General features: G+C 67.9%; 48 protein-coding genes (1 of these 48 cut by a window edge). 20 read left to right on the top strand and 28 right to left on the bottom strand.

Annotation, left to right across the window (positions count from 1 at the left end; genetic code table 11):
• From ABB22_RS15575 to ABB22_RS17930, 3 genes are all read left to right on the top strand, one after another.
• On the top strand, positions 1-1816 hold the 3' portion of the coding sequence (locus ABB22_RS15575; RefSeq protein WP_152984218.1) for a hypothetical protein. The gene continues 62 nt to the left of window position 1, outside the view; the window shows 1816 of its 1878 coding nt (coding positions 63-1878); the start codon falls outside the window, past its left edge; it ends in the stop codon at positions 1814-1816.
• Between the two features lie 406 nt (positions 1817-2222).
• Entirely contained in the window at positions 2223-3164 is a 942-nt protein-coding gene (locus tag ABB22_RS15570) for a hypothetical protein (protein ID WP_152984217.1), read from the top strand.
• A 7-nt stretch (positions 3165-3171) separates the two neighbouring features.
• Complete coding sequence (locus ABB22_RS17930; RefSeq protein WP_082592186.1) at positions 3172-3921, top strand: class I SAM-dependent methyltransferase; 750 nt, start codon at positions 3172-3174, stop codon at positions 3919-3921.
• An 18-nt stretch (positions 3922-3939) separates the two neighbouring features.
• Here ABB22_RS17930 and ABB22_RS15560 read toward each other — a convergent pair whose 3' ends face one another.
• The 5 genes from ABB22_RS15560 to ABB22_RS15540 all read right to left on the bottom strand — a co-directional run bounded on the left by ABB22_RS15560 (position 3940) and on the right by ABB22_RS15540 (position 9077).
• The gene (locus tag ABB22_RS15560) at positions 3940-4983 is read right to left on the bottom strand and encodes a glycosyltransferase family 2 protein (protein ID WP_057505322.1); all 1044 of its coding nucleotides are present in this window, start codon (positions 4981-4983) and stop codon (positions 3940-3942) included.
• Positions 4959-5885: an NAD-dependent epimerase/dehydratase family protein gene (locus ABB22_RS15555; protein ID WP_082592185.1), complete on the bottom strand. Its 927-nt coding sequence runs from the start codon at positions 5883-5885 to the stop codon at positions 4959-4961. Before ABB22_RS15555 ends, ABB22_RS15560 begins: the two co-directional genes overlap by 25 nt.
• The gene (locus ABB22_RS15550) at positions 5878-6984 is read right to left on the bottom strand and encodes a glycosyltransferase (RefSeq protein ID WP_244481349.1); all 1107 of its coding nucleotides are present in this window, start codon (positions 6982-6984) and stop codon (positions 5878-5880) included. The genes ABB22_RS15555 and ABB22_RS15550 overlap by 8 nt, the downstream gene beginning before the upstream one ends.
• A 40-nt stretch (positions 6985-7024) precedes the next feature.
• Positions 7025-7882, bottom strand: a complete 858-nt coding sequence (locus ABB22_RS15545) for a glycosyltransferase family 2 protein (protein ID WP_057505320.1) — start codon at positions 7880-7882, stop codon at positions 7025-7027.
• Between the two features lie 463 nt (positions 7883-8345).
• Positions 8346-9077, bottom strand: coding sequence for a hypothetical protein (locus ABB22_RS15540; RefSeq protein ID WP_057505319.1), 732 nt, complete (start codon positions 9075-9077; stop codon positions 8346-8348).
• Between the two features lie 120 nt (positions 9078-9197).
• Between ABB22_RS15540 and pilB the strand changes: the two genes are divergently transcribed.
• The 3 genes from pilB to ABB22_RS15525 all read left to right on the top strand — a co-directional run bounded on the left by pilB (position 9198) and on the right by ABB22_RS15525 (position 15439).
• On the top strand, positions 9198-10928 hold the full coding sequence (pilB, locus tag ABB22_RS15535) for a type IV-A pilus assembly ATPase PilB (protein WP_057505318.1): 1731 nt from the start codon (positions 9198-9200) through the stop codon (positions 10926-10928).
• 363 nt (positions 10929-11291) lie between these two features.
• Entirely contained in the window at positions 11292-13517 is a 2226-nt protein-coding gene (locus ABB22_RS15530; RefSeq protein WP_082443715.1) for a two-component system response regulator, read from the top strand.
• Positions 13518-13519: 2 nt separating this feature from the next.
• Complete coding sequence (locus ABB22_RS15525; protein ID WP_055771406.1) at positions 13520-15439, top strand: sensor histidine kinase; 1920 nt, start codon at positions 13520-13522, stop codon at positions 15437-15439.
• Between the two features lie 295 nt (positions 15440-15734).
• Here the strand turns inward: ABB22_RS15525 and ABB22_RS15520 are convergent, their stop codons facing one another.
• Together ABB22_RS15520 and ABB22_RS15515 are read right to left on the bottom strand one after the other, a co-directional pair.
• Positions 15735-17102 (bottom strand): sigma-54-dependent transcriptional regulator, encoded by a 1368-nt coding sequence (locus tag ABB22_RS15520; RefSeq protein ID WP_055771404.1) that lies wholly within the window; start codon positions 17100-17102, stop codon positions 15735-15737.
• A 62-nt stretch (positions 17103-17164) separates the two neighbouring features.
• Positions 17165-18778: a sensor histidine kinase gene (locus ABB22_RS15515; protein WP_055771401.1), complete on the bottom strand. Its 1614-nt coding sequence runs from the start codon at positions 18776-18778 to the stop codon at positions 17165-17167.
• A gap of 259 nt (positions 18779-19037) precedes the next feature.
• Here ABB22_RS15515 and sucC point away from each other — a divergent pair, with 259 nt between their 5' ends.
• The gene (gene sucC / locus ABB22_RS15510) at positions 19038-20210 is read left to right on the top strand and encodes an ADP-forming succinate--CoA ligase subunit beta (protein ID WP_055771398.1); all 1173 of its coding nucleotides are present in this window, start codon (positions 19038-19040) and stop codon (positions 20208-20210) included.
• Positions 20211-20233: 23 nt separating this feature from the next.
• Positions 20234-21109, top strand: coding sequence for a succinate--CoA ligase subunit alpha (gene sucD, locus ABB22_RS15505; RefSeq protein ID WP_055771395.1), 876 nt, complete (start codon positions 20234-20236; stop codon positions 21107-21109).
• A 158-nt stretch (positions 21110-21267) separates the two neighbouring features.
• Here sucD and ABB22_RS15500 read toward each other — a convergent pair whose 3' ends face one another.
• The 6 genes from ABB22_RS15500 to purM form a co-directional block, all read right to left on the bottom strand.
• The gene (locus tag ABB22_RS15500; RefSeq protein ID WP_055771392.1) at positions 21268-21951 is read right to left on the bottom strand and encodes a DUF3108 domain-containing protein; all 684 of its coding nucleotides are present in this window, start codon (positions 21949-21951) and stop codon (positions 21268-21270) included.
• Positions 21952-21953: 2 nt separating this feature from the next.
• The gene (locus ABB22_RS15495; protein ID WP_235504335.1) at positions 21954-22700 is read right to left on the bottom strand and encodes a DUF3108 domain-containing protein; all 747 of its coding nucleotides are present in this window, start codon (positions 22698-22700) and stop codon (positions 21954-21956) included.
• A gap of 86 nt (positions 22701-22786) precedes the next feature.
• Entirely contained in the window at positions 22787-23446 is a 660-nt protein-coding gene (gene purN / locus ABB22_RS15490; RefSeq protein ID WP_055771914.1) for a phosphoribosylglycinamide formyltransferase, read from the bottom strand.
• Positions 23443-24051: a DUF2238 domain-containing protein gene (locus tag ABB22_RS15485; RefSeq protein WP_055771389.1), complete on the bottom strand. Its 609-nt coding sequence runs from the start codon at positions 24049-24051 to the stop codon at positions 23443-23445. The genes purN and ABB22_RS15485 overlap by 4 nt, the downstream gene beginning before the upstream one ends.
• Positions 24052-24094: 43 nt before the next feature.
• Positions 24095-24538 (bottom strand): hypothetical protein, encoded by a 444-nt coding sequence (locus ABB22_RS15480; RefSeq protein ID WP_055771387.1) that lies wholly within the window; start codon positions 24536-24538, stop codon positions 24095-24097.
• Positions 24539-24563: 25 nt separating this feature from the next.
• Positions 24564-25622, bottom strand: a complete 1059-nt coding sequence (purM, locus tag ABB22_RS15475) for a phosphoribosylformylglycinamidine cyclo-ligase (RefSeq protein ID WP_055771384.1) — start codon at positions 25620-25622, stop codon at positions 24564-24566.
• A 97-nt stretch (positions 25623-25719) separates the two neighbouring features.
• Here purM and ABB22_RS15470 point away from each other — a divergent pair, with 97 nt between their 5' ends.
• Genes ABB22_RS15470 through hda form a run of 3 tightly spaced genes read left to right on the top strand, consistent with a single transcriptional unit; the run spans position 25720 to position 28687 of the window.
• On the top strand, positions 25720-26829 hold the full coding sequence (locus tag ABB22_RS15470) for a DUF2066 domain-containing protein (protein WP_055771381.1): 1110 nt from the start codon (positions 25720-25722) through the stop codon (positions 26827-26829).
• The gene (locus ABB22_RS15465; RefSeq protein WP_055771379.1) at positions 26826-27995 is read left to right on the top strand and encodes an AI-2E family transporter; all 1170 of its coding nucleotides are present in this window, start codon (positions 26826-26828) and stop codon (positions 27993-27995) included. The genes ABB22_RS15470 and ABB22_RS15465 overlap by 4 nt, the downstream gene beginning before the upstream one ends.
• Complete coding sequence (hda, locus tag ABB22_RS15460) at positions 27992-28687, top strand: DnaA regulatory inactivator Hda (RefSeq protein WP_055771375.1); 696 nt, start codon at positions 27992-27994, stop codon at positions 28685-28687. Before ABB22_RS15465 ends, hda begins: the two co-directional genes overlap by 4 nt.
• A 453-nt stretch (positions 28688-29140) precedes the next feature.
• Here the strand turns inward: hda and murU are convergent, their stop codons facing one another.
• From murU to ABB22_RS15440, 4 genes are all read right to left on the bottom strand, one after another.
• Entirely contained in the window at positions 29141-29842 is a 702-nt protein-coding gene (gene murU / locus ABB22_RS15455; RefSeq protein WP_055771372.1) for an N-acetylmuramate alpha-1-phosphate uridylyltransferase MurU, read from the bottom strand.
• Positions 29839-30852: an aminoglycoside phosphotransferase family protein gene (locus ABB22_RS15450; RefSeq protein ID WP_055771369.1), complete on the bottom strand. Its 1014-nt coding sequence runs from the start codon at positions 30850-30852 to the stop codon at positions 29839-29841. The genes murU and ABB22_RS15450 overlap by 4 nt, the downstream gene beginning before the upstream one ends.
• Positions 30853-30943: 91 nt before the next feature.
• A complete protein-coding gene (locus ABB22_RS15445; RefSeq protein ID WP_055771366.1) occupies positions 30944-31213 on the bottom strand; it encodes a GlsB/YeaQ/YmgE family stress response membrane protein in 270 nt (89 codons plus the stop codon).
• Positions 31214-31277: 64 nt separating this feature from the next.
• Positions 31278-32771, bottom strand: a complete 1494-nt coding sequence (locus ABB22_RS15440) for a M20 family metallopeptidase (RefSeq protein ID WP_055771364.1) — start codon at positions 32769-32771, stop codon at positions 31278-31280.
• A gap of 199 nt (positions 32772-32970) precedes the next feature.
• On the opposite strand from ABB22_RS15440, the gene ABB22_RS15435 reads away from it, so the two are divergent.
• Positions 32971-33303 (top strand): ComEA family DNA-binding protein, encoded by a 333-nt coding sequence (locus ABB22_RS15435; RefSeq protein WP_055771361.1) that lies wholly within the window; start codon positions 32971-32973, stop codon positions 33301-33303.
• A 402-nt stretch (positions 33304-33705) separates the two neighbouring features.
• Here ABB22_RS15435 and ABB22_RS15430 read toward each other — a convergent pair whose 3' ends face one another.
• Positions 33706-35112 carry a GntP family permease gene (locus tag ABB22_RS15430; RefSeq protein WP_055771357.1) on the bottom strand — a complete coding sequence of 469 codons (1407 nt, stop codon included), beginning with the start codon at positions 35110-35112 and terminating at the stop codon, positions 33706-33708.
• A 163-nt stretch (positions 35113-35275) separates the two neighbouring features.
• On the opposite strand from ABB22_RS15430, the gene ABB22_RS15425 reads away from it, so the two are divergent.
• Both ABB22_RS15425 and ABB22_RS15420 read left to right on the top strand, forming a co-directional pair.
• A complete protein-coding gene (locus ABB22_RS15425) occupies positions 35276-37543 on the top strand; it encodes a TonB-dependent receptor (protein ID WP_055771354.1) in 2268 nt (755 codons plus the stop codon).
• Positions 37544-37970: 427 nt separating this feature from the next.
• Positions 37971-41324, top strand: a complete 3354-nt coding sequence (locus tag ABB22_RS15420) for a PAS-domain containing protein (RefSeq protein WP_055771350.1) — start codon at positions 37971-37973, stop codon at positions 41322-41324.
• Between the two features lie 72 nt (positions 41325-41396).
• Here ABB22_RS15420 and ABB22_RS15415 read toward each other — a convergent pair whose 3' ends face one another.
• From ABB22_RS15415 to ABB22_RS15400, 4 genes are all read right to left on the bottom strand, one after another.
• A complete protein-coding gene (locus tag ABB22_RS15415) occupies positions 41397-41753 on the bottom strand; it encodes a carboxymuconolactone decarboxylase family protein (RefSeq protein WP_055771347.1) in 357 nt (118 codons plus the stop codon).
• A gap of 109 nt (positions 41754-41862) precedes the next feature.
• Positions 41863-42234 (bottom strand): rhodanese-like domain-containing protein, encoded by a 372-nt coding sequence (locus ABB22_RS15410; RefSeq protein ID WP_055771344.1) that lies wholly within the window; start codon positions 42232-42234, stop codon positions 41863-41865.
• A complete protein-coding gene (locus ABB22_RS15405) occupies positions 42231-42584 on the bottom strand; it encodes an ArsR/SmtB family transcription factor (protein ID WP_055771340.1) in 354 nt (117 codons plus the stop codon). The genes ABB22_RS15410 and ABB22_RS15405 overlap by 4 nt, the downstream gene beginning before the upstream one ends.
• Before the next feature lie 2 nt (positions 42585-42586).
• Complete coding sequence (locus ABB22_RS15400; protein ID WP_055771337.1) at positions 42587-42976, bottom strand: rhodanese-like domain-containing protein; 390 nt, start codon at positions 42974-42976, stop codon at positions 42587-42589.
• A gap of 97 nt (positions 42977-43073) precedes the next feature.
• Between ABB22_RS15400 and ABB22_RS15395 the strand changes: the two genes are divergently transcribed.
• The 3 genes from ABB22_RS15395 to ABB22_RS15385 are packed head-to-tail and all read left to right on the top strand — an operon-like array spanning position 43074 to position 47607.
• Positions 43074-43277: a YgaP family membrane protein gene (locus ABB22_RS15395; protein ID WP_055771335.1), complete on the top strand. Its 204-nt coding sequence runs from the start codon at positions 43074-43076 to the stop codon at positions 43275-43277.
• A gap of 9 nt (positions 43278-43286) precedes the next feature.
• The gene (locus tag ABB22_RS15390; RefSeq protein ID WP_055771332.1) at positions 43287-44360 is read left to right on the top strand and encodes an efflux RND transporter periplasmic adaptor subunit; all 1074 of its coding nucleotides are present in this window, start codon (positions 43287-43289) and stop codon (positions 44358-44360) included.
• 1 nt (position 44361) lies between these two features.
• A complete protein-coding gene (locus tag ABB22_RS15385; RefSeq protein WP_055771329.1) occupies positions 44362-47607 on the top strand; it encodes an efflux RND transporter permease subunit in 3246 nt (1081 codons plus the stop codon).
• Positions 47608-47813: 206 nt separating this feature from the next.
• Here the strand turns inward: ABB22_RS15385 and ABB22_RS15380 are convergent, their stop codons facing one another.
• A complete protein-coding gene (locus ABB22_RS15380; protein ID WP_055771326.1) occupies positions 47814-48476 on the bottom strand; it encodes a response regulator transcription factor in 663 nt (220 codons plus the stop codon).
• Positions 48477-48669: 193 nt separating this feature from the next.
• On the bottom strand, positions 48670-49467 hold the full coding sequence (locus ABB22_RS15375; RefSeq protein ID WP_055771323.1) for a 3-hydroxybutyrate dehydrogenase: 798 nt from the start codon (positions 49465-49467) through the stop codon (positions 48670-48672).
• Positions 49468-49580: 113 nt separating this feature from the next.
• Between ABB22_RS15375 and ABB22_RS15370 the strand changes: the two genes are divergently transcribed.
• The 3 genes from ABB22_RS15370 (at position 49581) to ABB22_RS15360 (ending at position 52584) form a co-directional block, all read left to right on the top strand.
• A complete protein-coding gene (locus ABB22_RS15370) occupies positions 49581-51413 on the top strand; it encodes a 3-hydroxybutyrate oligomer hydrolase family protein (protein ID WP_082443713.1) in 1833 nt (610 codons plus the stop codon).
• A 112-nt stretch (positions 51414-51525) separates the two neighbouring features.
• Positions 51526-52122 carry a HutD/Ves family protein gene (locus tag ABB22_RS15365; protein WP_055771317.1) on the top strand — a complete coding sequence of 199 codons (597 nt, stop codon included), beginning with the start codon at positions 51526-51528 and terminating at the stop codon, positions 52120-52122.
• A 75-nt stretch (positions 52123-52197) separates the two neighbouring features.
• The gene (locus ABB22_RS15360) at positions 52198-52584 is read left to right on the top strand and encodes a DUF1801 domain-containing protein (RefSeq protein ID WP_055771315.1); all 387 of its coding nucleotides are present in this window, start codon (positions 52198-52200) and stop codon (positions 52582-52584) included.
• A gap of 693 nt (positions 52585-53277) precedes the next feature.
• Here the strand turns inward: ABB22_RS15360 and ABB22_RS15355 are convergent.
• From ABB22_RS15355 to ABB22_RS15340, 4 genes are all read right to left on the bottom strand, one after another.
• The gene (locus ABB22_RS15355) at positions 53278-54885 is read right to left on the bottom strand and encodes a sulfite reductase subunit alpha (RefSeq protein ID WP_055771312.1); all 1608 of its coding nucleotides are present in this window, start codon (positions 54883-54885) and stop codon (positions 53278-53280) included.
• The gene (locus ABB22_RS15350; RefSeq protein WP_055771309.1) at positions 54882-55853 is read right to left on the bottom strand and encodes an FAD:protein FMN transferase; all 972 of its coding nucleotides are present in this window, start codon (positions 55851-55853) and stop codon (positions 54882-54884) included. The genes ABB22_RS15355 and ABB22_RS15350 overlap by 4 nt, the downstream gene beginning before the upstream one ends.
• Positions 55854-56015: 162 nt before the next feature.
• The gene (locus tag ABB22_RS15345; RefSeq protein WP_055771306.1) at positions 56016-56870 is read right to left on the bottom strand and encodes a DUF4198 domain-containing protein; all 855 of its coding nucleotides are present in this window, start codon (positions 56868-56870) and stop codon (positions 56016-56018) included.
• A 25-nt stretch (positions 56871-56895) separates the two neighbouring features.
• A partial coding sequence (locus ABB22_RS15340; RefSeq protein ID WP_152984214.1) for a DUF2271 domain-containing protein occupies positions 56896-57106 on the bottom strand: 211 nt, incomplete at its 5' end.

Here is a 57106-nt window from a genome sequence, read left to right as displayed (position 1 = left end):
GCGATGGTGGTGGCTGTTACTTGCCATGATTGCTTGTCTGCCGTTCCTGCCCGGTCTGTCTGGCGGTTTTCTGTTCGACGATAAGCCTAATATTGTCCAGAATTTCGGGGTTCAAATCGCCGGTATTGATCACTACTCGCTCTGGGCGGCAGCGAAGAGCTTCCCCGGTGGGCCGGGTTTGCGGCCGCTGTCTATGCTTAGCTTCGCGCTAGATTTCTGGCTGTTCGGGCTTGATCCCGTCGCCTTCAAGCTGACCAATCTACTGGTGCATGCAATCACCTGCATTGCGCTCACAGGATTGGTCCGGCGGCTTCTGCTGTTGGCCAACTGCAGTCAGCGGGACGCAAGGCTGTACGCGTTTGGATTGGCGGTTGCATGGGGGACGCACGCCCTTCAGGTTTCCTCTGTGCTGTATGTGGTCCAGCGAATGCAGACCATGAGTACACTGTTCGTGGTGTTGGCAATGAGCGCCTATGTTCAAGCCCGGCAGGCTCAAATAGACGGCGCGGCGCAGCACAAATTCTGGCTAAGGGTACTGCTATTCTGGGGTTTGGCGTTGGCCTGCAAGGAAGATGCAGTGCTGTTGCCTGGGTTTACTCTGCTTATAGAGCTTACTTTGCTGCATTTCAGGGCAAAGGTTACTCCTGTTGGTGCCATGTTGCAGCGTGGTTACCTGTTGTTGGTCGTCGCAGGAGTAAGTTTTTTCCTGGGTATAGTCCTCCCTCATTTCTGGGTGGAATCTTCATACCCCGGCCGCGACTTCAATACACTGGAGCGTTTGCTAACCCAAGGCCGTGTCCTGGCTGTGTACGTCAGACAAGTTGTGTGGCCGGCTCCGGATGGCCTGCCTTTCTATTACGACAATTTGTTGCCTTCCCGAGGCTTGCTGGACCCCGTCAGCACGACATGGTCAATTGTGTTGCATTTCGGGCTGATTCTCTGGGCGTTGTTATGGCGCAGAGTGCGTCCGCTATTCGCTTTGGGTATTCTGCTTTTCTATGCCGGTCACTCCATCACCAGTAATGTGGTAGGGCTGGAGCTCGCATTTGAGCACAGGAACCATTTCCCCTTGTTTGGATTGTTGCTTGCCATTGGTGACCTTCTCCATGCCTTTATGGAGCGGCTGTCCTTGCGTCCATGGATCGCAGTGGCGGTGTGTTTGCTGATTCTTGCAGGCAATGCTGCTGCTACCGGGATGCGTGCATATATATGGGGCAATCCGCTGCGTCTGGCGCTGCATGGTACCGTCGTGGCGCCAGAATCCATTCGTGCATGGAGCGCGCTTTGTCGTGCCAATTACGATCTAAGTCAGGGGCGGCCAGAAAGTCCATATTTTCAAGCCGCTATTAAGGCGTGTGCCGAAGGTGGGAGGCTGCCCGGTGCGGCAACCATGCTTGCCAATATGGTGATTCTTAAGACACTTAATGGTACCGTAAATCAATCTGATTGGAATGCTCTGATTGTTGCGCTTCAATCCGTTGCGATGAATGTCGAGAATTCTAGCATCGCCATTAATCTGGTGAGGAATGCATTGCGAAATCCTGATTTTGACGAGGGCAATGTGTTGCGTGTCGTCGCTATTGTAAGTGGTCGAAAGGAGCTGCCTGCGGAGGATTTTTTGGAATTTGGCCATTATGCGCTAATGAGTAAGAGTCGGGATAATTTGGCGTATGTTTACCTGTTTAAGGGACTTCGATCCGATAGTGTGGCCAGTGAGCGGAAAGTGCGCATACTGGAGGAGGTTCGGAGATTGGGTCATTCCGGAATGGCCCACAGGCTCGAGGTGGAGTTGAAGCTGGACCGGCGCAGGCAGTGAGTGCGGCCTTTGGGGCTTGCGCTGCGCCTGAGTATTATGGTGTGCCGCTAATTGCTTGGGTTGGTATGATAATGAGTAATCATTTTAAATGTTGCGGGCCTATATTGTTTTCTATCGTACTCCCATGGTTGCGTGTGTGGCATATTCAAGCCTGAAGGTTTGGGTGTTATTTGCATGGGCGTGCGCGTCGCGGCTCCGTAATTTTGGGTGAAGCTCCGTGTTTGCGGCCACCATTGTTCTTTTGGATATTAATGAAAAGAGCTTGCATATATTCCTTGTTCCGCAGAAGATGAGGTGTGGTTTTTCGCTGCAATCAGCAGCTGTAAATTGGTTTTTCCGGATGGCCTGTAGTCGTATTCCCTCAGAGCGATGTGGGTGAAGGTGGTCCGGTGGTTGGTCTGATGGTTTGGATGTCAATATCCATGTGCGTGCCTTGAGAAGCCGGATGACAGCGCTGCGCCCGAATTATTCATTGAAGAGCCTTTTGTCTGTGCTCCAGTTGCTATTGGAGTTGGCGCTTGTTGTTTTCTTCATTGTCTATGGCTTGCTGCACTGGAGTAGCATCAGTACCGCCTTCGTCCAGCTGTCCCCGCTGTGGCTGTTGACGTGCGGGCTCCTGTATAGCGCAATGCATTTCTTTGCAGTACTGGCCACGGCCAGCCTGCTTCGCTCGCTTGGTTGTCCAAGGCCGTATGGCATGCTTTTTGTCATTCATATACGCAGATTGCCTGCCAAGTATCTTCCCGGCGGCATCTGGCATGCGGTGGGGCGCGGTGCTGATCTGGTGAAGGATGGTATTCCTATTCGCCGTATTGGTCAGCTGGTGGGTATCGAACAGTTGCTGGCTATCTGGTGGTCGGGCTTTCTCGGGTTCGTATTTGCCGGGCTTGCGTTCAATGGTAGGATCGGCCGTGTCGCCTCGATGATCGCCATGTGCTGGTTGATCATTTCGCTCCTTGCTTTGGTCTGGGTCAGGGTAAGGCCTGGATGGCGTTATCTGGTGGAAGCGGTTAGCGCGCCTGAAATAGTTCTGGCGTATGTGGCTGGGTGGATTTGTCTTGCGGCAGGATTTACTTTGTATATCTGGCATGGTGTCGATATGTTGAGTAGTCCGCTCCAGGTGGCAGCAAGCTATCTGGTGTCGTGGATGATCGGCGCAATAGCTTTCTTCGCGCCGCAGGGCATAGGAGTGTTCGAGATATCAATGGCGAGGGCTTTGGGGCAATCTGGGTCGCTACAGGCTGATATTATCTGGTTCATTGGAAGCTATCGCCTTTTGGTGTTGACTGCCGATCTCGCAATATGGGGCGGCGGGTGTGCGTGGTTTCGGGTGATAAGGGTGAGGTGATTAGGACATGGCTTTGAGAAAGCGGCTGCTTGACGCGGTGCATTCGAATGAATACATCAAGCGTGTTCTTTTTAATCCTTTTGCCGAGTACCACCAATGGCGGCTGCTCGGATTCGTGCGCGATGCGGCGCATGAAATAGGCGCCGGGGGGAGCGTCATTGATATCGGTGCCGGCGAGCTTAAATATAGGTCTCAGTTCTCTCATTGCCGCTATGTGAGTAACGATTTATGCGTGGGTGATGAGGGGTGGAATTACGAGGGTATTGACCTGGTTTCATCTGCCTACGCGATTCCGGTTGAAGATGACAGCTTTGACGCAGTTCTTTGTATTCAGGTTATGGAGCATCTTGACAATCCGGACGGCGCTTTTCGCGAATTTCATCGGATACTTAAGGGTAGGGGGAGGGCTTATGTGTCCGCACCCCTGCTCGCTGGAGAGCATCAACAGCCGCACGATTTCTTGCGATACACAAGGTATGGATTTTCCGTACTTGGTGAACGCAATGGGTTTCGTGTTTTATCCATCTCGCCACATGGAGGGTGCGCTATTGCGGTCGAGACGTTGATGTGGGCGGCCTTCTGGGAGCTTGCGCCCTTGCCCCGACAGTCGCTTGCCCGGTATGCAGTCTATGTCCTGCTTTATCCGGTGAAGTTGCTAACCGGCGCTTTGGCTCTTTTGCTGGATATGCTGGATAAAAAGAAATCCATGACCATCAATTACAATGTAGTCTATGAGAAAGTAGTTTCGGATTGCTGATCCGTGTAGATGGATTGTCTAGCTTATTCTTGGGGTGCCATTGCGCAGAAAAATAATGAGCTTGCGCGGCCAGGGCGTAAAGGCGCGTAAGTAGTCGGACAGCGTGCAGGTACGGTTGGTCTGCAGTGAGCGGCGCAGGGCTAGGATTTCTTTGCCTCTCTGCCAAATGTCGCGCAGTGCGGCGATATAGATATCTCGCCATGGTCGGGTACTACGCAGGGCGAGCGAAAGGGCTGCTCCTTCAAGCAACAGCATCGTTAATTGCAAGATGAGCCATGGCCACATGAACATGGTTGGCGTGCAGGCGATGAACGCGGCCAATCGATTGCGTTCACTGAGGTGGCGGCGCCGATAGCGCGTGCGAATGCCGTTGGGTCCGATGTGGTTGCCACCAAAACTGGCGCCTTGACGGTGACGATAGCCACTGCTTGGCAGGCAGCGGATACTCCAACCTTGCAGGCGTGCGGCGCAGCAGAGATACAGATCCTCGCCGACAGAGTCCATCCACTCCGGGAATCCGCCAAGAACCTGCCAATCCTCGCGCGAAATCCAGAGGCATGCCCCAATGACGAAGGCGATTTCAGCTCTTTCGGGATTGAAGTTCGGTGCCGGGACATGCAAGGGGTCGAGCAGGCAGCCCCTGTCAATCAGTTCATTCGTTTCCCAGTCGTACTGCGGGAGGGTGAGAATGCTCCGGATGGACTGGCGTTGCGACTCTTCCAGAAAGACCTTCAGTGCGTCCGTGTGCAATGCTGCGTCGTTGTTAAGGAGCAGCAAGTAACGGCCGCGCGCACGTTCAGTCATACGGTTGTTCGCAATGCAGAACCCAACGTTCTCGCCAGAAACAAGTAATTCTACATTCGGGTAGCGTTGTTGGATCCATTCGGCAGATCCGTCCGACGACGCGTCGTCGTGAACAATGATCTCCATTGGAATATCTCCCGCCTGAGCCAATATTGAGTCAATGCAGTCGGGGAGTATTTTAGCACCGTTGTAATTGGCAATACAGACGGAGCAGACAGGCTCCGTGGCAGGCCTTAGTGCTTGGAAGTGGTGAACCATTGCCACGTATGCTCCAGGCCATCTGCCAGATCGAATTGAGGCCTCCATCCAAAACGGCACAGGCTGCTGGTCGATTGCAGGTGCACACTTGGAATGTCCACCACGCGGGCCGCGCCGTGCTGCCGATGCAGGGTGCGGCCCGTTACTTGCTCGATGGCGGAAAACAACGAGTTCAAATCAATGCTGGTTCCGCTGCAGGCATTGAATACGTTGAATCCAGATATGTTCGGAGTGCGTAGCGCCGACAACACCAGCGAATTGAAGTCGTCAATATAGAGGTAATCTCGCTTTGTGGAGCCGTCGCCCCAGACCTGCAGCACCTCGCCTCGCACGAGCTTGCCGAAGGCGGCCGGAATGATCCCAAATCCCGGTCGCTCGTCCTGTCCCGGTCCATACAGGTTGGAAGGGCGGAATACAATGGCGTTGCCCGAGGACTGGTGGCACCACGACTCGATGAACTGCTCAGCGGCCAGCTTGCCTGCGCCGTGGTAGGACCGGGAATGGAAGGCGCTTGACTCGTTCTGTGGGGCGTCGTAAAGGCGGCTGCACAGTGCGCCGCCTGATGACATATAAACAAGAGATAGATGTGAATAGGAATGCATCGCCTCAAGCAAGCCCAGTATGGGTCTCAGGTTGCCTTCCAGTTCAAGCATGGGCCTGCCTGCAGAACTTGCCGGCGTGGTGGTAGATGCCACGTGCACGACGGCCCTTACACGATCCAGGAATACCGCAAAGTCAGCTGGTTCCCGCAATTCACGGACATGCACCTCCACCTGGTTACTGGGGGCGACGAGCGGACGTCGGCTCACCGCGATGACATCCTCTCCCTGACGTGTCATCGCCTCGAGCAGCTGTCGTCCGACGAAACCGCCTGCGCCTATCAGCAGCACTGGCTTAGTCATGCGCGGCTCCTTTCAGCAAGCAACGGTAGGCAGCCATGTACCGGGATGCGCAATCATCCCAAGTGCCGATTCTGCCGTGGGCCAACGCTCGAGCCGTTTCACCCTGTGCATGATTGAGGTCCCGATCCTCGAGCTTTTCCACGGCTTTCGCATACTCGCTGGGGCTTCCGCAAAGCGCGCCGGTCACACCATCTTCGACGATATCCGCGTGTGCCGGCAGATGGGAGGCGATGATCGGCATCCCCGCAGCCATGGCTTCCAGCATAACTTGCGGTCGCCCCTCTGCGTGGCAGCTCAATGTGATCAGGCCATGTACGCGCGGAAACCATTCATCAATCAATTGTCGTGATTTTGCCGGGCCGTGATAGAAGATCCAATCCGGGATCACGACCTGCTCCTGCATTGGTCCGAACAGATGCAGTTGTCGCTTTCCACTGCGGAACAAGGGCTCCGACCACTCGAACAACGGGCCCAGCTTGTTTTGTGTGAGGCGTGTGATCGCCAACCAGCATGGTGGCTCCTTGGGTTGACGCCGGATGGCGTACCACTGCGGGTCGACACCAAAGGGTATCGGCCTGATTTCGGCCAGATCACCGAAGGATTCGTACAATGGCTCCCGCATCCAGTCTGCGTTCGGACAAATCATTGCGGGCCTATTCCGAAGAGCGTGTCGGAGCGCATGGCGCATCATCGGCATGCGCAACAACTTCATGTCGTTGCCCAGAGCGGTGACCAGAACCGGCTTGCCATCGGCAGGCAGCGGCAATGCACATTGCAGCCAGTTGATGTGATGGAGATCGACGTCCTTGTTCCTGCGATAGGCGGTGTTCAACATTCGCAATAATTTGATCGCAGCGCTGATTCCCGACACCGGCTTGGCGCGTAACCAGTGGGAAATTCCGCCTCGATGCATTAGTGCGGCCAGCCATTCGGCCTCCTCTTCCGTCGAGGCATCAATGACGCAGAAATCCCTGTCGCCTGGAGGTGCCCACTGCCGTAGATTGATCAGGCCTGAGCGGGCAAGCGCTGTGCTGATGTGCTTTATGAATAAGCCACGCCAATCGGAAGCGTCGAGTGGATAGGACGTGCTTGTGAACAATACGCGTAGTGGCCTTTCCCCCCTCGATAGGAACATGCGCTCAGGTCTCACGCCGATATGTGAGCAATGTGATCTGTTCCGATATCAGGCCGATCAGGAAAACGATCGCCGCCGCACTGAGCAACAGCATGCTCATGTTGGTGAAGCGTGCCGAATGGTAGAACGTCCATGCGTACCATCCCGCGCCTGCAGCGGCGAAAAATATCGCCACCGGCGCGAACAATTTAAGTGGCGCATACAGCGTGGCGATCTTGAAGATGATCAACAGGAAGCGGATGCCGTCCTTGATCGGACGGATATGGCTGCTGGTGCCCACGCGCTTGGCCACGGGAATCGGTACATAGGCCACCGGGTAGGCGCTGCGGAAGAAGGCCATGGTGCTGGTGGTGGGGTAGCTGAAGCCATTGGGCAGCAGATGCAGGAATTCGCGGAACTTGCCCGCGCGCACGGCCCGGAAGCCGGAGGTCAGGTCGTCGATGCGGTGGCCGGTCATGTGGCTGGCGAGGCGGTTGTAGAAATTGTTGGCCAGCCCACGGTGCAGGTTGGCCTGACCGCTGGCGTCGCGCGCGCCGACCACCATGTCGTAGCCTTCATCCAGCTTGGCCAGCAGTGCGGCGACGTGTTGTGCGCTGTGCTGGCCGTCGGCGTCCATGAATACAAGGACCTCGCCGGTAGCGGCACGGGCGCCGCGCTTGATCGCCGCGCCGTTGCCCATGGAGTAGGGGTTGCTGACCACCTGGGCGCCATGGCTGGCCGCGATGGTGGCCGTATCATCGGTGGAACCGTCGTTGACGACGATGATCTCCGCCTGCGGCCAGGCCTGCCGCAGCGCCGGCAGGGTGCGCCGGAGCCCTTCGGCCTCGTTCTTGGCCGGCAATATGATGCTCAGTCGCTGCACGTTCAGTACCTGTCGTTCTCCCCGATGGACATGGTAGCGGGAACCATCTCGCCATGGGATGGAGCGGGTTCTCAGTCCTTGCGGAGGGCGGCGGGAATTGAATTGCCGCCGTTGTCCAAATGCGGTGCCCGTTTAAAGCCCGTGTCTGCGGCGGCGCTGGCTACAACGGCTCGCCTGCTGGCGCTGGATTGCCTCGGCTTCCATCCGGGCGCCCGCGCGTTCAATGTGGGCAACGGCCGGCGCTTTCGCGCGCCAGGTCATCGCCGCCGCATCTGCCGTGGCTGTTCGCGTCGTGCCTTGGGAGACGGCACCGCGCCGTGCCGGCGATCCGGCGGCGTCAAGCGGCCGGGCGAGGGCGGAACTGGGCTGGTCGCCGGCGTGGACCAGTCTGGAGGCCATTATTGAAAGCGCCTGGCGCTGGCATCGCGCGCAGCCTTGGTGAGCCGGCGTTCCCGGGTATCCCTCAATAGGTGGCCACCCGCACCGGCTGCAGGCTGCCGGCGTCGAGCACCATGCGACCGGCGCCATGACGGGCCACGATCGGCAGACTGCGGAACGGCGCTTCTTCCGGAGTGCCGGCCGGCTGGCCGTCGGCGGTGCTGGGCGCGGCGTTGAAGGCCAGCCGCGGCACGACCTGGGCATAGGGCACGTACCACGCCGGGTTCCGTTCCTGGTCCATGCCGGTGTCGAGGAAGGCCGCGAGTACGGAGGCATGGTCGGTGCGCGCCGTTCCCGGGCGCAGGCCCACCAGTAGCGGAGCGCCCTTCGGCAGCCGCGACCATTCGGCATGGCTGGCCCGCGCCAAGTCGGCCGCCTCCACTTCATTGGCCAGGATCAGGGCCAGGCGCATGTCGCTGGCGACCACGAACACCGGCCGGGTCTGCCACAGCATGTGCAGGCCGAAACCGAGGAAGGCCAGCTGCAGCAGGCAGACGACGGCCAGGTCCAGGCGCAGGCTCTTCTTGCCGGGCTTGAACACGATGAAGGTCAACACCGGCCCCGCGATCATCTGCGCTCCCAGCAGCAGGCCCAGCAGCGGCAGTACGCCGGAGATCCGGTACAGCCCCCACGGGTGCCAGAGCGGCACTACGGTCGCGGTGATGGCGGCGACCAGCAGCAGGCTGGCCAGGGCATGCAGAGTGGCGGCTTTCCAGCGGTTCATCGGTTGCAGGCGCAGGTTGGAGGCGCACAGCATGCGGGCTGTCCTGGCCGGCGTCGAGCCGCACGAACGGTGGCTCCACGCACTGACGGGCCTCTGGCATGCGAAGAAGGCACGGGTACAATCGCCGGACTGTCGTCCGTGCCGGGGAACACCATGAATACAGCCGTTGCCGCCAATCTGGTGGGCATCACCGGGATCGCCCGCCGCCTGGTGCAGGACGGGGCGCTGGACGAGGCGGCGGCGCGCAACGCGATGGCGCAGGCCGGGACGGCCAAGGTGCCGCTGGCGCAGTGGCTGGCCGAGAAGAAGCTGGTCAACGCCGCGCAGCTGGCGGCGGCCAATGCCGTCGAATTCGGCATGCCGTTGCTGGATGCCTCGGTGTTCGACGCCAACCAGAACGCGATGAAGCTGGTCAGCGAGGAGCTGCTGCGCAAGCATAACGTGCTGCCGCTGTTCAAGCGCGGCGGCAAGCTGTTCATCGGCACCAGCAACCCGACCCAGTCGCTGGACGAGATCAAGTTCCACACCAACCTGGTGGTCGAGCCGATTCTGGTGGATGAGGACCAGATCCGGCGCACGCTGGACCAGTGGGTGGCGAGCAACGAGAGCCTGGTCGGTGGGCTGGGCGACGATGAAGAGGGCGTGGGCGACCTGGAAGTCGCCGCCGGCGATGAGGACATGGGCGGTGGCGGCGACGCCGGCATCGATGCCAAGGGCGACGACACCCCGGTGGTGAAGTTCGTCAACAAGGTGCTGGTGGACGCGATCCGCCGCGGCGCTTCGGACATCCACTTCGAGCCCTACGAGGACGACTACCGGGTGCGTTTCCGCATCGACGGCCTGCTCAAGACGGTGGCCAGGGCGCCGGTGAAACTGCGCGAACGCATCGCCGCGCGCCTGAAGGTGATGTCGCAGCTGGACATCGCCGAGAAGCGCGTGCCGCAGGACGGCCGCATCAAGCTCAACCTGTCCAAGGCCAAGCAGATCGACTTCCGCGTGAGCACGCTGCCGACGCTGTTCGGCGAGAAGATCGTGCTGCGCATCCTCGACGGCAGCGCGGCCAAGCTGGGCATCGACAAGCTCGGCTATGAGCCCGAGCAGCAGCGGCTGTTCCTTGAGGCCATCCACAAGCCCTACGGCATGGTGCTGGTGACCGGCCCGACCGGCTCGGGCAAGACGGTGTCGCTGTATACCGCGCTGGGCATCCTCAACGACGAGACCCGCAACATCTCCACCGCCGAGGACCCGGTGGAAATCCGCTTGCCCGGCGTGAACCAGGTGCAGCAGAACAACAAGCGCGGCATGACCTTCGCCGCTGCGCTGCGCTCGTTCCTGCGCCAGGATCCGGACGTGATCATGGTCGGCGAAATCCGCGACCTGGAGACGGCCGAGATCGCGATCAAGGCGGCGCAGACCGGTCACATGGTGCTGTCCACCCTGCATACCAACGATGCGCCGCAGACCATCGCGCGCCTGATGAACATGGGCATCGCCCCGTACAACATCACCTCTTCGGTCACCCTGGTCATCGCCCAGCGCCTGGCGCGACGGCTGTGCCCGCAGTGCAAGCGCCGTGCGGAACTGCCCGTCAACGCGCTGCTGGCCGAAGGCTTCACCCAGGCGCAGATCGACAAGGGCATCCAGCTCCACGAGCCGGTCGGCTGCGAGGAGTGCACCGAGGGTTACAAGGGCCGTACCGGCATCTACCAGGTGATGCCGATGACCGACGACATCGCCACGATCGTGTTGCAGGGCGGCAACGCGCTGGACATCGCCGAGGCCGCGCAGAAGATCGGCGTCAACGACCTGCGCCAGTCGGCGCTGCTCAAGGCCGCGCAGGGCATCACCAGCCTGACCGAGATCAACCGCGTCACCAAGGACTGAGGCCAGATCGGGCGCTCCCGCCGCAGGGAGCCGTAGAGCGGGGCGAAGCCCCGCTGGAGCATTACCGGCAAACCCCCGCCGGGCGTTGCCCGGCGCTACAAAGCCGCAGCGCTCGCATTCCTGTAGAGCGGGGCAACGCCCCGCTGAGGCTCTACCGGCGAAGCTCCGCCGGGCGTTGCCCGGCGCTACAAAACAGCTGCGCTCACCTCCATGCTCCCGGCCGGCATGGCTGTTCAGGCGCGGAGCATCCCTGCCGCTAACCCGATAATGGAGCTGACAACGGGGTTCGACCGCCGGGCATGAATGCGCTAGGCTGGCGTGGCACGTGTCGGTCCAGTACAGCCGGGTCTGGGGGAAAGGGGCATGAGCGGTAGCGCATGGTCGGGCGACGACAGGATGTTCGAGTTCCGCCAGGAACTGGCCGACAATGGCCAGTCGCCGGACAACACTCCCTTCACCGTCCTCAGCGTCGATGACGACCCCGGCTTCCAGCAGTCGCTGCGGATGGCACTGTCGGATTTCCGTTTCAACGAAAGCCCGCTGCGGCTGCTGACGGCATCCTCGTCCAGCGAGGCCCGCCAGATGATGGCGGCCAATCCCGGCATCTCCGCGATCCTGCTGGACGTGGTGATGGAGACCGACGACGCCGGCCTGCAGCTGGTGCGCGCGGTGCGCGAGCAGATGGGCAACTCCGAAGTGCGCATCGTGCTGATCACCGGCCAGCCCGGCATGGCGCCGCTGCGCAAGACCCTGCAGCAGCTGGACATCAGCGAGTACTGGCTCAAGACCGACCTCTACCGCGAGCGGCTGCAGGGCATCGTCACCGGTTCGCTGCGGACATGGAGCGAGATCCATGCGCTGGCGCGGGCCAAGCGCGGGTTGCAGCACATCGTGCAGGCCGGCAGCCGCCTGGCCGGGCTGCGCGATCCTGACGGTTTCTCGCGGCAGTTGCTGCGCGAATTGGCGGCGCTGCTGGAGGTGCCGCTGGACGGCCTGGTATGCCTGCACGATGGCGCGGTCGACCTGCCTGCGGACGAGGCACTGGTGACCGCGGCCGATGGCTGCTTCGAGGCATTGGAAGGCCGCCGCGTGCAGGACATCGCCGACCCGATGGTCCGCGACCTGCTGCTGGATGCATTCGCGTGCCGCTCCAGCATCGGCATGCCGTCCAGCCAGGTGCTGTTCCTCGATGGCGACGGCACGGTGCCGCCGATGGCGATCTACCTGGCGACCGAGCGCTCGCTCGACGCCGAGGAACACGAACTGCTGCAGGTGTTCGTCACCCACGCCAATGCCGGCCTGGTCAACGTCGACCTGGCGGCGCGGCTGGACCGGGTCGCCTACCGCGACAGCCTGCTGGATATTCCCAACGGCAATGCGCTGCGCCGCGACCTGCGGCAGGTACTGGAGCTGCCGCGGCCCTGCGGGCAGAGCCTGCTGGTGGTCGACCTCGGCCAGTACAGCGACGGAAGTCTCGCGCTGGGGCCGGAGCAGGGCGACCTGCTGCTGCAGCGCATGGCCGAGCGGTTGGCGCAGATGTATCCGCCGCCCTGCCACATCGCGCGCCTGCACGAGGGCACCTTCGCCGTGCTCGGGCCGTCGCGCTGGCTGGCCTCCGATCCGGTCGATGCGCTGGAGCAGAGCGAGGATGCCGGCGAATTGCCCTTCCTGCGAGTGGATGCGGCGCGGGTCGACCTGGACGTATACCGCGGCGGCTCCGGTGGCGCGCTGGCGGCCGGCCTGCTGCTGGTGAACCGGATCCGCGCCAGCGGCGGGCATGGCGTGGCCGAGTACCAGATCGAGAGCGAGCAGGAGAACCTGCACCGCTTCCTGGAGTCGCGTGCACTGTACCGCGCGCTGCGCGAGGACCGCATCGGCATCGCGCTGCAGGCGCAGGTGGACCTGCAGAGCGGCGCCATCGTCGGTGCCGAGGCGCTGGCGCGCTGGACCGAGGATGGGCGGCCGATGTCGCCGGCAAGTTTCATCCCGGTCGCCGAGGCCAGCGGCCTGATCGTGCCGCTGGGCGGGCGGGTGATCGAGCTGGCCTGCGATGCCCTGCGCGCGATGGAGCGGGCGGGCTTCCCGGATATCCCGGTGTCGGTCAACGTGTCGCCGCTGCAGTTGCATCGGCGCGAGTTCATCGAGGAACTGGCCGCCACGGTGGCGCGCCACGGCATCGAACCGCGGCGGATGGAACTGGAGATCACCGAAGGTACGGTGATGAGCGACTACCAGGACGGCCGCGAGCTGCTGGCGCGCCTGCGGCGGCTCGGGTTCGGCATCGCGGTGGATGATTTCGGAACCGGCTATTCGTCGCTGCGCTATGTGCATTCGCTGCCGGTGACGCGGCTCAAGCTGGACCGGCAGTTCACCGCGGGCGTCGGCGGGGAAGGCGGCGGTGCGAACGTGGCGGACATGATCATCGCGCTGGGCCGCCGGCTGGGCCTGGACATCGTCGCCGAAGGCGTGGAAACCCCCGCCCAGGTCGAATGGCTGCGCCGCCATGAATGCCCCTGCGCGCAGGGCTACCTGTTCGCGCGCCCAGAGCCGGTGGAAGACTTCATCGCGCGACTGCGCGGCCAGGCCTGAGCATGCGCCGCCTCTGGGAGTCGCCGCGCCTGCGCTGGCAGGAGGCCTGGGCCGCGCTGCGCGCTCACCCATGGCGGGTGACGCTGATCGCCGCGCCCTGGCTGCTGGGCCTGCTGACCGCGTTGCCGGTGCTCTGGTACGAGATGGACCGTGCCGTGCGCCTGCCCGAACGCCAGGCCGCGCACGATGCGGTGGAGAACGCGGCGCAGTCGATGCTGCGCCGGCTGGGACGGTTGCGCGACGACACCCGCTTTCTCGCCTTCCTGACCCCGCGCCTGCTGGAAAGCGGTTCGCAGGCGCAGCTGCTGGAGACCTACACCAGCTTCCTGATGGCCGGCGGCGACTATCACAAAGTGCGCTGGATGGACGCCACCGGCCGCGAGCGCCTGCGCGTGGACCAGGATGCGGGCAGCATCCGCCGCGTTCCCGGGAGCGCGCTGCAGGACAAGCGCGGCCGGCCGTTCTTCGAGAACGCGCTGCATCTGCAGCCGGGCCAGATCCATCTCTCGCCGCTGGATCTCAATGTCGAGAACGGGCGCATCGAGCAGCCGCTGCGCCCGACCCTGCGCGCCTCCTCATCGTTCCTGCTGGCCGATGGCAGCGCCGGCGTGGCGGTGGTCAACCTGCATGGCAACGTCTTGCTCGAACGCCTGCGCACGCGGGCGGCGCAATCGGGTTTCAGCCTGTACCTGGTCCATCCGCAGGGCTACTGGCTGCTCGGTCCGACTCCCGATGATGCCTGGGGATGGCAGCTGGGCCAGGCCGGGCACACCGTGGCGAACTTCGACCCGGCGCTGTGGGCCGCGATGCAGCGGCGTCCATCGGGCGACTGGCACGACTGGAGCTTCTCCACCCTGCAGGCGGCCTGGCGCGGTACCGAAGGCGACCTGCTGGCCCATGCCGACCCGACCCTGGGGCAACTGCGGCTGCTTGTGCATCGCTCGCGGCTGCCGGCGGCGCGCTGGAAGGCGGCGCTTGGCGGGTTGGCGCTGCTGGGGGTCGTGCTGGTGCTGTGGGTGGTGCTGGGCCAGGCGCGCGGCCTGGCGCGCGAACTGGCCTACATGCAGCGCCTGCGCGACAGCAACGAGGCACTGGCGCTGGCGAACGGGCATCTGCAGGCGGCGCAGCAGGAACTGGCGCGGGCCGAGCGCCTGTCCTCGCTCGGCCTGATGGTGGCCGGCGTCGCGCACGAAATGAACACCCCCCTGGCCAGCGCGCAGCTGGCGCTGGGCACGCTGCGCAGCGGCGTCGCCCGCCTGCAGGCGCAGATCATGGCGGGCCTGCGCCGGTCCGAACTGGAGAGCTTCCTGGCCGAGGCTGCAGGCGCCTGTGCCCTGGCCGATGGGGAACTGCGGCGTACCTCGGCGCTGGTGAAGCGGTTCAAGCAGGTGGCCGTGGACCGCGCGTCGCTGGAGCGCCGTCGCTTCGACCTGGCCGAAGTCCTGCTCGATGCCGATCCGCGCCTGCGCCGCGGGGGCCTGGCCGAGGGCATCGCGCTCGAACTGGACCTGGAACCGGGCATTGCCATGCAGACCTATCCCGGTCCACTGGAGCAGGTGGTGGCCAATCTGCTCAACAACGCGCTGCTGCACGCGTATCCCGAAGGGAAGGGGGGGCGCATCCGGCTGGCGGCCCGCCGCGATGGCGCGGCGCAGGTCCGGATAGAGGTGGCCGATGACGGCAGCGGCATCGCGCCGGAGGATCTGGCGCGCATCTTCGAGCCGTTCTACACCACGGCACGCAACCGCGGCGGCACCGGCCTGGGGCTGCACATCGTCCACCAGATCGTGACCGAGGTGCTGGGCGGACGGATCGAGGTGCGCAGCCGCCGCGCGGGCGATCCGGGCGACGTGCCGGAGGGAACCTGCTTTACCCTGCATATCCCCTGCGTCGGCCCGGAGAGTGTGGCCGAGCCCTTGTAGGTCGAGGCGCTCCAGTGGCGGAGCATGATGGTGATACCCCGGCGGGGTTGGCCGGGAGGGCTCCAGCGGGGCGTTGCCCCGCTCTACAGGATGGCGGGGGCTGTAGCGCCGGGCAGCGCCCGGCGGGGCTTGCGCGGGAAAGCTCCAGCGGGGCTTTGCCCCGCTCTACAGGATGGCGGGGAGCTGTAGCGTCGGGCACCACCCGGCGGGGCCTGCGCGGTAGTGCCCCGGCAGGGCGTCCCCCGTGCTGCTGTTTGGTTGTGCGCGCCGGGTGTGGCCCGGCAAGCGGGTGGGCTCAATCCATCCCGAGCTTCTTGAGCTTGTAGCGCAGCGCCCGGAAGGTGATGCCCAGCTGCGCCGCGGTGCGGGTCCGGTTCCAGCGGTTCTCTTCCAGTGCCTTCTGGATGGCCGCGCGTTCCATCTGTTCGATATAGGAGGGAAGGGCGGCATTGCCGGCTTCGATGTCGGCCACGGCTTCTTCGGTGGCCATGGATGCATCGGTGCGCGGCGCCGGCAGGCGCAGGTCGCTGGCGCCGATGCTGTCGCCATCGACCAGGGCGAGCGCGCGTTCCAGCACGTTCTCCAGTTCGCGCACGTTGCCGGGGAAGGCATGGCCGGCCAGCGCGTCCAGCGCCGAGGGCGAGAGCAGCGGCGTGGGCAGCTGCTGCGAACGAGCCAGCCGGCTGAGGATGGCCGCCGCCAGCTGCGGCAGGTCGCCGCGGCGCTCGCGCAGCGGCGGCACGCGCAGTTCGATGACGTTGATGCGGTAGTACAGGTCGTGGCGGAAACGACCGTCCTGTACCAGCACGGCCAGGTCCTTGTGCGTGGCCGACAGGATGCGCACGTCCACCGGCACTTCGGTGGCCGAGCCGACCGGGCGTACGGATTTCTCCTGGATCGCGCGCAGCAGCTTGACCTGCATCTGCAGCGGCAGTTCGGCCACTTCGTCCAGGAACAGGGTGCCGCCATGCGCGGCCTGGAACAGTCCGGGCTTGTCGGCATGCGCGCCGGTGAAGCTGCCCTTCTTGTGGCCGAAGAACTCGCTCTCCATCAACTCGCCGGGGATGGCGCCGCAGTTGACCGGGATGAACGGCCCGGCCGCGCGCCCGCCCTGGTCGTGGATGGTGCGTGCGACCAGCTCCTTGCCGACGCCGGACTCGCCGACGATGTAGACCGGCGCCTGGCTGCGCGCGACCTTGGCGATGGTGGTGCGCAGGTCGGCCATTGCCTGCGAGTCGCCGAGCAGGCGCGAAGCGCTCTCCGGCGGCGCCGGCGGCGCGGTGCGCTCGCTGTTGTTGAGTTCCAGCGCGTGCTTGACCATGCCGCGCAGCACGCCGATGTCCACCGGCTTGCTGACGAAGTCGAAGGCGCCGGCCTTCAATGCCTCCACCGCCAGGTCCATGCTGCCGAAGGCGGTGATCATGGCCACCGGCGTGCGCGGGTGATCGCGTGCGATCTCGGTGACCAGTTCGATGCCGTTGCCGTCGGGCAGGCGCATGTCGGTCAGGCACAGGTCGAAGCTGTTGCTGGCCAGCAGTTCGCGGGCCTCGGCCAGGTTGGCGGCGGTGCTGATGCGCAGTCCCATCCTGCCCAGGGTCAGGACCAGGAGTTCGCGGATGTCCCGCTCGTCGTCGACGACCAGCGCGCTATGCGTCACGTTCATGTTGAAAACGATAGCCGAGTCCGAGGCTGGACGTCATCTTCGGCGCCCGGCCTGCATCCGGATCAGGCGGCGAACGCGCCGTGCGGCGCGGCCATGACGATGCGGAAACAGGCGCCGCGGGTCGGTACCGGGATGTATTCCAGCTGCGCCTGGCTGGCCCGGCACAGCTCGCGGGCGATGTATAGGCCCAGTCCGGTGCCGTGTTCGGAGGTGGTGTAGAACGGCCGGAACAACTGCGTGGCCACTCCCTCGGGGATGCCGGGGCCGCGGTCGATCACGTCGATCACCGCATGGCGGCCGGAAGATGCGACGCGGATCCGCACCCGCGCCGGTTCGTCGCCCATGCGGCCGTATTTGAGCGCGTTGTGCACCAGTGCGGTCAGGACCTGGTGCAGGTGGCGCGGGTCCATCAGCGCCGGCACCGAGGACTCGCGGATGATGGATTCCACGTCATCGGTCTCGGTGGACAGCGTCTGCCGGTACTCCAGCACGAAGCGGCGCACGAAGCTGGCCAGGTCCAGGTTTTCGGGGCTGGCGCGCTCGCGGCGGGCCAGCGCCAGCACGCTCTCGACGATGCCGTTGGTGCGCTGGCACTGCTGGTGGATGATCTGCAGCAGGCGCCGGTCGGCATCGCCCAGGTCGTTGGATTCCTCCAGCAGTTGGGTGGCGTAGTTGATCGCCGCCAGCGGGTTGCGGATCTCGTGGGCGAGGCTGGCCGAGAAGCGGCCCAGGGTTGAAAGGGTCAGCGACTCGGCGCGGCGCGAGACCACGCTGGTGTCGTCCAGGAACAGCAGGGTCTGGTCGCTGTCGGCCAGCAGGCGGGCGAAACGCGGCTGTACTTCGGCCTGGCCGTTGGCCAGCTGCAGCGGCAGCTCCTCGCCGTTGGAATCGGCGCGCCAGCGCTGCAGGCGCCGGGCCAGCTCCGGCGCGATCTGTCCCAGCCGCGCCTCGCCGCCGGCCAGCCCGTCGCCGGCTTCGCCCAGCAGGGCGGCGGCGGCCTCGTTGGCCAGGGCGATGCGGCCGCCGCCATCGACCACCAATACGCCGGTGCGCATGCGGCGGATGATCAGCTCGTTGATCTCGAACAGATTGGCGACCTCGGCGCCGCGCCGCTCGGCCAGCTGCTGGTTGCGGCGGGCGCGGTTGCCGATCTGGTAGCTGATCCAGGCCAAGGCGAGGTAGCTGGTGATGAACATCGCCAGCTCGGCCAGGGTGCGGGTGCTCCCGCCGCCCTCCAGTTCGCGCCAGCCGAATTCGGCCACGGTGGCGATGCTGGCCACCAGCGCTACCAGCATGCCGCGCGACAGCGGCAGCAGCATGGCCGCGGCGGAGATGTTGAACAGCAGGGTCATCGAGATGCCGGCGCTGGCGCCGGGCAGCGCATGGGTGAGCAGGGTGGCGGCGAGGATGTCGGTCACTGCCCCCCAGAACACCAGCGGCTGCAGCCAGCGCTCGTTGCGGCCCCATGCCAGCAGGCCCAGCGCGACCGGCAGGTAGCCGATGGAGACCGCGCGCGCCAGCACGGGATGGTGCGCCTCGCTCATCAGCGCGCTCAGCGGGCTGAACACCAGCGCCGCGATCAGGCTGGCGATCAGCACCCGGTACAGCGCGAAGAAATAGAGCTCGCGCCGCGGTATCGATTCGATGCGGTCGATCAGCGAGGAACGGGAAGACAAGTGCAGGGCTCCGGCGACGGGCGGCAGGAAGGAGTATAGGTGCGGGCGGGAGCCGCCGCGGGCCGCCGGCCATCCCGGCGCGGCGGTCGGCAAGTGGCTGAAATGGCGCGTGATTCCGCCCTTTTCGTGGTTCCAGGCTGGCCTTTACTTTGCGCCACGGGCCGCGGTCGGCGACAATGGTGGGCCCGCCCGCCCTGCAGGAAGGCCATCCAATGGCCCTGCGGACTCGTGGCGGTTGTTCCCATTCCCACGGTGACGCATGAATTTCCACGAGTACCAGTCAAAACAGCTGCTTGCCGAATACGGCATCCCGGTTCCGGCCGGCAAGGTCGCGGCTACCCCGGACGAGGCTGTAGCAGTTGCCCAGTCGCTGGGCCAGGGCCCCTGGATGGTCAAGGCGCAGATCCACGCAGGCGGCCGCGGCAAGGCCGGCGGCGTCAAGTTCTGCAAGACCGTCGAAGACGTCAAGGCCGCTGCGGCCAAGATGCTCGGCACCAAGATGGCCACCTACCAGACCGCCGGCGTCGAGCTGCCGATCAACCTGGTGCTGGTGACCACCGCCGGTGAGATCGTCAAGGAACTGTACCTGTCGGTGCTGGTCGATCGTGGCACCCGCACCATCAGCTTCATCGCCTCCTCGGAAGGCGGCATGGAGATCGAGCAGGTCGCTGCCGAAACCCCGGACAAGATCCACACCCTGAACGTGGACTTCGTCGAGGGCGTGCAGGGTTACCACGGCCGCGACATCGGCTTCAAGATGGGCCTGACCGCCAAGCAGGCCGGCCAGTTCGCCAGCATCATGGTCAACCTGTACCGCATCTTCAACGAAAAGGACCTGGCGCTGGTTGAGATCAACCCGCTGGCCATCCTGGACGACGGCAACCTGTACGCGCTGGACGGCAAGTTCAACAGCGACGACAACGCCGCGTTCCGTCACAAGGAACTGGTCGCCATGCGCGACAAGTCCCAGGAAGACGAAACCGAAGTGACCGCTTCGGAGCTGGACATCAACTACGTCACCATGGACGGCAACATCGGCTGCATGGTGAACGGCGCCGGCCTGGCCATGGCCACCATGGACGTCATCAAGCTCAACGGCGGCGAGCCGGCGAACTTCCTGGACGTGGGCGGCGGCGCGAACAAGCAGCGCGTGATCGAGGCGTTCAAGCTGATCCTGTCCTCGGACAAGGTCGAGGGCATCTTCGTCAACATCTTCGGCGGCATCGTCCGCTGCGACATGATCGCCGAAGGCATCATCGCCGCGGTCAAGGAAGTGGGCGTAAAGGTTCCGGTCGTGGTGCGCCTGGAAGGCACCAACGTGGAAGAAGGCAAGCAGCTGCTGCGCGACAGCGGCATGGCCATCATCCCGGCCGACAACATCAACGACGGCGCCAAGAAGGTCGTTGAAGCGGTCAAGAACGCCGCCGCCTGACCCACGACACCGAAGGAAATCCCATGAGCGTTTTGATCAACAAGAACACCAAGGTGATCGTGCAGGGCTTCACCGGCCAGCAGGGCACCTTCCACGCCACCCAGATGATCGAGTACGGCACCCAGGTCGTCGGCGGCGTCACCCCGGGCAAGGGCGGCACCACCCACATCGACCTGCCGGTGTTCAACACCGTCGCCGATGCCGTGCAGTCCACCGGCGCCAACGCGTCGGTCATCTACGTGCCGCCGCCGTTCGCGGCCGACGCGATCCTGGAAGCCGCGGCCGCCGGCATCAAGGTCATCGTCTGCATCACCGAAGGCATCCCGGTGCTGGACATGCTGCGCGTGGACAACGTGCTGAAGGGCTCGCACCCGGATACCGTGCTGATCGGGCCGAACTGCCCCGGCGTGATCACCCCGGGCGAGTGCAAGATCGGCATCATGCCGGGCCACATCCACATGCCGGGCAAGATCGGCATCGTGTCGCGTTCGGGCACCCTGACCTATGAAGCGGTCAAGCAGACCACCGAAGTCGGCCTGGGCCAGTCCACCTGCATCGGCATTGGTGGTGACCCGATCAATGGCCTGAACTTCGTCGACTGCCTGAAGCTGTTCAACGAAGACCCGCAGACCGAAGGCATCATCATGGTCGGCGAAATCGGCGGCGACGCCGAGGAAGCCGGTGCGGAGTACATCAAGGCCCACGTGAAGAAGCCGGTCGTCGGCTTCATCGCCGGCGCCTCGGCTCCGGCCGGCAAGCGCATGGGCCACGCCGGTGCGATCGCCTCGGGCGGCAAGGGCACCGCGGAAGGCAAGTTCGCCGCGATGGAAGCCGCTGGCGTCGTCACCGTCCGTTCGCCGGGCGACCTGGGCGCCGCCATCGCCAAGCTGGTCAAGTAAGACCTGCCGCGACGCGCAACGAGAGGCCGCCTCCGGGCGGCCTTTTCGTTTGTGCGCTATCGCTGCTCCTGTTTTTGTAGGAGCGACTTCAGTCGCGATGAAGCTTTCCCGGTGAAGCCCCTCGCGACTGAAGTCGCTCCTACAGGGGTTGCCGCGGCTCAGCGCAGCGACTTGATCGTCAGGTCCAGCGCGTCCTTGCCGCCTTCGCGCTGCAGCAGGCGCACCGGCACCGGCATGCCGGGCGCGATCCAGGCGATCTGTTCCTTGTTGCCATCCACGCGGGAGACCTTGGTCGCTTCCACGGTCTTGCCGTCGATGGTCATGTTTTCCTTGCCGACGACGCGGTAGGAAAGCGTCTTGGCCCGGCCGTCGTCCACCATCCGGTAGTTCAGCGGCTTGCCGGCGGCGACGTCGCGGGCGATGGCCAGGTTGATCAGCAGGCCGTCCATGTCGCCGCTCTGCAACGCCACCGGTCCGCGCCGTTCCGGCTTCACGTCGCCGCTCCAGGTGGCCTGGTTGCTGCCCCAGTCGTAGCGCGCATCGACCGCGCGGCGCTTGAACGGAATCACCGAGGCGTCGTGGCTGCTCAGCGGGCGCAACTGGCCGCTGCGTTCTTCGAACAGGGTGCTCTGGCTCAATTCGGCCAGCTGGTTCTTGACCTGCAGCGTGTAGCGCCACTTGCCGCCGTTCTCCGCGGCCAGGGTCATCACGCCGTTGGCCTGCAGGCCCATGTAGCTGGCCTGGTAGTTGGCGGTGAAGGGCTGCACGGCGAAGGCGGGCAGACTGGCCAGCGCGGCGAAGGCCGCGGCCGCCAGCGGAAGGGGGCGCAGGAAGGATTTCATGCTCAGGCTCCTTGGTATTCGGTCAGGCGCAGGTCGATGGCGTCCTCGCCATCCTCGCGTTGCAGGATGCGCACGGGGGTCGGCACGCCGTTGGCGATCCACATGATGGTTTCGTCGTTGCCGCCATTGGTGCGGTAGACGCGCAGCGCGTCGTAGCTGAGGTCGCCGACCTGCACGGTCTCGGTGCCGGCGGCGGCCTGGTACTCGTACTGGCGCACCCGGCCCACATCCACGTAGCGGTAGCGCAGCGGCTGGCCGGGGCGGGCGTCGCGCATCAGCGACAGGTTGAGCAGCAGCGCGCTCTGGTCGCCGCGCTGCAGCGGGATCGGGCGCTGGCGTTCCTTCTTCAGGTCGCCCTGCCACTGCGCGGTGCCTTCCCGCCAGTCGTAGGTGCCGGTGACCTTCCTGCCGAGGAACAGCGCCTTCTTCACCGTGCTCTGGCTCAAGGGCACGTACACCGAGCCCTCGTTGTCGAAGACCGTGCTCTGCTCCAGGTTCAGGCCGAGCACGCCGGCGAAGCCGCGGCGGCCGCGCACGGCCATGTCCACGCGCCAGCGGGCGCCATCGTCGTGGACCACGCGCATGGTCGCGTCGCCGGCCTCCTTGCCCTTGTAGAAGGCCTGGTAGGTGGCGACGAACGGCTGCAGCGCCGGCGGATCCCACTCTGCCGGCGGCAAGGCCGCTGCACCGGCGGGCACCGTTTCCTGGGCCAGGACCGGCAGGGCGGTCAGCAGGCTTGCCAGCAGCATCGGTTTGAGGAGGGCGATCGTCATGCTCGGGTCGAGGCGGGTGGGATGTGGATCATGCCAGCCTGCGCATCAGCGGCATGTGCGGATCAGCGGTGCAGCGTTCCGGCGGAATCTAGGCGCAGCGGATTAAACAGGGACTGACCATCGAGCAGGACCGTGCCATCCCGTTCAGCTACGCGTCCTTCGATGAGCAGGCGCACCGTCGCCAGCAGCAGCGGGTGTTCGACCGCAAGCACCCGCGCGGCCAGGGTATCGGAGCTGTCGCCGGCCAGCACCGGCACCCGAGCCTGGGCGATCACCGTGCCGGCATCCAGTTCAGGCACGACGAAATGGACGCTGGCGCCATGCTCCGCGTCGCCGGCCTCAAGGGCGCGGGCGTGGGTATGCAGGCCCTTGTGCAGCGGCAGCAGCGACGGATGGATGTTGACCAGGCGGCCGGCGAAACGCTGCACGAAGCCGGCGCCGAGGATGCGCATGTAGCCGGCGCAGACGATCCAGTCCGGCGCGCAGGCGGCTACCGCGTCGCCGAGCGCGGTGTCGAAAGCTTCGCGGTTGGCGAAGTCCCGGGGCGGGCGCGCCCAGCGCAGTTCCGGCGCCACCTTGTCCAGCGCCGCGGCGGCGGGTTTGTCGGAGAACACACCAGCGATCCGGGCATCCAGTTGCCCGGTGGCGATGCCGTCCAGCAGGCACTGCAGGTTGCTGCCGCGCCCGGAGGCGAGCACGGCGATGCGGGCCGGCGCGCTCATCGCCAGGCCCGCCTGGACAGCGGCCACGCCAGCAGGCTGCCGATCGTGGCCAGCAGCATGTCGGCATGCGCATCCCAGGCATCGCCCTGCTGGCCGTTGTAGGCCTCGGCCGCTTCCGGCGACAGCGCCAGGGCGATGCCCCATTCCAGCCATTCGTAGACCAGGCTGGAACACATGACCGCCATCACCGCCAGGGCGAACGCCTGCCCGCCACGCAGCGCCGGCCAGGCATGGCGTGCCAGCTGGGCCAGCGCCGGGGTGAAGCAGGCGCCATAGAGGAAGTGGATCAGCCGGTCGAAATGGTTGCGCTGCCAGCCGAAGGCCGCGCCGGGCGACCAGCCGACCAGCCCCTGCAGCCATGCCTCGTACGGCACGTTGGAATACAGCCAGCGCGCGCCGACGCAGTGCAGGGCGATGAAGCCGCAGATCGCGGCGAAGGCGCCGGCGCCCAGCGGCCAGCGCCGGTCAATCCACCACAGCGCCACCAGCCCGGCCACGCTCAGCGAGCTGTGCAGGGCCTGCTCCAGCGGCCACAGCGGCTTGATCCACGTGAGCAGGAACACGGCCAGCACGCCGATGAACGCGGCCCTCTTGGCAAGACTCATGCGACGCGGCCCGGATGCGGGAGGAAGGGCGGTGGCGCGTTGTTCAAGCGAAAGCCGCCTTGACCGCAGGACGCATCAGCACGATCAGGGTGAATACGCCGAGCACCGTGCCGAAGGGCATCATCATGCAGGAAATGGCGGCCACCACCAGGCACAGCGTGTGGCGCCGGCGCTGTCCCAGGCAACGGCCGGCATAGGCCATGAACCCGGCCAGGGTCAGGCCGCAGACGATGAAAGTGCCGGCGAAGGCGACGAAGAACCAGCCGAACAGTTGCGGGTCCAGGGCATGCGCTCCGGACGTGCCCGGGTCCATCGGCAGTTTGCCGGTGACCATGGCCAGCCCCATCGCCAGGTGCAGCACGGGGAACAACGAAAACAGCCCGGTGATCGCCGCCACCACGTAGTGGAAGATCGACAGCAGGCGCAGCTGGCTGGCGTCCTCGTCGGTCAGCGTGGGCGGCGGAACCGGAGCATTCACTGCGTCCATGGGGCACCTTGACGGGGTGGAGGCCTCAGCCGATGCGCACGCGCTCGCTGCCGGCGGCCGCAACGACCTTGCCGATGCTCCAATGCGCCAGCTGCAGCGCATCGAGCGAAGCGTCGATGGCCGCGGCGTGGTCGGCCGGCACCAGCAGCACGAAGCCGATGCCGCAGTTGAAGGTGCGCCACATCTCGCTGTCGGCGACGTTGCCCTCGCGCTGCAGCCACTGGAATACCGGCGGCAGGGTCCAGCTGCCCGCGTCGATTTCCAGGCCCAGGCCCTCGGGCACGACGCGGATGATGTTCTCGGTCAGGCCGCCACCAGTGATGTGGGCCATGCCGTGGATGGTGGCGCCGTGTTCCTTGAGCAGCGACAGGATCGGCTTGACGTACAGCCGGGTCGGCGCCATCAGCGCGTCCACCAGCTTCACGCCGTCTTCCAGCACCAGGTCGGCCGGCTGGCCGGCGCGGTCGTAGATGCGGCGCACCAGCGAATAGCCGTTGGAATGCGGGCCGGAAGAGGCGATGCCGATCAGCACGTCGCCCTGGCGCACGCTGGAGCCGTCCTTCAGCTCGCTCTTCTCCACCGCCGCCACGGTGAAGCCGGCGAGGTCGTACTCGCCCGGGGCGTACATGTCGGGCATCTCGGCGGTCTCGCCGCCGATCAGCGCACAGCCGGCCTCGGTGCAGCCGTTGGCGATGCCGCCGACCACCGCAGCGGCGGTGTCGATGTCCAGCTTGCCGGTGGCGAAGTAATCCAGGAAGAACAGCGGCTCGGCGCCCTGCACCAGCACGTCGTTCACGCACATGGCGACCAGGTCGATGCCGATGGTGTCGTGGCGGCCGAGCTGCTGGGCCAGCTTGAGCTTGGTGCCGACGCCGTCGGTGCCGGAGACCAGCACCGGCTCGCGGTACTTGCCCGACAGGTCGAACAGCGCGCCGAATCCACCCAGCCCGCCCATCACCTCGGGACGGAAGCTGCGCTTGACCAGCGGCTTGATGCGTTCGACCAGTTCGTTGCCCGCGTCGATGTCCACGCCGGCGTCACGGTAGGTCAGGGGAGAGTTGGCGGAAGTCGGGGTGTTGGTCACGGTCGGCTGCGCTGGCGGGGTGAACGGGCGATTTTAACAGGCCACGTTGGCGCCAAGGCCGCATTCGGGCAACAATTCCCACCGGAACCGTCGAGCAATGGAACCCTCAATGCGTCGCAGCCTGGCCTTTTTCCTGTTTCTGGCGTCCTGCCTGTCCGTCCCGGCGGCGCTTGCGCAGTCCGGCGTGCGCACCGAGGGCGACGTGGCCAGTGCGCAGAATCCCTATGAAGCCGAGGTTCCGGTCAACAGCCAGAGCGACGCCGACCGCAACGGCGCCCTGGCGCGCGCGCTGGGCGCGGTGCTGGCCAAGCTGTCCGGCGACCGCAGCGCGATGACCCGGCCGGGCGTGGCGCAGGCGCTGCGCAGCGCCAGGGACATGGTGGAAAGCTACGACTACCGGCAGGACCAGAGCACGTCGGCCGCCGGCGCGCCGAGTTTCCGCACCATGCTGGTGGCGCGCTTCCGCCAGGACGACGTGGATGGACTGGTCGCGGCGCTGGGCCTGCCGATATGGCCGCAGCCGCGGCCCAAGCCGGTGGTGTGGATGGCGATCGACGACGGCAGCGGTCCGCGCCTGGTCGGCGTGCAGCAGTCGAACGCGGCCCGCCCGCTGCTGGATCGCGCCATCGAACGCGGCTTCCGCCTCGGACTGCCGGGCGGCGGCGCGGCCGAGCAGGCGCTGGTCGGCGCGATCTGGCGCCAGGACACCGCCGCCATTGCCCGCGCATCGGCGCGCTACGCGCCGCCGATGCAGCTGGTCGGCAAGCTCTACCGCGCCAGCGGTGGCGGCTGGATGGCCGACTGGGTATTCGTCGACGACGGCCGCGAACTGGCCAAATGGAGCACCCGCGACGGCGATGCGCGCCGCGCGATGGCCGGCGGCGCCGATGGCGCGGCCGATGCGCTGGTCAAGCGCTATGCCAAGGCGCCGGTGGCCGGCGCGGCCGGCATCTATCGCATCCGCGTCAGCGGCATCCGCACCGCGGCCGATTACCTGCGCGTGGCTGCGACCCTGCAGTCGGTGGCGGTGGTGCGTTCGATCGTGCCGGTGCAGGCTTCCGGCGACCGCCTGGAACTGGACCTTGAACTGATGAGCGGCCTGCAGGGGCTGAACCGCATGCTTGGCGCCGACGCCGCGCTGCAGCCGGTGGCGCCGCCCACCGAGGGCGCCCCCGTGTCCTCCCCGGCCGAGTACCGCGTCCGATGAGCGGCGCCGCCGATGCCGAAATCGCGCTGTTCCTGCGCCGCCTGAAATGGGCGGTGCTGGGCGCCTTCGCGCTGTGGGTGATATGGCTGCTGGCGCCGATCCTGACGCCGTTCGTGGTCGCGCTGATGCTGGCCTGGCTGGGCGATCCGCTGGTGGACCGGCTGGAGGCGCGTGGCCGCTCGCGCAATACCGCGGTGATCCTGGTGTTCGCGCTGATGGTCCTGCTGCTGGCGCTGGCGCTGCTGATCCTGGTGCCGATGATCCAGCGCCAGATCGTCACCCTCGTGGCCGCGCTGCCGCAGGCGCAGGAGTGGCTGATGGGCACGGCGCTGCCGTGGATCGAACGGCGTACCGGCGTGGAGATCCTCGGCTGGCTGGAGCCCGAGCGCCTGTTCGAATGGGTGCGCGCGCACTGGCAGCAGGCCGGCGGCGCGGCGTCCACCCTGTTCGGCTATCTGTCGCGCTCGGGGTTCGCGATGGTGGCCTGGGTGGTGAACCTGGCGCTGCTGCCGATCCTGGCCTACTACTTCCTGCGCGACTGGGACCGTTTGGTCGAGCGCGTCGCGTCGATGATCCCGCGCAACCACATCGAGATCGTGTCGCGGCTGGCGCGCGAATCCAACGACGTGCTCGGCGCCTTCATCCGCGGGCAGATCGCGGTGATGCTGGCGCTGGGCGTGGTCTATGCAGTCGGCCTGTCGGTGGTGGGGCTCAACCTGGGCCTGCTGATCGGCCTGATCGCCGGGCTGATCAGCTTCATTCCCTACCTGGGCGCCACCACCGGCGTGGTGCTGGCGGTGCTGGCGGCACTGGTGCAGGCGCAGGGCTTTGACGTGAAGCTGCTGGCGCTGGTCGGCGTGGTGTTCACCGTCGGCCAGCTGCTGGAAAGCTATGTGCTCACCCCGCGCATCGTCGGCGACAAGATCGGCCTGCACCCGGTGGCGGTGATCTTCGCGGTGATGGCCGGCGGCCAGCTGTTCGGCTTCCTCGGCATGCTGCTGGCGCTGCCGGCGGCGGCGGTGATCAACGTGCTGCTGCGCTATGCGCATGAACGCTACCGGCAGAGCGAACTATATGCCGGGCATGGCCCGACCATCGTGCTGCAGTCCAGCGGCGAGCCCGCTCCGGGCATGGGCATCGTGCCGAAGGACGTCGAACCGAAGTGAGCGTGCCGCAGTTGCCGCTGGCCCTGCGCTATCCGCCGGACCAGCGATTGGAAAGTTTCATCGGCGCCCCGGACGGGGCGCTGGCGCAGTTGCGCGCCGCCGCCACCGGCGGCAGCCGCGACTGGGTCTACCTGGTCGGGCCGGCGGGGAGCGGCAAGACGCACCTGGCGCTGGCCGTCTGCGCCGCTGCCGAGCAGGCCGGGCGCGGTTCGGCCTATCTGCCGTTGCTGGCCGCTTCCGGGCGCCTGCGCGACGCGCTGGAGGCGCTGGAAGGGCGCGACGTGGTCGCACTGGATGGACTGGACGCGATCGCCGGCCAGCGCGAGGACGAAGTGGCGCTGTTCGACTTCCACAACCGCGCGCGCGCCGCCGGCGTGACCCTGCTGTACACCGCCACGGCCGCGCCCGACGCGCTCGGGTTGGTGCTGCCCGACCTGCGCTCGCGCCTGTCGCAATGCGGACGCATCGTGCTGGACGCGCTGGACGACGACGGACGTGGCGCGGTGCTGCGCGAACGCGCCATCCGGCGCGGGCTGGCGCTCGACGAGGCCGCCATCGACTGGCTGCTCACCCGCACCGGCCGCGACCTGGGCGGGCTGGTGGTACTGCTGGACCGGCTCGACCGCGAATCGCTGGCGGCCAAGCGCCGCATCACCGTACCGTTCCTGCGCAAGGTGCTGGACGCGTCCTGAGCGGCGCATGCAACCTGCCGCAAATGTAGAGCGGGGCACCGCCTCGCTGGGGCATCACCGGGCAAGCCCCGCCGGGCGTTGCCCGGCGCGACAGAGCCGCAGCGATCTGTTCCTTGTAGAGCGGGGCATCGCCCCGCTGTGGCTTCACCGGGCAAGCCCCGCCGGGCGTTGCCCGGCGCGACAGAGCCGCAGCGATCTGTTCCTTGTAGAGCGGGGCATCGCCCCGCTGTGGCTTCACCGGGCAAGCCCCGCCGGGCGCTGCCCGGCGCTACAGGGGCGCGGCGATCTGTTCCTTGTAGAGCGGGGCACCGCCCCGCTGGGGCTTCACCTGGCAAGCCCCGCCGGGCGCTGCCCGGCGCTACAGAGCCGTAGCGATCTGTTCCCTGTAGAGCGGGGCATCGCCCCGCTGTGGCTTCACCGGGCAAGCCTCGGCGCTGCCCTGCGTCGCGGATGTCAGCGCAGTGCTTCTTCCAGCGCCTGCAGCCGCTGCGGGGTGCCGACGTCGGTCCACTGGCCGCGGTGGTGCTGGCCGCTGATGCGGCCCTGCGCCATGAAGTGTTTCTGCAGCGGCACTACGCTGAAGCGCGGTGGGGTGCGTTCGCTGCCCGGCGCTTCGCCGATCACCTTGCGCCAGCCATCGAGGATCGACGGGCGGTACATGCCGATGCCGGCATAGGTCAGGCAGGGGGCGTCGCGGTCGTGGTGCAGCAGGCCCTGCGCGTCGAGGTGGTAGTCGCCCTGCGGATGCTGCGGCGGGTTGTCCACCAGTACCAGGTGCGCTTCGCCAGCCGGCTCGCGCGGCAGCAGCGAGAAGTCGAAGTCCGTCCAGATATCGCCATTGACCACGATGAAGGGCGCGTCGCCCAGCAGCGGCATCGCATTGAGCATGCCGCCGCCGGTTTCCAGCGGCGTGGGGCCCTCGAAGGCATAGTGCAGGCGCAGGTTCCAGCGGCTGCCGTCGCCCAGCGCCGCGGGGAACTGCTCTGCCAGCCATGACGTGTTGATCACCACTTCGCGCACGCCGAGCGCGGCCAGCTTTTCCAGGTGCCATGCGATCAACGGCCGGCCGCCGGCGTGCAGCAGCGGCTTGGGCGTGTGCTCGGTGAGCGGGCGCATGCGCTCGCCCAGCCCCGCGGCGAAAACCAGCGCCTTCACTGTGCGGCCCGTCCGGCCAGCGCCGGCTTGATCCGCTGCTCCAGCAGCGCCAGCAGGCCGGACAGTTGCGGATGGCGCGGCAGCACCTCGTCGAGATAGGCGATGAAGCGCGGCACGTCTTCCAGGTAATGGCTCTTGCCGTCGCGATAGTGCAGGCGGGAGAAAATGCCGAGGATCTTCAGGTGCCGCTGCACGCCCATCCAGTCGGCATCGCGCAGGAAGGTGGCGCGGTCGGGCACCGGCAGGCCAGCGGCGCGCGCGCGTTCGTGGTAACGCGCCAGCCAGCCGTCCACGCGTTGCAGTGGCCAGCTCAGGAAGGCGTCCTTGAACAGGCTCACCGGGTCGTAGGCGATGGGGCCGCGCACCAGGTCCTGGAAGTCCAGCACCGCTGGCCCATCCGCCACCGGCATCAGGTTGCGCGGCATGAAGTCGCGATGGGTCATCAGCTGCGCCTGGCCCAGCGCGTTGTCCATCAACCGCCGCTGCGCCAGTTGCAGGCCTTCGACCTCGCCGCAGTCCAGCTGCAGGCCGAGATGGCGCTGCAGGAACCATTCGTCGAACAGGCCGGCGTCGCGCTGCAGCAGGGCTTCGCCGAAATGGCCGAAGCCCTCCGGCACCGGTATCGACTGCAGCCGGATCAGCTGCTCCATGGCGCGGTCGAACCACGCGTCGGCATTGTCGGCATCCAGCAGCCGCGCCAGGGTCGGTGCGCCGAGGTCTTCCAGCAGCAGGAAGCCGGCCCCCAGGTCCTGCGCGAGCAGGGCCGGCACCCGCAGCCCGTGTGCCAGCAGCAGTTCGCGCATGCGCAGCCAAGGCCGCGGATCTTCCAGGCCGGGCGGGGCGTCCATGACGATGTGGCTGCCGTTCCGGCCGGTGACGCGCCAGTAGCTGCGGAAACCGGCGTCCACCGAGGCACGCTCGATGTCGGCCGCGCCATCGCCGAGGCGGGTGCGGGCCCATTCCAGGCGCTGCCGCGCGCGCTGCGGTTCGAGGGAAATATCCAGGGTCATCGGTGGAGCGTGCTCGCAGGTGCCAGTGGGCTGGCCACGGGGCGCCGGCGCCTCGTGGCTTCCCCGAATTCTTTGGGAAAAGGTGGGACGTTCAGCGCTTGCCGCTGACCAGCCGCAACAGCGCGAGCAGGGCGATGGCGCCGATGATGGCGCCGACGAAGCCTGCCGGTTGCCCGGCCGCGTACCAGCCCATTTCGCGGCCGAACCAGCCGGCGGACACCGCGCCGGCAATGCCCAGCACGATGGTCAGCAGGCAGCCCATGCGGTTGTTGCCGGGCATGAAGAAACGTCCGAGCAGGCCGACCACGAAGCCGACCAGGATGATGTACAGCCAGCTGTCGCTGCCAAACAGTCCGCTCATGTGCCCGCCTGCTTCAGGGAAAAACGCAGCCTAGCAAGGCCAGGCTGCGTCGTCATCGCGCCGCTCAGCAGCAGCCGTGGCCGCCGTGGCGGGTGCCGCTGTCGGCCGCCACGGGCGAGCCGCTGGTCTCGCCGCGCAGGCTGGCCGCGTGGTGGTCGAACAGCACCTTGGACACGCAGGAAGTCACGCGCTTGCCCATCGGGATGTGCAGGAACTCATTCGGGCCGTGCGCATTGGAGTGCGGGCCGAGCACGCCGGTGATCATGAACTGGGCGCCCGGGAACTTCTCGCCCAGCATGCCCATGAACGGGATCGAGCCGCCTTCGCCCATGTACATGGCCGGCTTGCCGAAGAAGGCCTGGCTGGCGTCGTCGATGGACTGCTCCAGCCACGGCGCCATCGCCGGGGCGTTCCAGCCGGTGGAGGCCTTTTCCAGGTCCAGGGTCACGTGCGCGCCGTTCGGCGGGTCACGCAGCAGCGCTTCCTTCAGCAGCTCGCCGCAGGCCTTGCCGTTGGCGGTCGGCGGCAGGCGCAGCGACAGCTTCACCGAGGTTTCCGGACGCAGCACGTTGCCGGCCGACTCCAGCGGCGGCATGCCGCCGATGCCGGTCACCGACAGGGCCGGGCGCCAGGTGCGGTTGAGCACCAGCTCTGTCAGGTCGTCGTTCATCGGCTTGAGGCCGTCGACCAGCGGGAACTTGTCGAAGATGGCGGTATCGACCACGTCGGCGGCGCGCCTGGCCTGCTCCAGGCGCTCGGCCGGGATCTCGGTGTGCAGGCCGTCGAGCAGGATGCGGCCGGTGTTCTCGTCCTCGATGCGCGACAGCAGCTGGCGCAGCAGGCGGAAAGACGACGGCACCACGCCGGAGGCGTCGCCGGAGTGCACGCCCTCGTTGAGCACCTTTACGGTGAAGTTGCCGCCGGTCAGGCCGCGCAGCGAGGTGGTGCACCACAGCTGGTCGTAGTTGGCGCAGCCCGAATCCAGGCACACCACCAGCGACGGCTGGCCGATGCGGTCGGCCAGGTGGTCGACATAGGCCGGCAGGTCGTAGGAGCCGGATTCTTCGCAGGCTTCGATCAGGATCACGCAGCGGGCGTGCGGCAGGCCCTGTTCCTGCAGCGCAAGCACGGCGGCCAGCGAGCCGAAGATGGCATAACCGTCGTCGGCGCCGCCGCGGCCGTACAGCTTGTCGCCGCGCAGTACCGGCTTCCACGGGCCCAGGTCGTCGTCCCAGCCGGTCATTTCCGGCTGCTTGTCCAGGTGGCCGTAGAGCAGCACGGTGTCATCGCCGGTTTCCGGGCCGGTGGCCGGGATTTCCAGGAAGATCAGCGGAGTACGGCCTTCCAGGCGCACCACCTCGACCTGCAGGCCGGGAATCTTCTGCGCCCTGGCCCAGTTCTCCATCAGCGCCACGGCCTGGTCCATGTAGCCATTGGCCACCCAGTTCGCGTCGAACATCGGCGATTTGTTGGGAATGCGGATGTAGTCGACCAGTTGCGGGACGATGTCGTTGTCCCACTTGTCGCTGAGAAATTGGCCGAGCTTGGCGCTGTCCATTCGGGAACTCCGGTTGCAAGGTTTCAAGTGCGCCCATTCTACGCCGTCCCTCTTGTAGGAATTTTCCTACAAAGAATCGGGCGGTTTGCCGGCTGTGGGCCGGAGGCGTGGCGGATAGGCTGTGTTCATGTGGCGCGGAACACTGGTCTGGCCGGCGGGGATGCCGGCATTCCAGTCCAAGCCACAAGGAGTTGCAGCGATGAAGCTTTTCACCGTGATGCTGAAGTCACTGGTTCTGGCGTTGTTGTTGACCGCATCGGCGCAAGCCACGGACAAGGTCGACATCAACACCGCCACCGCGGCGGAGCTGGACCGGGTGTTGGTGAATGTCGGCGCCGCCAAGGCGCAGGCGATCGTCGAATACCGACAGGCGAACGGTCCCTTCAAGAGCGTCGAGGAACTGGCGCTGGTCAAGGGCATCGGATTGAAGACGGTCGAACGGAATCGTGACCTGATCGGCGTAGGCGCAGGAACCGCCTCCGCCGCCAGGAACGCCAAGGCGGCGGCGACCAAACCGGTCGAAAGGCGTTGAGCGGAAGGGAATCGAAAAACGTGCGTCGTCCGGATGACGGCCACACGGAGAACCCCGCATAGCCAGGAGGCAGGGGAGAGGCAGGAAGCCTACAGGGAAGTGAAGTCGCCCGGTGTTGCACAGTGACGTGCAGCCGGGCGATTTTTTTTTGCCTGTCGTTCCGCTGCGCAGGAAGGTGAGGCGCTGCGGCCTGTAGCGCCGGGCAGCGCCCGGCGGGGGCTTGGCGGGTGGTGCCACAGCGGGGCGGTGCCCCGCTCTGCAGAGAAGAGCGGGAGTTGCGGCTTTGTGGCGTCGGGCAGTGCCCGGCGGCGGCTTGGCTGGTGGTGCCCCAGCGGGGCGCTGCCCCGCTCTACAGAGAAGGGGGGCGTTACTGGGGGACAGCGGTGTCCGCCCGCGCCGGGATCAGACCACGCCGGTGGTGTAGTACACGCCGATGATGGCGAACACGGCCAGGGTCTTGATGACCGTGATCGCGAAGATGTCCTTGTAGGACTGGCGGTGGGTCAGGCCGGTGACGGCGAGCACGGTGATGACCGCGCCGTTGTGCGGCAGCGTGTCCATGCCGCCGGAAGCCATCGCCGCCACGCGGTGCAGCACTTCCATCGGAATGCCGGCGGCCTGCGCGTTGGCGATGAAGCTGTCGGCCATCGCCGCCAGTGCGATGCTCATGCCGCCGGAGGCCGAGCCGGTGATTCCGGCCATGGCGGTGACGGAAACGGCTTCGTTGACCAGCGGATTGGGAATCGAACCCAGCGCGTTGGCCACCACCAGGAAGCCGGGAAGGGCGGCGATCACGGCACCGAAGCCATACTCCGAAGCGGTGTTCATCGACGCCAGCATGGCGCCGCCGATGGCCGACTTGGTGCCCTCGGCGAACGCGGCCACCACCGGCTTCCAGGCGAAGGCGATGACGCTGAGGATGCCCAGCAGCAGTGCGCCCTGTACCGCCCAGATCGCGGCGACCTTGGAGACTTCCTGCACCACGGGAGCCGGGTTGCCGATCACCGCCGGCACGAACGACTGGCTTTCGCCATAGAACCCGGGAATCCAGCGGGTGAACAGGAAATTGGCCACGCCCACCAGCAGCAGCGGCAGCACCGCCACCAGCGGGTGTGCCAGGCGGTCGCCCTGGAACGGCTCGGGTTCGTTGCGCAGCTCCTCGTTGGCGCCGGAATACCCCTCGCCCCTGGCGATCGCCACGCGGCGGCGCCATTCCAGGTAGCTCATGCCCAGGATCAGGATCACCACCGTGCCGATCACGCCCAGCCAAGGCGCGGCCCAGCCGGTGGTGCCGAAGAACGAGGCGGGGATGATGTTCTGGATCTGCGGCGTGCCCGGCAGCGCGTCCATGGTGAAGGTGAAGGCGCCCAGTGCGATGGTGCCCGGGATCAGGCGCTTGGGGATGTTGCTCTGGCGGAACAGCTCGGCGGCGAAGGGGTAGACCGCGAACACCACCACGAACAGCGACACGCCGCCGTAGGTGAGCAGGGCGCAGACCAGCACGATGGACAGCATCGCGCGCTGCGCGCCGACCAGCCGGATGGTGGCGGTGACGATCGACTTGGAAAAGCCGGAGATCTCGATCAGCTTGCCGAACACCGCGCCGAGCAGGAACACCGGGAAGTACAGCTTCAGGAAGCCGACCATCTTGTCCATGAACAGGCCGGTGAACATCGGCTGCACCAGCGTCGGGTCGGTCAGCAGCACCGCGCCCAGCGCCGCCACCGGCGCGAACAGGATCACGCTGTAGCCGCGGTAGGCCACGAACATCAGGAAGCACAGCGCCGCCAGTACGATCAGAAACGACATCCACGGCTCCCCGGCCAGACACGATGCCGGCGAGTATCGGGAGCGGGGGCGGGCCGGCCCACTGTACGAACGGACGATACGCCAGCCCCTAACGCCCCGTTAACGTGCGCAGCGTGGGCGGCATCCGTGTGCCGCCGTGTCATACCCGGGAGGAGGGAGACCAATGAAGCGCAAGTATCTGAGCATGGCCGTGGGCTGTGCATTGCTGGCCCCGGCCGCGTTCGTGCAGGCCCAGGAGCAGCAGCATCCGGCTGGCCACCAGCAGGCCACCCAGCTGGACGAAGTCACCGTGACCGCGCGCCGCCGCACCGAGTCCATCCAGGACGTGCCGGTGGCGGTGTCGGCCTTCGGCGAGGAGCAGATCAAGGATCTGCAGGCCTCCACCGTGGAAGGCCTGCAGGGCGCGGTGCCGAACATGAACATCGCCCAGGGTCGCGGCTCGGCCAACAGCGTCAACGTGTTCATCCGCGGCATCGGCCAGCCGGACGCGCTGCAGACCTTCGATCCGGGCGTGGGCATGTACGTGGACGACGTCTACTACTCGCGCATCAACGGCGCGCTGTTCTCGCTGTTCGACATCCAGCAGCTGGAAGTGCTGCGCGGCCCGCAGGGCACGCTGTACGGCAAGAACTCCACCGGCGGCGCGATCAAGCTGACCACCAAGAACCCGTTCGACAACGAGGGCGGCGCGGTGGAAGTCACCGCCGGCGACTACGGCCGCCTGGAAGGCCGCTTCTACGTGTCGGGCAAGCTGAGCGACACCTTCGCGGCCAGCGTCGCCGGTGCCAAGATCACCAACGACGGCTATGTCAGGGATGCCGACACCGGCAAGCACTACAACGACGACGACACCGAGGCGCTGCGCGTCAAGCTGGCTTTCAACCCGGCCGACAACTTCCGCGCCACCCTGTCGCTGGATACGACCAAGCAGGACGCCGCGCTGACCCTGGGTCGACCGATGGCCAACCTGGAGCGTACCGATGTCGTGCTCGGAAAGGTCGTGCTCAAGCCGGGCGAAACCGGCAAGTGGGATCGCCGCGTCCGTACTTCGTTCAAGGACGGCCAGGGCCAGTACCTGAAGCACTCCGGTGCCTCGCTGGCAATGGATTGGGACATCGACGAGCAGTGGACGCTGAAGAGCATCAGCGCTTACCGCAAGCTCAAGACCAAGTCGTACATCGACATCGATGCCTCCGAGTACGAACTGGGCGACGTGCTGGTCGCATTGGACCAGAACCAGAAGAGCCAGGAATTCCAGCTGCACTACGACAATGGCAGCAACCTGCACCTGACCTTCGGCGCCTATTACATGAAGGAAAATGTTCCTTCCTATCAGGAGGCCTACGCCAGCGATCTGTTCGGCGTGCTTGGTAGCCAGGTGAAGTTCCTGCGCACCATTTCCGATGACCTGGAAACCACGTCGAAAGCCGCTTTCGCACATGCCAACTGGACGTTCGCGCCGAGCTGGACTCTGGCAGCCGGTGTGCGCTGGACCAAGGACACCAAGGATTACGAGCGCACCACCAGCACCTTCTGGGGGGCGCCGTTTACCGGGTTGAATGAAACGGTACCGTTCCCGGCGACCTCGGCGTCGTGGACGGCGATGACGCCTTCGGTCAGCCTGCAGAAGGCGTTCAGCGACAACCTGATGGGCTATGTGTCGGCCAATCGCGGCTTCAAGTCCGGAGGCTTCAATGGCCGGGCCAATTCCGCGTATGAAGTCAGGACCGCCCGCTTCAACCCGGAATTCGTATGGACCTACGAAGCGGGCCTGAAGGGCACGTCGGCGGATCGTCGGTTCCGTGGCAGCGCGGCGGCCTTCTACAGCAATTACTCCGACTTCCAGGCCCGCGTATCGGAGATTTCCAATCCGGGCTCGATGATTCCGGATTTCAAGTTCCCGGTGCTGAACGCCGCCAAGGTGAACATCAAGGGCATCGAACTGGAAGGCAGCGCGTTGCTGGGCGAAGCCACCACCCTGAGTGGGCAGCTGAGCTGGCTGGATGCCAAATACGATCGGTTCGACGACCCGCGCCATGATCCCGCTTACCCGGGTTATGACCCGGTCAACGTGATCCACGACCACGTGCCGTTCTCGCCGGACTGGACCGCGCGCGTGGCCCTGCAGCATGTGTTCGGGCTGGGCGACAACGGCAACCTGACCTTCGGCGGCGACGTGTCCTACCGCGGCAAGACCTGGCTGAGCGTGGACAACCGCGCGGTGCTGAGCCAGGACGCGTACACCCTGGTGGGCGTCTACGGCGTATGGGATTCGCCGCAGATGGCCTGGCAGGTGCGCGCCGGCGTGCGCAACCTGACCGACAGGCAGTACAAGACCGAGGGTCAGGAATTTGCCAGCATTGCCAATATCCAGACCGCCTACTACGGCCTGCCGCGCAACTGGTACGTGTCGCTGCGCTACAACTTCTGAGGCGCACGTTCCCCGGTCGTGGATCGAAACCCTCCCTGCCTCCGCAGGGAGGGTTTTTCATGGCGCCACCCGCGTGCGCCGCTGTTCGTGCGGCTCTGCCATGGATGATGTCCCTCCCGCCGTCCTCGCACGATCCCGGTAGGAGCGGCTTCAGCCGCGATGGAGCTTTCCTGAAATTGCTGGAGACAGCTTTGCTGGCGTGCGCGGTGGTTCATCGGGAACGCGCCATCGCGGCTGAAGCCGCTCCTACGAGTGCTGATGCGCTGTGCGGTTCCTCTGCGCTTGCTGCCTTGGCGTGTGTGGTGATTCATCGGGAACGCGCCATCGCGGCTGAAGCCGCTCCTACGGGAGCGGGTGCGCTGTGTGGTTCCGCTGCGCTTGCCGCGCGCCGTATCCTGCCCGCTATGCACACGGGGAACCCATACGCATGCTGAGTCTGGTGACGGTGGCGCTGGCCGGGGTGGCCTGGCTGGTGCTGATGTTCGGCGTCGCGCTGTACGGTGAGCGCCGGCCGGCCGTGTTCGCCCGTCACTGGCGCCATGTCTATGCGCTGTCGCTGGCCGTGCACTGCACCTCGTGGACGTTCTACGGCACGGTGACCCAGGCCGCGCGCTACGGCTGGCCGCTGCCGCCGACCTTCGTCGGCGCGATCCTGTTCTATGCGCTGGCCATCGGCATGATGGTGCGGCTGGTGCGGCTGGCGCGCGAGACCAATGCCACCTCGCTGGCCGACCTGATCGCCGCGCGGCTGGGGCGCGACGCCTGGCTGGCGGCGACGGTGACGCTGATCGCCGCGCTCGGACTGATTCCCTACATCGCGCTGCAGCTCAAGGCGGTGGCGATGAGCTTCGGCATGCTCACCCTGCGCTCGGCCGACGCGGCGCAGGACACCGCGCCGTGGCGCGACAGCGCGCTGTACGTGGCGCTGGCGATGGCGCTGTTCGCGATGCTGTTCGGCGCGCGCCGCGCCGACGTGTCCGAGCACAACCGCGGGCTGGTGCTGGCGATGGCCGCCGAATCGCTGTTCAAGCTCGGTGCGATGCTGGCGCTGGGCGCCTTCGTCTGGTTCGGGCTGGACGGGGTGGCGATGCCGCCGCCGGCGCCCGCGGCGGATGCGCCGGCCGGCGGCTTCGTGCCGCTGGTGCTGCTCGGCGCGCTGGCGATGTTCCTGTTGCCGCACCAGTTCCACGTCGGCGTGGTCGAGTGCCGCGACCCGGCCGACATCCGTACCTCGCGCTGGCTGTTCCCGTTGTACCTGCTGCTGATCGCGCTGCCGATCCTGCCGCTGGCGCGCGCCGGTGGCGCGCTGCTGGGCAACAGCGTGCCCAGCGACATGTACACGCTGGCGCTGCCGTTCTCGGCCGGGCATACCGGGGTGGCGCTGTTCGCCTTCCTCGGCGGCCTGAGCGCGGCCACCGGCATGGTGGTGGTCAGCACCCTGACCCTGAGCCTGATGATCGGCAACCACTGGTTCGCGCCGGGCCTGCTGCGCAGCACCTGGGCGCGCGCCGGCGGGGACCACCGCCGCGAACTGGTGTGGCTGCGGCGCGCCGGCATCTGCGTGATCATGCTGCTGGCCTGGGCCTACAGCCGGCTGATCGGCGGCGGCAACGTGCTGGCCGACATCGGTGCGATCTCGTTCTCGGCGATGGCCACCCTGGTGCCGGTACTGGCATTCGCCATCTGGCGGCCGCAGACGCCGCCGCGCGCGGCCATCGCCGGCGTGCTGGCCGGCTTCGCCACCTGGGCGTGGGTACTGCTGCTGCCGACGCTGCTGGAAAACGGCGGCCGCGTGCCGGCATGGCTGGCGGAGGGGCCGTTCGGCTGGCGCTGGCTGGCGCCGGGGGCGCTGTTCGGCCTGACCGGCTGGAGTCCGCTGGGGCGTGCGGTCGGTGCCAGCCTGTTCGTCGGCACCGCGGTGACGCTGCTGGCGATGGCGTGGCGGCGCGACACGCCCGACCGTACCCGCCGCAATCTGGACGCCGACGCGCTGCGCGACGCCGGCCGCCGCTTCCTGCCCTACGAGAAGGTGCAGCGACTGCTGGCCGATGCGCCGCGGCAGGGGCCGGTGCCGGCGGCGACCGAGGCCAGTGTCGAGCGCGAACTGTCCGCGGTGCTTGGTGCGGCGTCGGCACGGCTGCTGCTGGATGCCGCGCGCCGCGAGAGCGGCGAGCTGGCCACGGTTGCGGCCATCGTCAGCGAGGCCTCGCTGGACCTGCGCTTCAACCAGCAGGTGCTGCAGGCGGCGCTGCAGAACATGAGCCAGGGCATCAGCGTGATCGACCGCGAGCAGCGGCTGGTGGCGTGGAATCGCCCGTATGCGCAGTTGTTCGGCTTTCCGGACGAGCTGCTGCAGGTCGGCCGGCCGATCATGGACCTGACCCGCTGGGCGCTGCATGCGATGCCGCAGCGCGGCAGCGATGAGCGCGCGGTGGACCGGCGCCTGGCGTTCATGCGCGCCGGCACCGCGCACCTGACCGAACGCGTGTTTCCCGATGGCCGTATCGTCGAGATCCGCGGCAACCCGATGCCCGGCGGCGGTTTCGTCGCCACCTATACCGACGTCACCGAGTTCCGCCGCACCGAGCAGGAACTGATGCGCAGCAACGAGACGCTGGAGCAGCGCGTGGGCGAACGCACCGCGCTGCTGGAGTCGGCCAAGCGCGAGGCCGAGCGCGCCAACGATGCCAAGAGCCGCTTCCTGGCCGCCATCGGCCACGACCTGCTGCAGCCGCTGCATGCCGCGCACCTGTTCACCGACACGCTGGCGCAGCAGGTGGAGGCGCCGCCGCAGCGGCAGGCGGTGGTGCAGATCCGCGGCGCGCTGGATTCGACCACGCAGCTGCTGACCGGCCTGTTCGACATGTCGCGGCTGGAGGCTGGCGGGCTGGTGCCGCAGCCGCGCGACATGCCGCTGGCCGAAGTTCTCGATCCGCTGGCTTCGGAATTCCGCGCGCTGGCGGCGGCGCGCGGGCTGGCCTTCCGCTACGTGCCGACCCGCGCCTGGGTGAACAGCGACCCGCAGCTGCTGCGGCGCGTGCTGCAGAACTTCCTGGCCAATGCGGTGCGCTATACCGCGCAGGGCGGTGTGCTGCTCGGCGTGCGCCGCGACGGCGGCAGCTTGCGCATCGAAGTGCACGACACCGGGCCGGGCATCGCCAAGGGCGAGCAGCGGCGCATCTTCGAGGAATTCCGGCGCGGCGAGGACAGCGGCGGCCAGGGACTGGGGCTTGGCCTGGCGATCGCCGACCGCATCGCCGGCCTGCTGGATGCGCCGTTGCGGCTGCGCAGCGAACTGGGCCGCGGCACCGTGTTCTCGGTGGCGGTGGGCATGGTGCAGATGCCGGCGCAGTTCGCGGCCGCGGTGCCGCCACCGCAGGGTGGGGCGGCATCCATCCGCGAGGCGATCCGCGTGCTGGTCGTGGACAACGATCCGGCGGCCTTGGCCGGCCTGGCGGCGCTGCTGCGCGGGTGGGGCTACGACGTGGCCGAGGCATCGGCCGAGGCGGGTGCGGTCGCGGCGATGCAGGCCGCGCCGGCGGCGCTGTGGCTGTTCGACTACAACCTGGACGACGGCGATACCGGCACCGCGCTGCAGGCGCGGCTGGGCGAGCGCTTCGGTGCGCGGCCGACCCTGATCCTCAGCGCCGACGACAGCCTGGCCACGCGCCGCGAGGTGCTGGAGCAGGGCCTGACCCTGCTGCACAAACCGGTGCGCCCGCTTGCGCTGAAGTCGGTCATGGACCGGCTGCTGGCCGCGCGCGCGCTGACCAGTGCATGACCGCGCAGCAGCGGGGCCGCGGGCGGCGCCTGCGGCGCACGCCGTGCGGCCCGGTGGACGTCTGCGCGGCGCTCAACCCTGCGCGGTACTGAATTCCTCGAAGGCGGCCAGGGCGTTGGCCGCGTACATCAGCGACGGACCGCCGCCCATGTAGACGGCCACGCCGAGCATCTCGCGGAATTCTTCCGGCGTCGCGCCCAGCCGCACCAGCGCCTTGGCATGGAAGCCGAGGCAGCCGTCGCAGCGGTTGGCCACGCCGATCGCCATGGCGATCAGTTCCTTGGTCTTCTCGTCCAGCGCGCCGGCGGCCATCGCCGCCTTGCTGAGGGCGCCGAAACCCTGCATCACGTCGGCATTGTGGGTGCGCAGCGGATTGAGGTTGCGCGAAATGTCGCGGGTCAGGTCGGTGTAGGAAGGGATGGCGCTCATGCGTCTGCTCCTGGAGGGAAGGGAGGTCGTGGTGGCGGGTGCCGGGCGCGATCCGCCGCGGCGTGGGCCATGCAGAGGCCCGGCCCTGTACGACGGTGAAGGGTGCTGGTCAGCGGTGCGGCGGGGTCACCGGCAGGCCTGCGGCCGCCCAGGCGTTCATGCCGCCGGCGATATTGACGCAGCGATGACGGGTGTCCTTGGCCAGCATGGCCTGGGCGATGCGCGAGCGTACGCCGCTCTGGCAGACCAGCAGCACGTCGTTCGTGCCTTCGGGCAGGCCGAGCGATTCGATGGCGGTCGACGTGTCGGCGCGGATGCGCGACAGCGGCAACAGCCGTGCGCCGGGCGCATGGCCCCTGGCGAACTCGGCCGGTTCGCGCACGTCCACCAGCGCCGCGCTATCGCGCATGCGCGCAGCGGCTTCATCCGCCGGAACCTGTGCGCCGCCGAGGCCGAACAGAGTTTTGAGCCATCCGATCATGGCCTGCCTGCCTTGCCGGTCGTTGCCGGCCCGCCGCAGTAGATGCCATGCAGGGTGTGCATGACCGCCGCCGCGGGGCCGTCGGCCAGCGCGTAGAAGATGGTCTGCGCCTCGCGCCGGGTGCGCACCAGGCCTTCCTCGCGCAGTATCGCCAGGTGTTGGGACAGGGCCGACTGGCTCAGGTCCAGCAAAGCGTTGATCTCGCCGACCGAACGCTCGCCCTCGGCCAGCAGGCACAGCACCTGCAGGCGGTTCTCGTTGGCCAACGCCTTGAGCAGCTGCGCGGCGTCGCCGGCATGGGCGCGCATCGCGGCCACGTCGAATTGCTGGCGGGGAGAGGCCTTTGCCATCGTCATTCCTGGTCGGTGGGGAGTGCGTCATTGCGCCATGCGGCGAAGCCGCCGGCAAGCGAGCGCACGTCGCCAAAGCCGAGCTGGCGCAGGCTGTCGGCGGCCAGCGCGGAGCGGCCGCCGGTCAGGCAGTACAGCAGCAGCGGACGATCGGGGCGGGTCAGCTCCTGGCTGGTGGAGCAGGCCAGTGCCGGATGGGCATGGATGCGGAACTCCAGCACGCCACGCGGCAGGTTGACCGCGCCGGGGAGGTGGCCGGCGGCGTATTCCTCCGGTTCGCGCACGTCGATGATCGCCACGCTGCCAGCCGGCCAGGTGGCGGCTTCCTGCGGGGAAACCTCGCGGATGCGTGCGCGGGCGGCGGCGACCAGGTCGTTGACGGTGGTGTGCATGGCGGCTCCGTATATAAGTTGACGCTAATATTAGTTGTTGCTAATGTTTTGCGCAACCCGGCGCCAGTGCCGGCCATCGCAATCCAGGAGAAACCGCATGAACCTCGACCGTGCCGTCCTCGCCTTCGCCGGCGTGATGATCCTCGCCAGCCTCGCTCTCGCGCATTTCGTCTCGCCGCTGTGGCTGTGGCTGACCGTCTTCGTCGGCGCCAACCTGCTGCAGGCCAGCTTCACCGGCTTCTGTCCGGCGGCCCTGCTGTTCCGCAGGCTGGGCGTGCCCGGCGGCTGCGCGTTCAAGTAAGGCGTCGACGTGAAACCGAACATCCCGCGTCCGCGCCATGCTCTCCCGCTGCTGCTGGCCGCCGTGCTGGCGGCCTGTGGCGATGGCCGCCCGGAACCGGCCACGGTCGCGGTCGAGGGTCTGTCCAGCATCGAGGTAGGGGCGGCCGGCGCCGGCGACGGCCGCGGCTGGGACGGCGTGGTCGAGGCCGTGCGCCAGGCCACGCTGTCCGCGCAGACCAGCGGGCGGGTGGCGCAGGTACAGGCCGACGTCAACGACCGGGTCGAGGCCGGGCAGGTGCTGCTGCGGCTGACGGCCGTGGAGCAGCTGGCCGGGGTGGACGCGGCGCGCGCGCAGCTGCGTGCTGCCGAGGCCGCCGCGCGGGAAGCCGAACTGGATTACCGCCGCCATGCCGACCTGGCGCAGGGCCAGTATGTGTCGCGGGCGCAGCTGGACCGCGCCCGCGCCGCGCGCGACACCGCCGCCGCCGCGCGCGATGCGGCGCGTGCGCAGTTGGCCAGCGCCGGCCAGCAGGGGGCCTACACCCTGGTGCGCGCGCCCTATGCGGGCATCGTCAGTACCCGCGATGTCGAGCCGGGCGAGAGCGTGAACCCCGGCCAGCGGCTGATGACGGTGTTCGCTCCCGACGCGCTGCGCGTGGAGGTCAGCGTGCCGCAGTCCGAGGCCGATGCGATCCGCGCCGATGCCGTGGCGCAGGTGCGCCTGGACGATGGCCGCCGGATCGACGCGGCGCAGGTGACGGTGTTCCCGGCGGCCGATGCCGCGACCCATGCGGTGAAGGTGCGGGTCGGCCTGCCGGCGCTGGATCCGGCGCCGCAGCCTGGCAATTCGGCGCGGGTGGTGTTCCCGGCGGTGAAGGGCGGCGTCCATCCGCAGGTGCCGGCCTCGGCGCTGCTGCACCGTGGCGAGGTTGATGCCGTCTACGTGCTCGCCGATGGCCGGCTGTCGCTGCGTCAGCTGCGCCTTGGCGAACGCAGCGGCGACAACGTCGAGGTGATCGCCGGGTTGAAGGCGGGCGAGCGCATCGCCAGCGATCCGCTCGCGGCGATGCAGGCGTTGGCCGCCGCACGCGGAGAACGCTGAGATGTCCGCACACGACACGCCGCGGCTGGGTATTTCCGGCCGCCTCGCGCGGATTTTCCAGGACAATCCGCTGACCCCGATCCTCGCCCTGCTGGGCCTGCTGCTCGGCCTGGTCGCGGTGGCGGTGACCCCGCGCGAGGAAGAGCCGCAGATCGACGTGACCATGGCCAATGTCATCGTGCCGTTCCCCGGCGCCGATGCGCGCCAGGTCGAGCAGTTGGTGACCGGGCCGCTGGAGCAGAAGCTGGCCGGGATCGAGCAGGTCAAGCACACCTATTCGGTCAGCCGTCCCGGCCTGGCGGTGCTGACGGTGGAGTTCGAGGTCGGCGTGCAGCGGCAGCCGGCGCTGGTGCGCCTGTACGACAAGGTGTTCTCCAACCAGGACTGGATGCCGCCGGACGTGGGCGTCGGCCAGCCGCTCATCAAGCCGCGCGGCATCGACGACGTGCCGGTGATGGCGCTGACGCTGTGGACCGACGATGCGCAGCGCGGTGCGCTGGACCTGGCCGAAGTCGCCCACACGCTGGAAGCCGAGCTCAAGCGCATCCCCGGAACCCGCGATGTCCATACCCTCGGCGCGCCCGAGCGGGCGGTGATGGTGACGCTGGATCCGGCGCGGCTGGCGGCCCATGGACTGGCGGTGAACGACCTGGAGGTCGCGCTGCAGGCGGCGAATCTGGCGCGCCAGGCCGGCGAGCGCATCGGCGGCGATGGCGTGGTGCAGGTCAGTGCCGGCCGCTTCCTGGCCGACCGCGCCGACGTGGCCGGGCTGGTGCTGGGCGTGGCCGGTGGGCAGCCGGTACGGCTGGCCGACGTGGCCACCGTCAGCGATGCCGCCGACCTGCCGTCGAGCTATGTCTGGCATGGCGCACCGCCCGGGCGCGGCGGTCCGCGCACCGGCGTGGCGCCGGCGGTGACGCTGGCCATCACCAAGCAGCCCGGCAGCAACGCGGCCGACATCACCCGTGCGGCGCTGGACCGGATCGAGGCGCTGCGCGGACAGGTCGTTCCCGATGGCGTGCAGGTGGCCGTCGCCCGCGACTACGGCGCGACCGCCAGCGACAAGGCGCGGACCCTGATCACGAAGTTGGTGTTCGCGACCGGGTCGGTGGTGCTGCTGGTGCTGTTCGCCCTGGGCCGCCGCGAGGCGCTGGTGATCGGCTCGGCGGTGGTGCTGACCCTGGCGGTGACGCTGTTCGCCTCCTGGGCGATGGGCTTCACCCTCAACCGGGTGTCGCTGTTCGCGCTGATCTTCTCGATAGGCATCCTCGTCGACGACGCCATCGTGGTGGTCGAGAACATCCACCGGCACATGGCGCAGGGCGGGAGGACGCTGCGTGAGGCGATCCCGGCGGCGGTCGATGAAGTGGGCGGGCCGACCATCCTGGCCACCTTCACCGTGATTGCCGCGCTGATGCCGATGGCCTTCGTCAGCGGCCTGATGGGGCCGTACATGCGGCCGATCCCGATCAATGCCTCGGTCGGCATGCTGCTGTCGCTGCTGATCGCGCTGGTGGTCACGCCGTGGCTGTCGCTGGAACTGCTGCGCCGCCATGCCGGCGACGCGGCGACCGGCGGACATGGCCATGCGGAAGGCGGCATCGCGGCGCGGCTGCACCGCGTGTTCGAACGCACGATGACGCCCTTTCTGGCCGTCGATGGCGCGGCACGCCGGCGCCGCTGGCTGTTCCTGGCGATGGCGGTGCTGGTGGCGCTGGCGGCAAGCCTGGCGGGGTTCCGGCTGGTGGTGATGAAGATGCTGCCGTTCGACAACAAGTCCGAACTGCAGCTGGTGGTGGACATGCCCGAGGGCAGCACGCTGGAGGACACCAATGCCCTGCTCGCCGAACTGGCCGGCGCGCTCGACCGCATACCCGAGGTGCGGCATTACCAGGGCTATGCCGGCACCGCCGCGCCCATCAACTTCAACGGACTGGTGCGCCAGTACTACCTGCGCGAAGGCGCCAACGTCGGCGACCTGCAGGTCAACCTGGTCGACCGCCACGAGCGCAGGCGCAAGAGCCACGACATCGCTGTCGCCCTGCGGCCCGACGTGGACCGGATCGGCCGCCGCCACGGCGCCTCGGTCAAGGTGGTGGAAGTGCCGCCCGGCCCGCCGGTGCTGTCGCCAATCGTCGCCGAGCTGTACGGCCCGGACTACGCGCGCCTGCGCAGTACCGGCCGCGCGCTGGAGCAGCGGTTCCTCGCCACCGACGGCATCGTCGACGTGGACAGCAGCGTCGAGGCCGATGCCGCGCGCGAGGTGCTGGCCGTCGATCGGGAGCGAGCGGCGCGGCTGGGCGTCTCGCAGGCGGACATCGTAAGGACGATCGCCGCCGGCCTGTCCGGCAGCGACGCCAGCCATGTCGTCGACAGCGGCTCACGCCATCCGCGCCCGATCCGGCTGCGCCTGCCGGCCGCCGGCCAGGCCACGCTCGATGGCGTGCTGGCGCTGCGCGTGCGCGGCGGCGACGGCCAGCTGGTGCCGTTGTCGGAGCTGGTGACGGTGCGGCGCACGCAGTGGGACGGCGCGATCCAGCACAAGGACCTGCTGCCGGTGGTGTACGTGATGGGCGATGAGAGTGGCCGCGTCGACAGCCCGCTGTACGGCATGTTCGACCTGGTCGGCCAGATCGGCGGCAACTCCATCGATGGTCTTCGCCTGTCGCAGTTCTTCGTGCGCCAGCCGCCGGACGGCGCCGGCTTTGGCGTGAAGTGGGACGGCGAATGGCAGATCACCTACGAAACGTTCCGCGACATGGGCATCGCCTACGCCGCCGGCATGGTGCTGATCTACCTGCTGGTAGTGGCGTACTTCCGCAACTACGTGGTGCCGCTGGTGATCATGGCGCCGATCCCGCTGACGGTGATCGGGGTGATGCCCGGCCATGCCCTGCTGGGGGCGCAGTTCACCGCGACCAGCATGATCGGCATGATCGCCCTGGCAGGCATCATCGTGCGCAACTCGATCCTGCTGGTGGATTTCATCAACCACCTGGTCGAGCGCGGGAGCACGCTGGAGCGCGCGGTGATCGAGGCCTGCACGGTGCGCGCGCAGCCGATCGCGCTGACCGCGCTCGCGGCGATGGCCGGTGCGTTCTTCATCCTCGACGACCCGATCTTCAACGGACTGGCGATCGCGCTGATCTTCGGCATCCTGGTGTCCACCGTGCTGACCCTGCTGGTGATCCCGCTGCTGTACTACGCGCTGCTGCAGCGCATGCGCCGGAAGGAGGACGCGTCCTGAGCGACGGCCTGCTCCGGCCGGCCGTCGCGTTGCGACCGGCGACGGCGGAACGCAGTGCTTGGACGGCGCGGCGATGACGGGCACGGTACGCGCCTGGGCCGGATCGCGGTGCCTGGGCGCGCACCGTCATCCGGCACGGGCCGCCGTCGGGTGGCCACCGGCCACGTTGCAGGCGTTGGAGCCGGCCGGCGCCGGGCGACATGCGCCTATTCGATCTGCCTGGCCGGGTCGCTCAGTTCCAGTTCGCGCAGCACCACGCTGGCCTGCGTGCGGTTGCGCACGCCCAGGCGTTCGAAGATCGCCGACAGGTGCGCCTTGACCGTGCGCTCCTGCACGTCCAGGCGGTCGGCGATCTGCTTGTTGAGCAGGCCCTCGGCGACCAGCGCCAGCACGCGGAACTGCTGCGGCGACAGGCTGGCCAGGCGTGCGGCCAGTTCGCTGTCGTGGCTGGAGGACTGCGCGCGCGCCACCGCCGCGCGCAGCGAGGCGGGCAGCCATTGCTCGCAGGCCATCACGCTGCGGATCGCCTCGCGCAGTTCGTTCAGGCCCGAACTCTTGGGCAGGTAGCCGGCGGCGCCGTGGTCGAGCGCGCGCCGCACCACGCGCGGGTCGTCGTTGGCCGACACCACGATCACCGCCACGCCCGGATGCTGGGCACGGATCGCCGCCAGCCCGGCCAGCCCGTGATTGCCGGGCATGTGCAGGTCGAGCAGGATCAGGTCGGTGTCCGGCGCGGCATCGAGCGCGGCCAGCACGCCTTCCAGCGATTCGGCCTCGCGCACCTGCAGGTCGGCCACCGCTTCGCCCGCGGCCTGGCGCAACGCGGCGCGGAACAGCGGGTGGTCGTCGGCGATCAGCAGGCTGGGCATGGGCATGGTGGCGGGGACGGGCCTCGATTGTCGGCGAAATGGGCGCAGCGTGGAGGAGCGGCCCCGCAGGAGCGGCTTCGGTCGCGATGCGGCATTCCCATCGGCCCAGCCGCACGCTGGGCGCTGGCCCGCTGCGGAAGGATCGGCATGAGTGCTCCGTCGCGGCGGAAAGCGCTCCTGCGGGAGCGGTTGTTTACTGGGCGGTCCAGGCGCCGTCCATCGGCAGCGCCGTGCCGGTAAGGTTGTGCGCCTCGCGGCGGCACAGCCACACCACCATCGCGGCGATGTCTTCGGGCAGCGACATGCGCAGGCTGGGCTGCTTTTCCTCCAGCAGGGCGCGCACGCCGTCGTCGCGGCTGCCGCCGTTGCGGTGCGCCTGGATCTGCGGCTCGATCAGCGGCGTTTCCACCCAGCCCGGGCACACGCAGTTGACGGTGACGCCGCCGCTGTCGCGGCTGCCGGCAGCCGCGTACTCCAGCGCCGCGACCTTGCTCAGGCCGACGATGCCGAACTTGCTGGCCACGTAGGGCGCCTTGTTCTTCGAGGCCACCAGCCCATGCACCGAGGCGATGTTGACCACCCGGCCGTAGCCGCGTCCGGCCATGCCCGGCAGCGCCTGCTGCATGGTGTGGAAGGCGGCGCTGAGGTTGATGGCGATGATGTCGTCCCACTTGTGCGCGGGCTGTTCGGCCAGCGGCGCGGCGTGCTGGATGCCGGCGCAGTTGACCAGCACGTCGAGCGCGCCCCAGTCCTGCACCGCGGCCATCATCGCCTCGATCTCGGCGGGGTTGCGCAGGTCGGCGCCGAAGTGGCGCGATTCGCTGCCGGTTGCGGTGACGCTGGCGAGCGCGGCATCGACCTGTTCGGCCGTACCCAGGCCGTTGATCGCCACGCGGGCGCCGGCCGCGGCCAATGCCTGTGCGATGGCAAGTCCAATCCCCGAGGTGCTGCCGGTCACCAGCGCGGTGCGGCCCTGCAGGAAACGGTCCATGGGAACTCCGTGAAACAGTGGGGGAAGGCTGCAGAACGTAGCAGCCGGGACGTAAGCGCCGCGTGGTACGAAAGTACGATGGGCTGGGCGGGGCGCTCTGCTAGTGTGCCGGCATGACTACTTCCCTCCTGCGCGCCGCCTGCGGCCTCGTCATCGGATTCGGCCTGGCGTCGTGCGCCAGCGGCCCCGCTTCCAAGTCCGTGGAGTCTTCCATGTTCAGCAACGAACTGCGCAGCGAACACCGCGGCGACGACGACCTGTTGACTGCCGGCCTCGGCCTGGCCGGGCTGCGCAGCCTGGCGCCGCCGGCCTTCGCCGACGCCGGCGCGCCGACCGTGGAGGAGCTGCGCCGGCGCGCGCTGTGGGGCAGTTGGCGCGGCATCGCCGACCTCGCGCCGGGCGGCGGCTACGGCGAGCTGTTCGGCACGCTGGAGGCGGTGCCGGGCCGCGAATATTCGGCCTATGCGCGCCTGCCCGGGGCGAAGCAGCCGCATCGCGTGCTGGCGCAGGTGCCGGACAATTTCGACACCGGCAGGCGCTGCGTGCTGGTGGCGCCGGCCTCCGGTTCGCGCGGCATCTACGGCGCGGTGTCGGTGGCGGCGGCCTGGGGCCTGCCCAAGGGCTGCGCGGTGGTGTACACCGACAAGGGCGCGGGCAGCGATTATTTCGACCTGGACGCGCAGATGGGCGTGCGCGCCAACGGCATGGTCGGGGCCCTGGGCGAGGCCGCCGACCTGGCCTTCGTGCCGGACGCGCCGGTCAACGCTTCCGGCGTGGCCTTCAAGCACGCCCACTCCAAGGACAACCCGGAAGCCGACTGGGGCCGCCATGTGAAGCAGGCGGCCGAATTCGCGCTGCTGGCGCTGGACCAGGCGTTCCCGCAGGCCGCGCCCTTCACCTTCGCCAACACCCGCGTCGTCGCGGTGGGCATCTCCAACGGCGGCGGCGCGGTGCTGCGTGCGGCCGAGCTGGAAGGCGACTGGCTGGACGCGGTGGTCGCCGGCGAGCCGAGCGTGCTGTCCGACGGCCCCGGCGCCCGCGCGCTGTACGACTATTCCACCGAAGCGGCGCTGCTGATGCCCTGCGCGCAGCTGCACATGACCGGCCTGCCGCAGCCGCCGCTGACCGCCGCGCTGCAGGCCGGCGCCGCCGTGCGCTGCGCCACGCTGGCGGCCGAAGGCGTCATCGATGGTGCCACGCCCGCAGCGCAGGCCAAGGCCGCCTACGAGCTGATGCTGGGCAAGGGCTGGACCGACGCCGCGCTGCGTGCCGGCGCGCTGTCCACCGGCTTCGACCTGTGGCGCGCGGTCGCCGCCACCTACGCTTCGGCCTATGGCCGCTATGGCGTGGGCGAACACCCCTGCGGCTTTGCCTTTGCCGCGCAGAATCCGGATTTCTCGCCGCGCGCGGCCACCGCTGCCGAGCGTGCGGCGTGGATCGCCGATGGCGGCGGCATCCCGCCGGGCGCCGGCGTCGGCCTGCTCGACAGCAGGGTGCAGCTGCCGGACCTGACCTACGCCGGCTTGAAGTGCCTGCGCGGCCTGTGGGACGGGCAGGGCGAGGACGCCCGTCGCGTGCAGGCCGGCATCCAGGCCACCCGCGCCGGCCTGCCGCGCAAGGGCCTGCCGGTGATGGTGGTGCACGGCACCGACGACGGCCTGATCCCGCCGGCCTTCAGCAGCGCGCCCTACGTGGCCGCGGCCAAGGCGGCCGGGCGCGAGGTGAACTACTGGCAGGTGCGCCATGTGCAGCACTTCGACGGCTTCCTCGGCCTGCCCGATTACGGCGCGCGCTACCTGCCGCTGCTGCCTTATGTGTACGCCGCGCTGGACCGCGTGCAGGAACGTCTGGACAAGGGCACGCCATTGCCGGTCGACGCGGTGATCGAAACCACGCCGCGCGCGGGCAGACCGTTGACCGCCGAAAACCTGGCAATGCCGAAGTAACCGCAGCCGTTGTCATGGGAGCGATGCGAGGCGTGCCTGGGCTTTCCCGGTGAAGCCCGGCGCGGCTGATGCCGCTCCTACAACGGCATCGCGGCGATGGCATCATGGCGCGATGGAAATCCTGAACTCGCCTTCCCGCGTCATCCCGGCTGCCGTCTACCACCGCGAACGGTGGCGCAACGGCCTGGGCTGGACCCGCGAAATCCTGCGCCTGCCCGCACAGGGCGACTGGCAGCTGCGCCTGTCCATCGCCGAGATCGAGCAGGACGCGGCGTTTTCCGCGTTTCCCGGCGTCGAACGCGAACTGGTGCTGCTGGAGGGCGAGGGCCTGCGCCTGCGTTTCGCCGATGGCCGCTGCGAAACCCTGCTGCCGCCACACCAGCGGCTGCGCTTCGCCGGCGAGGACGAACTGACCGGCGAGCTGGTCGATGGAACCACCCGCGATTTCAACCTGATGTGGCGGCGCGCGGACCTGCATGCCGAACTGCTGCACCGGCCGCTGGTCGGCAGCATGCTGTTCTTCACCGAACCGCAGGTGGCGTGGGCGATCCACCTGCTGGCCGGGCAGGCCGCATTCGAGGACGCGACGCTGCCGCCCCTGCAGGCCGGCGATACGGCGTGGCTGGGCGCCGGCGGGCGCCGCCGCCATGCGCTGCTCGGTGGCGGGGAGTTGTTGGCGATACGGATCACGCCGGCCTCCGCCGCCTGAGGCGGTTGCGGCGCATGGACAGGGCCGTGCGCGCGGGCCGATGATGGCGCCCGGCAGGCACCGCCGGGAGGAGCGATGGGCAAGGCCACGACGACGGACGTCGATGCGTTCATCGACGCGCTGGATCACCCGCTGGCGTCGACGATACGCGCGCTGCGCGTCCTGCTGCTGGCGGTCGACCCCGCGATCGCCGAAGCGGTCAAATGGAACGCGCCCAGCTTCCGCACCTCGGAGCACTTCGCCACGATGCAGCTGCGCAGGCCCGACGTGGTGCGCCTGATCCTGCATCTGGGAACGAAGAAGCGCAGCTTGCCGGCCGACGTTGTTGCCGATCCGGAGGGCCTGCTGGAGTGGCTGGGGCCGGATCGCGCCCTGCTCGAATTCCGCGATGCCGCGGAACTGGAGGCCAGGCGTACCGCCGTGGTCGCGCTGATCAGGCAGTGGATGGCGCAACTGACGTAGAGCGGGGCAGCGCACCGCTGGGGCCTTCCCGGCCAAGCCCCGCCGGGCGCTGCCCGGCGCTACAAAACCCCGCGCCGTCGTAGAGCGGGGCACCGCCCCGCAGGGGCCTTCCCGGCCAAGTCCCGCCGGGCGCTGCCCGGCGCTACGGAACCTCGCGCCGTCGTAGCGCGGGGCACCGCCCCGCTGGGGCCTTCCCGGGCAAGCCCCGCCGGGCGCTACCCGGCGCTACAGAACCTCGTGCCGTTGTAGAGCGGGGCACCACCCCGCTGGAGCCTTCCCGGCCAAGCCCCGCCGTGCACTGCCCGGCGCTACAGAACCTCGTGCCGTTGTAGAGCGGGGCACGGCCCCGCTGGAGCCTCCCCGGCCAAGCCCCGCCGGGCGCTGCCCGGCGCCATGGAACCCCGCGCCGTTGTAGAGCGGGGCACCGCCCCGCTGAGGCCTTCCAGGCCAAGCCCCGCCGGGCGCTGCCCGGCGCTACAGCACCCCGTGCCGTTGTAGAGCGGGGCACCGCCCCGCAGGGGCCTTCCCGGGCAAGCCCCGCCGGGCGTTGCCCGGCGCTACGGAACCCCGTGCCGTTGTAGAGCGGGGCACCGCCCCGCTGGGGCCTTCCCGACAGAGCCACACCAGACGTCGCCACGATAACGCGGCGCCTGCGGCTGCCCTTGCGCGTTCCTCGTTGATTCGTTCCTGGCCTCAATACACGTCGCGCCGGTAGCGCCGCTGCATCACCAGTTGTTCCTTGCGCTCCTCGCCAAGCGCCTGCGCGATCGCCGCGTCCACCGCCGGGGCCATGCCCTGCAGGCTGCCGCAGACCAGTACGGCGGCGCCGTCGTCGACCCACTGGCGCAGCAGGTCGGCCTGCGCGGCCAAGGCGTCCTGCACATAACGGTGTGCGCCGCCGTCGCGGCTGAAAACGGCGTCCAGACGTTCGATCCAGCCTTCGTGCCGCCACTGTTCGAGTTCGTCGCCGAAGTGGAAATCGTGGATATGGTTGCGCTCGCCGAACAGCAGCCAGTTGCGGCGCGCGCCGGCATCGATGCGCGCGCGCAGGTGCGCGCGCAGGCCGGCGATGCCGGTGCCGTTGCCGATCAGCACCAGCGGCGCATCGTCCGCCGGCGGATGGAAGTTGGCATTCGCGCGCAGGCGCAGGTCGATGCGCCCGCCGATGGCGGCGTCGTCGCACAGCCAGCCGCTGGCCAGGCCCGGTGTTCCGTCCGGATGCGCCTGCCGGCGCAGCAGCAGGTGCAGGCTGCCTTCCGATGGCAGCGAGGCGATGGAGTATTCGCGGTGCGGCAAGGCCTGCAGCGCGGCGGCGATGGCGTCGGGGGCGCTGGAATCGAGGGTGTCGGGCAGCTTCGAGGCGGCCAGGACCTCGCGCAATGCGCGGCCATCGGCCAGCGTCGTCCGCACGTCGAGATCATGCGTGCGCATCCAGTGTTCGACGGCGCCGGCGGCATGCCGCGGGCCGACTTCGGCGATGTCGCCGGCCTGCCACGCGGGCAGGTCGCCATCGGCCGGTTGCAGGCGCAGGTGGAATACCGGGCCGCCGACGCTGCCGGGATTCAGCTGCTGGCGTGCGCGCAGCAACCATGGCTGGTAGTCCGGTGCGCTCCAGTCGACCTGGACGCTGCCGTCGCCGAACTGGCCGAGCAGCTGCTGCCAATGGCGCAGGGCGGCGGGGTCGGCGTTGTCCACTTCCACGGTATCAAACAGGGGCCGGGCGCCGTGCTGGCGCAGCCAGTCGTCCAGCCGATGGCCGAACGCGCAATAGTGCTCGTAGCTGCGGTCGCCCAGCGCCAGCACCGCGTAGTGCAGGTCCGGCAGCGGCGGCGCCTGCCGCATCACCTGGCCGAGGAAGGCCAGCGCGTGGTCGGGCGGGTCGCCTTCGCCGGTGGTGCTGGCGACGAACAGCGCCTTGCGCGTGCCGCCCAGCAAGGCCGCATCGACCTGGTCGAGCGCGCGCAGGCGTACCCGGCAGCCGCCATCGCGCAGGCTCTGCGCGGTGTGCTCGGCCAGTTGCCGGGCAAAGCCGGTCTGGCTGGCCCAGACCACCAGCAGCGGCGGCTCGCCGGCCTCGGTGGCATCGTCCTGGCGCGGACGCGCATGCCACCACAGCGCCGCGCACCCGGCCGCATAGGCGAGCAGGGCGGCCAGCGCGATCCAGCGCCGGGCCGGAAGCGGTGCAGCCAGCCACCAGTTCTCGCCCAGGTGCAGGCGCAGCAGCAGGCCGGCGATCGCCAGCAGCAGGGCGATGACCGCGGCATTGCCGGCGATGATGCGCGCGGAGGCGGAGCGGCTCATGCGTTGCCTGCGTCCAGGTGCCGCCGGAAGCCCTGCGACAGGGTTTCGACCGGGCCATCGGCGCCACGCTGGAGGAAGCGCGCGGCCAGGCCATGGGCGTCGGCGAAGGCGAGCCCTTCATCCGCGCCCATCACCGTCAATGCGGTGGCCCAGGCGTCGGCCAGCATCGCCTCGCGATGGATCACGGTGACCGCGGCGGCCGCGGCCGTCACCGGCGCATGCCGGCGCGGGTCCAGGGTATGGCTGTAGCTCACGCCGTCCTGCTCGTAGCGGTGCCAGCGGTCGCCGGAGGTGGCCACCGCCAGGTCGTCGAGCGCCAGCACGCGCGGCGGATGCCCGGCGCCGGCGTCTTCCTCCGGCGCCGATTCGACCAGCACGCGCCACGGTTGGCCGTCGGGCTTGCGGCCGCGGCCGTGCAGTTCGCCGCCGACCTCGACCAGCGCCGCGTCGATGCCCTGTCCGCGCAGCCAGTCGCTGACCAGGTCGACGCCATAGCCCTTGGCGATGGCCGACAGATCCAGTTGCAGCCCGCCGGGCTGCAGCGCGGCCTGCGCCGGCAGGTCCAGCAGCAGCCGCTGCCACCCACACTGCGCGGCGACCTGGGCAAGCCTTGCGGCATCGGGCGCACGCCGTTGTCCGGCATCGGCACCGAAACCCCACAGCGCCACCAACGGGCCGACAGTGGGATCGAAAGCGCCACCACTGCGTTCGGCCACGGCCTGCGCGGCCAGCAGCACGCGCCAGAACTCGCCGGGCAGCGGCTGCCAGCTGCCGGCGGCGGCGCGGTTGTAGCGGCTGATGTCCGACCCCGGCTCCCAGGTGCTCATCTGCGCGACCACGCGGTCGAGCTGCGCCTGGATGCCCGCATGCAGCGGGTGCAGGTCGCGACCGCGTGGCGCCACCAGCTTCACGCTCCAGGTGGTGCCCATGGTGTGGCCGCCGAGGGCGGCGATGTCGGGAGAAGACATGGAGCCAGAATCGAGTGAAGAGGAGGTAGTGGGGAGGAGATGCGGACAGGCGTGCCTGTCCGTCCTCCCGACAAGCGCAGGCATGGAGCGGGAGGAGGGGAGCGGGTCGTCGCCGGTGTTGCGGCTCTTCTCGCCCCTCACTCCTCTTCACTCATTCCTGCGTCACTGCGGCAGCACTTCCAGCGTGGCGACGTAGCTCAGCCGGCGCTGCTTGGCCTGCGGCGCGCTGGTCTTGGCGTCGGTGGTCGAGGTCTCCAGCCAGTACATGCCCGCTTCCGGCCAGGTCACCTTGAAGCTGCCGTCGGCGCCGGTGGTCACCTTGATCTCGTCCTGCGCGTTGCGATAGCGGGTGGCGCCGCGCACGATCTCCACTTCCAGCCCGCTGGCGGGCTTGCCGTCGACCACCAGCTTGAAGGTGGCTTCCTCGCCGGCGAACAGATCGTTGGGGTGGGTGACCGGCACCAGCTCCAGGCCCTTGCCGATCGCGGCGACGCTGCTCGGCTTGCCCTTGGTGACGAAGGTCTCCACCCGGCCGATGCCCTCGGTGACCATCAGGTTCTGTGCGTTCTTCGGGATCTTGGTGGCCAGGTCTTCAGGCGTGGCGTTGCGCAGGAAGCCGCCGCGCGGGCCGCCCATGCCGCCAGCCGCCGGCTTGTCCTTGGCCGCGGCCAGGCTTTCCGGGGTGTCCCAGCGTGCGGACATGCCGCTGTTGAGGTTGGCGATGCGGTAGGTGCCTTCTTGCTCCAGCTGCACGTCGAACACGCTGCGGTACTTGCCGGTGGCCGGGTTCTGCGGCTGCAGGGTGCCGCCGTCCGGCGTGGCGATGGTGACGTTGTCCAGACGCATCGCCACGTGGTCGGGGTAGTACAGCTGGTTGGATACCGCCGCGTCCACCGTCACCCACACGTCGTTGCCGGCGACCACGGTGGACGAGGGCAGCAGCCACTGCTTGTGGGCCAGGGCGGAGAACGGAAGCGTGGCGGCGATCAGCGCGGCGAGCAGGGTGGTGCGTTTCATGGCGTGTTTCTCCTTGTTCGGAACGTCAGGGCTTGATGGCGAGGGTGACCAGGCCGAGCTCGCTCTGGCCCTGGGCGGTGCCGTTGCCGGCCTTGCCCTTCCACTCGAAGGGAATCTTCAGCAGCTCGCGGCCGCCGACTTCGCGCACCGCCTCCACCACCAGCGTGTACTGGCCGGCGGGCAGGCCGCGCAGCTGCGGCTGGCTGTCGCTGAAGCCCAGCGCATGCTTGCCGGCC

The organism is Stenotrophomonas nitritireducens (genome assembly GCF_001431425.1).
Classification (GTDB): Bacteria; Pseudomonadota; Gammaproteobacteria; order Xanthomonadales; family Xanthomonadaceae; genus Stenotrophomonas; species Stenotrophomonas nitritireducens.
Note: the sequence above shows the minus strand (reverse complement) of the source record. Positions and strands in the feature narration are given on the sequence as shown.

Bases quoted from the DNA above. Each gene is read 5' to 3' on its own strand.
- ABB22_RS15470 (WP_055771381.1), top strand. From the start codon at position 25,720: ATGGAACCCTCAATGCGTCGCAGCCTGGCCTTTTTCCTGTTTCTGGCG.
- purN (WP_055771914.1), bottom strand. From the start codon at position 23,446: ATGAGCGCGCCGGCCCGCATCGCCGTGCTCGCCTCCGGGCGCGGCAGC.
- ABB22_RS15465 (WP_055771379.1), top strand. From the start codon at position 26,826: ATGAGCGGCGCCGCCGATGCCGAAATCGCGCTGTTCCTGCGCCGCCTG.
- ABB22_RS15385 (WP_055771329.1), top strand. From the start codon at position 44,362: ATGTCCGCACACGACACGCCGCGGCTGGGTATTTCCGGCCGCCTCGCG.
- ABB22_RS15345 (WP_055771306.1), bottom strand. From the start codon at position 56,870: ATGAAACGCACCACCCTGCTCGCCGCGCTGATCGCCGCCACGCTTCCG.
- ABB22_RS15400 (WP_055771337.1), bottom strand. From the start codon at position 42,976: ATGCACACCACCGTCAACGACCTGGTCGCCGCCGCCCGCGCACGCATC.
- sucC (WP_055771398.1), top strand. From the start codon at position 19,038: ATGAATTTCCACGAGTACCAGTCAAAACAGCTGCTTGCCGAATACGGC.
- ABB22_RS15450 (WP_055771369.1), bottom strand. From the start codon at position 30,852: ATGACCCTGGATATTTCCCTCGAACCGCAGCGCGCGCGGCAGCGCCTG.
- ABB22_RS15500 (WP_055771392.1), bottom strand. From the start codon at position 21,951: ATGAAATCCTTCCTGCGCCCCCTTCCGCTGGCGGCCGCGGCCTTCGCC.
- ABB22_RS15525 (WP_055771406.1), top strand. From the start codon at position 13,520: ATGCGCCGCCTCTGGGAGTCGCCGCGCCTGCGCTGGCAGGAGGCCTGG.
- sucD (WP_055771395.1), top strand. From the start codon at position 20,234: ATGAGCGTTTTGATCAACAAGAACACCAAGGTGATCGTGCAGGGCTTC.
- ABB22_RS15485 (WP_055771389.1), bottom strand. From the start codon at position 24,051: ATGAGTCTTGCCAAGAGGGCCGCGTTCATCGGCGTGCTGGCCGTGTTC.
- ABB22_RS15480 (WP_055771387.1), bottom strand. From the start codon at position 24,538: ATGGACGCAGTGAATGCTCCGGTTCCGCCGCCCACGCTGACCGACGAG.
- ABB22_RS15555 (WP_082592185.1), bottom strand. From the start codon at position 5,885: ATGACTAAGCCAGTGCTGCTGATAGGCGCAGGCGGTTTCGTCGGACGA.
- ABB22_RS15420 (WP_055771350.1), top strand. From the start codon at position 37,971: ATGCTGAGTCTGGTGACGGTGGCGCTGGCCGGGGTGGCCTGGCTGGTG.
- ABB22_RS15380 (WP_055771326.1), bottom strand. From the start codon at position 48,476: ATGCCCAGCCTGCTGATCGCCGACGACCACCCGCTGTTCCGCGCCGCG.
- ABB22_RS15435 (WP_055771361.1), top strand. From the start codon at position 32,971: ATGAAGCTTTTCACCGTGATGCTGAAGTCACTGGTTCTGGCGTTGTTG.
- ABB22_RS15440 (WP_055771364.1), bottom strand. From the start codon at position 32,771: ATGGACAGCGCCAAGCTCGGCCAATTTCTCAGCGACAAGTGGGACAAC.
- ABB22_RS15355 (WP_055771312.1), bottom strand. From the start codon at position 54,885: ATGAGCCGCTCCGCCTCCGCGCGCATCATCGCCGGCAATGCCGCGGTC.
- ABB22_RS15410 (WP_055771344.1), bottom strand. From the start codon at position 42,234: ATGATCGGATGGCTCAAAACTCTGTTCGGCCTCGGCGGCGCACAGGTT.
- ABB22_RS15560 (WP_057505322.1), bottom strand. From the start codon at position 4,983: ATGGTTCACCACTTCCAAGCACTAAGGCCTGCCACGGAGCCTGTCTGC.
- ABB22_RS15520 (WP_055771404.1), bottom strand. From the start codon at position 17,102: ATGAACGTGACGCATAGCGCGCTGGTCGTCGACGACGAGCGGGACATC.
- ABB22_RS15540 (WP_057505319.1), bottom strand. From the start codon at position 9,077: ATGCTGTGCGCCTCCAACCTGCGCCTGCAACCGATGAACCGCTGGAAA.
- ABB22_RS15430 (WP_055771357.1), bottom strand. From the start codon at position 35,112: ATGTCGTTTCTGATCGTACTGGCGGCGCTGTGCTTCCTGATGTTCGTG.
- ABB22_RS15445 (WP_055771366.1), bottom strand. From the start codon at position 31,213: ATGAGCGGACTGTTTGGCAGCGACAGCTGGCTGTACATCATCCTGGTC.
- ABB22_RS15405 (WP_055771340.1), bottom strand. From the start codon at position 42,584: ATGGCAAAGGCCTCTCCCCGCCAGCAATTCGACGTGGCCGCGATGCGC.
- ABB22_RS15375 (WP_055771323.1), bottom strand. From the start codon at position 49,467: ATGGACCGTTTCCTGCAGGGCCGCACCGCGCTGGTGACCGGCAGCACC.
- ABB22_RS15365 (WP_055771317.1), top strand. From the start codon at position 51,526: ATGGAAATCCTGAACTCGCCTTCCCGCGTCATCCCGGCTGCCGTCTAC.
- ABB22_RS15350 (WP_055771309.1), bottom strand. From the start codon at position 55,853: ATGTCTTCTCCCGACATCGCCGCCCTCGGCGGCCACACCATGGGCACC.
- ABB22_RS15360 (WP_055771315.1), top strand. From the start codon at position 52,198: ATGGGCAAGGCCACGACGACGGACGTCGATGCGTTCATCGACGCGCTG.
- ABB22_RS15530 (WP_082443715.1), top strand. From the start codon at position 11,292: ATGAGCGGTAGCGCATGGTCGGGCGACGACAGGATGTTCGAGTTCCGC.
- ABB22_RS15495 (WP_235504335.1), bottom strand. From the start codon at position 22,700: ATGCTGCTGGCAAGCCTGCTGACCGCCCTGCCGGTCCTGGCCCAGGAA.
- pilB (WP_057505318.1), top strand. From the start codon at position 9,198: ATGAATACAGCCGTTGCCGCCAATCTGGTGGGCATCACCGGGATCGCC.
- ABB22_RS15425 (WP_055771354.1), top strand. From the start codon at position 35,276: ATGAAGCGCAAGTATCTGAGCATGGCCGTGGGCTGTGCATTGCTGGCC.
- ABB22_RS15395 (WP_055771335.1), top strand. From the start codon at position 43,074: ATGAACCTCGACCGTGCCGTCCTCGCCTTCGCCGGCGTGATGATCCTC.
- ABB22_RS17930 (WP_082592186.1), top strand. From the start codon at position 3,172: ATGGCTTTGAGAAAGCGGCTGCTTGACGCGGTGCATTCGAATGAATAC.
- ABB22_RS15370 (WP_082443713.1), top strand. From the start codon at position 49,581: ATGACTACTTCCCTCCTGCGCGCCGCCTGCGGCCTCGTCATCGGATTC.
- ABB22_RS15415 (WP_055771347.1), bottom strand. From the start codon at position 41,753: ATGAGCGCCATCCCTTCCTACACCGACCTGACCCGCGACATTTCGCGC.